The sequence below is a fragment of the Paenarthrobacter nicotinovorans genome, assembly GCF_021919345.1.
GTDB lineage: Bacteria > Actinomycetota > Actinomycetes > Actinomycetales > Micrococcaceae > Arthrobacter > Arthrobacter nicotinovorans.
The window spans coordinates 1,598,235-1,654,085 of sequence record NZ_CP089293.1 but is presented as its reverse complement, the minus strand read 5'-3'; the positions used below and the strand labels follow the sequence as shown (position 1 = coordinate 1,654,085).

Genomic DNA, 55,851 nt, shown 5'->3' with positions numbered 1-55,851 from the left:
CCTACGCGGAGTACTCCCTGGTGGACGCCGCCAGGGCGCTCCCGGTTCCTGCCGGCGTCGATGACCACACCGCCGCCGCCCTGCCGCTGCAGGGAATAACGGCCCACTACCTGATGAACTCCTCTTTCCGGGTTGAGCCCGGCCACACGGTGCTTCTGCACGCCGGAGCCGGCGGAGTAGGCCTGCTGTTGACCCAACTGCTGAAGGCCCGCGGGGCCCGGGTCATCACCACCGTGTCCTCCGACGAGAAGGCCGATCTGTCCACTCTCGCCGGGGCTGATGACGTCCTGCGCTATGAGGGCTTCGCCGACAAGGTCCGTGAACTCACCGACGGCGAGGGCGTCAACGTCGTCTACGACGGCGTTGGCAAGGACACCTTCGATGACTCTCTGAGAAGCCTGCGGATCCGTGGGGCCATGGTGCTGTTCGGCGCAGCCTCGGGACCGGTGCCGCCGTTTGATCCACAGCGGTTGAACGCGGCAGGCTCGTTGACACTCACCAGGCCCACCATGGCGCACTTTGTACAGAATGCCCAGGAACGCCGGTGGCGCTCGGCCGAAATTTTCGACGCCGCAGCCAACGGCACTCTTGCTGTCAGGGTCGGCGCCACGTACCCCCTGGCCGAAGCGGCCCAGGCCCACAGGGACCTGGAGGGACGCCGGACCACCGGCAAGGTCCTGCTGGTCCCGTGACGGCCGGCTTGTCCCATGACGACCGGCTTGTCCTGTGACGACCGGCTTGTCCCGTAGGGGCAGCGCCCGGCCCCAAACTCCCGGTGACGTTCCGGCGAACATCGCAGCAACGGACTGTGACGGGCAAGAAGCCACCGACATCTTTTGTTCACCTTCCTGCGAAAAGCTGAGCCCGTGAGCACAGAACATTCCGTGGGGGCCGGGCAGACGCCTGCCCTGACCACGTACCGCCCCCAGCTGCCGGGCGGCACCGCAGCACCTGCCGAACGTACCCTCGTGGACATCCTGGAGGCCACCGCGGCTTCCTTTCCGGAGTCCTCAGCGCTGGACGACGGCCACAAGTCACTTAGCTACACCGAACTTCTCGCCGCCGTCAGCTCTTTTGCCCGGACCCTGAACGCAGCGGGTCTGGGCCCTGGTGCGAAAATCGGTGTCCGCATCCCTTCCGGAACCAATGAGCTCTACGTGGCTATCCTCGGCATCCTGATGGCCGGGGCCGCCTACGTGCCCGTCGACGCCGACGATCCCGAGGAACGGGCACGCTTGGTGTTCGGGGAGGCCAAAGTGGCGGCAGTCATCGGTGCGGGGCTGGACGTCCGGCTTTCCGATGCTTCGCGCGAACCTCTCTCCAATCCGGCAAGACCTGGGCTGGACGATGATTCGTGGATCATTTTCACTTCGGGCTCCACCGGCACTCCCAAGGGTGTGGCCGTCAAGCACCGTTCGTCCGCCGCGTTCGTGGACGCCGAAGCCAGGCTCTTCCTCCAGGCCGAACCCATCGGCCCCCAGGACCGGGTGCTTGCCGGCCTCTCGGTGGCCTTCGACGCCTCGTGCGAAGAGATGTGGCTGGCCTGGCGCCATGGCGCGTGTCTGGTGCCTGCTCCCCGCGCTCTGGTTCGCACCGGAATGGACCTCGGTCCCTGGCTGATCAACCACGGCATCACCGTGGTGTCCACAGTGCCGACGCTCGCCGCCCTGTGGCCGGCCGAGGCACTGGAAAACGTACGTCTTCTCATTTTCGGTGGCGAAGCCTGCCCTCCGGAGCTCGCCGAGCGGCTCGCTGTGGACGGTCGCGAAGTCTGGAACACCTACGGCCCCACGGAAGCCACCGTCGTTGCGTGTGCCGCTCCCTTGGGCGGACCCGGCCCCGTGCGGATCGGGCTTCCGCTGGACGGGTGGGACCTCGCCGTCGTCGATTCCAGTGGTGTTCCGGTCGCCGAAGGTGACATCGGCGAACTCATCATCGGCGGCGTCGGCCTTGCGCGCTACCTCGATCCCGCCAAGGACGCCGAGAAGTACGCACCCATGCCCACGCTGGGCTGGGACCGGGCCTACCGTTCGGGTGACCTGGTGCGGTTCGAAGCCGAGGGCCTGATCTTCATGGGCCGGGCCGATGAACAGGTCAAACTCGGCGGGCGCAGGATTGAACTGGGCGAGGTGGATGCAGCGTTGCAGTCCTTGCCCGGCGTCGCCGGTGCGGCTGCTGCCGTGCAGACGACCGCCGCCGGCAACCAGATCCTGGTGGGCTACCTGGCTCCCGTTGACGGTTACGAGCTGAGCATGGACGAAGCCCGCAGGTTGCTTGGCGAAAGCCTTCCGGCTGCGTTGATCCCCTTGCTGACCGTGGTGGATTCGTTGCCCACCAAGACCAGCGGCAAGGTGGATCGCCACGCGCTCCCCTGGCCGCTGGCCGGCGCCGGCGCTACGGAGGCGAGCAACGCCCCGTTGAACCTGCCCGATGACGCCCGCTGGGTGGTGGAGCAATGGGAAGCGGTCCTCGGCAGTCCCGTGAGTTCGCTCGACGCCGATTTCTTCGCCTATGGTGGCGGGTCCCTGGCAGCGGCCCAGCTCGTCTCAGCCCTTCGCGTCAGGTACCCCACCATTACCGTCGCCGATATTTACGCGACACCGCGCGTCGGCGCACTGATCGACGCCGCCCGCCAGTCACTTCCCGACGGCGGCGCCCCGGGTCCCGCTGCCGAGCGAACCGTCCGCCCCACCGCCTTGAAGTCGCAGATCTTCCAAGTCCTGATGGGCGTTCCGTTGCACATCCTAGTGGGAATGCGTTGGCTGACCTATCTCATGGCTGCCAACAAGTTGCTGGCTGACTTCGCCGGTTTTTCTGCCGCTCCGGTCGTGTCCTGGTGGTGGATCGGCTTGTCCTGGCTGATCTTCGTCAGCCCACTGGGACGCATGGCCATCTCCGTGGTGGCGGCACGATTGCTGCTGGGAAGGGTCGAGCCCGGTACCTACCCCAGGTCCGGCAAGACCCACTTGCGGCTGTGGCTGGCCGAACAGATCCAGGACCTGTCCGGCGCCATCGGGCTGGCCAGCGCTCCGTTCGTTCCTTACTACGCGCGTGCCCTCGGCGCCAAAATCGGCCGGGACGTGCACCTTCACTCACTTCCGCCCGTCACTGGCCTCCTGTCACTGGGCAGCGGAGCCAATATTGAGCCCGAGGTGGACCTGTCCGGCTGGTGGGTGGATGGCGATTCGGTCCACATTGGCCAGGTCCATGTTGGTGCGGGCGCCGTTGTGGGTTCCCGCAGCACGCTCATGCCTGGAGCCAGCATCGGCGCCGGGGCCCACGTAGAGCCTGGCTCCGCAGTTTTCGGCAAGGTCAAGGCCGGCCATCTGGTGGCGGGGTCACCGGCGGAACGGCGCGGCAAGGCCAAACACGATTGGCCCGAAGCGATGATCCGTCGTTCGGCGGTCGACCGGCTGTGGCTCCTTGCTTTTGCTGGCGCGTCGGCCCTGCTCGCCCTGATCCCCTACATCTCTGCCTTCGCCGGTGCCATGGTCATCCTCGCCTTCATCCAAGGACACGATTCCTTGGAAACCGCGCTCCCCGGGATCGCCCTGTCCGCACCGTTGGCAGCGCTGGTGTGGTTCCTCGGTAACCTCCTTCTGATTCTTTTGATGGCCAGGCTCCTGGGTGTGGGACTCAAAGAGGGGCATTACCGCGTCCGCAGCCGCATCGGCTGGCAGGTGTGGGCAACTGAACGCCTCCTGGACATGGCACGGGACCTTCTCTTCCCCATCTACGCCAGCCTGTTCACACCTGTCTGGTTGCGCTTGCTGGGAGCCAAAGTGGGCAAGAACGTGGAAGCCTCGACGGTGTTGCTGGTCCCCAGGATGACCACCATCGGCGACGGCGCGTTCCTCGCCGACGACACCATGGTGGCTTCCTACGAACTCGGTGGCGGCTGGATGAAGATTGCCCCGGCCAAGATCGGGAAACGCTCCTTCCTCGGCAACTCGGGCATGACTGCTGCCGGACGCAATGTGCCCAAGAATTCCCTCGTCGCGGTATTGTCAGCCACCCCGGCCAAAGCGAAGTCTGGAACATCGTGGCTGGGCAGCCCGCCTGTGAGGTTGCGCCGCACCGCCGTCGACGCTGACCAGAGCCGCACCTTCAAGCCGCCGTTCAAACTCAAACTGGCACGGGCGTTGTGGGAACTGTGCCGGCTGGTGCCCGTCATCCTCACTGTTTCCATCGCCGTGGCCGTCATGGTGTTCCTGGACTGGATCGCGCGCGGATGGGGCTACTGGATTGCCGCCCTGCTCTGCGGCATCGTGATGCTGGCCGCTGGAGCGGTGGCAGCGCTCAGCTCCATTGTTGCCAAATGGGTTCTGGTGGGAACCATCCGGGCCGGCGAACACCCCCTGTGGAGTTCGTTCATTTGGCGCAACGAGGTGGTGGACACCTTCATCGAAATGGTCAGCGCGCCGTGGTTTGCCAGGTCGGCGGCGGGCACTCCGGCCCTGGTGTGGTGGCTCCGCGGCCTCGGCGCAAAGATTGGCCGCGGCACGTGGTGCGAAAGCTATTGGCTGCCCGAAGCCGACCTCGTAACCTTGGGCGAGAACTCCACCGTCAACCGGGGTTGCGTCGTCCAAACGCACCTGTTCCATGATCGCGTCATGAGCCTGGACACCGTGACACTGGGCAATGGGGCCACGATGGGGCCGCACGGCGTCATCCTCCCCGCGGCCAGTATCGGTGACGGCGGGACTGTTGGTCCGGCGTCGTTGGTCATGCGCGGCGAAACCGTCCCCGCGGGGACGTACTGGATGGGTAACCCGGTGAGCCAGTGGGTGGGTCCGTCAGCACAAGCTCCCCGTCTCAAGTAGATTGGGAGCTAATGACCGCACCCATCAGCACCCCCAGTCCCGACCCCTACACCCTGGACCACGGAAGCACGCGCTACCGCGTGGACCGATACGAGCTGGAGCTCGATGTCAGGCTGGGCAGCAACAAGCTGATGGGCAGAGCGGTCCTGAAGTGCACAGCTTTGGAAGCAAGCACACAGATTGTCCTGGACCTGGTGGGCTTGCGGGCGTCGAAGGTGCATATGGACGGCAAGAAGGTGCAGAAATTCAGCCACCGTGCCGAGCACCTGGTCCTCAATCCGGCCTCGGCCCTCAAAACCGGGCAGCAGTTTTCCCTGGAGATCCGCTATGACGGCAATCCGCAACCACGGCGCGGGTTGTGGGGCGACGTGGGTTGGGAAGAACTGAACGACGGCGTACTGGTGGCCGGCCAGCCCAACGGCGCGGCCTCATGGTTCCCCTGCAATGACCACCCCCGATACAAGTCCAGCTTCCTGATTTCCGTGACCACTGACGAGAACTACCGCCCGGTATGCAACGGCAGGCTCGTGTCCCATTCCCGCAAATCCAGCCGGGAAACGTGGGTCTACGAGCAGGTTGAGCCGATGGCGACCTACCTGGCCACCGTTCAAATAGGCCGTTACGCCAAAGTGCCGCTGCAGTTGGACGGCGCACACCACCGGGTCCCCCAGTACGTTGCCGTGACTCCTGAAATGACCGGGGACGCCCTTCAGGGCCTGCGTCGCCAACCGGACATGATGCGGACATTCGAGGACTGCTTCGGCCCGTACCCGTTCGCGGACTACACCTCGGTGGTCACTGAAGACGAGCTGGAAATTCCGTTGGAAGCCCAGACGGTCTCCATTTTCGGCCGAAACCACATGAAGGATGCCTGGGATTCCCAGCGGCTGATCGCCCACGAGCTCTCCCACCAATGGTTTGGGAATTCGCTGACGGTCAGCAACTGGAAGGACATTTGGCTTCATGAGGGATTTGCCTGCTACGCCGAATGGTTGTGGTCCGAGGAATCCGGCACCATGACTGTTGCGGCGCGGGCATCGGCTGCATGGAAGAGGCTCGATGCCGGGCCGCAGGACCTGCTGGTGGGCGACCCCGGCCCGGAGCTGATGTTCGATGACCGTGTCTACAAGCGCGGGGCGCTGGCCGTCCACGCTCTGCGGATGGCTGCCGGGGATGAAGCGTTCTTTGGCTTCCTGCAGGAGTGGACCGCCTCGAACCGGCACGGGTCAGTATCCACGGAATCGTTCATTGCAGCTGCAGACGCCTTCATTCCGGGGATCGGTGCTGCTGGAATTCTCCGGCCCTGGCTGTACGAAGCCGCGCTTCCGCCGCTGCCTGCAGCACGTTAGCCCAGGGCCAGGGCGGCCACCAGTCCGTCAGGTAGTTGCATGTGGGTGATGTCGTGCAGACCGGGCAGGCCCAGCACATCCAGCTCCGCAGGGTTATGCCTCAGGCCCTCGCCTGTCATCTTCAGCCAGGCTTCCTTGCGTGCCCAGAGCCGGGCCCGCTGCGTGGCTTGGTCCTGTTCCGGGAAGGACACCAGGAAACGCTTCTCGCTTTCAGTCAGGGCCACGTCATCGAATCCGTCGAAGCCAACCCCCTCTATCGCTTCCAGATCAACTCCCAGCCGGGAGCCATCTGTTGGATGCACGACGCCGGCCAGCAGCACCCAGCCCGACGCCCGGGATGCGCTCAGCAGCAGAGGCGCCGGACCGCCGTCGAGAAGGAAGCCGGGGCGGCCGTGATCCTGGCCGGGACCGCACTGCGGGCAATGATAATCAGGCCCGAGGTGTACGGGATCGACGTCGAGAAGCGAGGCGGCAAAATTCAGCAGGGCCAGCCGGCCAGCGACGAATTCTTCACGGTCCTTGGGGTTGGCTAAATGGAGCGCACGTTGCTGGGCGGGTTTGCCGAGTCGTGTGAAGCGCTCGGCAGCTGGAACTTCGTCCAGCCTGCGCAACTCAAGTACAGGCTCGTCCATCACTCCCCCCTTTCGCGGCTTTGTCCCCAGCAAACTGTAGCGTGGTGGTGATGTTTACCGGGCAAACAACAGTGTTCCCCGCAGCCAGGATTGCTGCGGGGAACACTGTTGCTGAGTTAACCCACCGGCGCTACTTCACCGAGTTCAGGTAGCTCGCCAGGGTGGGCGTGATGCGCGTGCCTGAGTTCGAGCTGCCTCCGTTGGTGTGGATGGCCACGATGGTGTTGGAGCTGTTGTAGACGGGTGCGCCACTCTGGCCGCCGTAGGTGTCCATCTTGTAAAAGACCTTCTCGGCCTGGGTGCTGTCAATGGAACCGGTCATGGACCACATGGTGCCGAAGGCCTTGTCACCGGGATAGCCCCGGACCGTCGCGGTGGTTCCGTTCAGGCTGGTGGTCGTTCCGGTGTAGTTCAGCCAGCCGGTGGTGTTGCCGATGGTGCAGTCGAGCTTGATGACTCCCCAGTCGGCATTGGTGTTGGCTGAATCAATCCAGCGCTGATCCGTCAGGAGCTGGGTAGCTCCACAGGTACCGTAAGGATCAGTTGATCCGTTCCGGCCGGGAGCCACTTTCACACCCCAGGAGTAATCCGCCGTGGAACCCGTGCCACCTTCGTGCACGCAGTGGCCCGCGGTCAGCACGGTGTCATCCGAAATGAGGGCGCCGGAGCAGATGTAGCCTCCGTTGAATTCGATCTGCACGATCGAGCGGTTGGGCGCGGCCGTGGTGTTCGTGATCCGTACCCTGCCATCAGCGCCGATGACTGAGTCCGTGGAAGCGCCGCCACCCTTGGAGGGCATCGCCAGCGTGTACTTGTCGGCCAGCGGAGATGCCGCGGACCCTGACGTCTGCGTCTTGTCCACCGTGTGCGACACAGGCTGCACCCCGGAAATGGCGGCCTGGGGCGTCGGCTCTGACGCTACCGCAGCTCCACCAAGCGAGGACGTCAAAGCCACAACTGCAGCCCCGACAAGCACAGCAATGTTCTGCTTCTTCATGGGTACCTTTCAAAGGACGGCTCCCGTGGAACCGTTCGAGGGATGTGATACACATGCTTCACATGTGTATGACAAAACTGTCATACACATGTGAACAGCCTGTCAAGATGTTGGGAGTTGAATCTCGTTAAATAGAAAACCCCGGGACAGCAGTCCCGGGGTTTTCTTGATTCGAGTTAGCGCTGGACAGCTCCAAAGCGGTCGGCGGCTACGGCCACGGCAGCAGCGCGGGCCTCCGAAGCCTCATCCGCCGTCAGGGTGCGGTCGTTTGCGCGGAACCGCAGGCCGAAGGCGAGCGACTTCTTACCGTCATCGATGCCCGGGCCCACGTAGACGTCGAACAACGAGACGTCCTCAAGGAGCTCACCTGCACCCTCACGGAGTGCGGACAGGACCTGATCGGCCGGCACGTCCAGGGGAACTACCAGGGCAACGTCCTGCGTCGCCACCGGGAACCCGGAGATGTGCTTGGCGACAATCACGTCGGCGGCAGCTTCGAACAAGGCATCGACATCCACCTCAACCGCTACTGAACGCGCAGGCATGTCGTGCGCAGCAAGGAGCTTGGGGTGGAGTTCCCCTGCGTATCCAACCACGTCGCCGTTGCGCAGTGCGAGCTGCGCCGCGCGCCCGGGATGGAATGCCTGGTGGCTGCCTTGGCTGACAACCAGTTCAACGCCCAAAACGTCAGCGATCAGCCGGGCCACGTCCAGGGCGTCGGCCCAGTCCCAGGCACGAGGCTTGTGCGTGGCGGCAGCCGGAGAATCATGACCGGTCAGGACCGCGGCGATGTGCAGCGGCTGGTCGGGGACGCCGTCGTACAGTGCATCCAGCACCTCATCGGAGGGCTTGACACCCAACGGCGGGATGGACTCCGTTCCGAGCTTGTCACCCGGCAGGAAGACCGAGCCGGCCTCGTAGAGTGCAAGATCGCGGAAACCGCGCGAGTGGTTGCGGCGTGCCACCTCAATCAGGCCCGGCAGGATGGACGTGCGGAGATACCCCTGTTCCTCGCTGATCGGGTTGGCGAGCTTCAACGCCGGACGGGCAGCGCCTTCCTCCGCCACTCCGAAGGCGTCGTTGGCTGCCTTCGTGACGAAGGGGTAGGACAGCACCTCGGTCAGCCCGGCATCGGCCAGGGCCTGCACGACGCGGCGCTTCTGCTGCTGCGTGCGGCTCAATCCGCGTCCCGGAGGAGCCACCGGCAAGGTGGCCGGGATGTTGTCGTAGCCCACAAGACGGGCGATTTCCTCGGAGAGGTCGTCCTTGGTTTCGAGGTCGTTGCGCCAGCTTGGTGCAGTCACGCGGTAACCGGAGGAGGTCTTCTCCACCACGGCCCCCAGGTCCTCAAGGGAGGTGGTGATCTGATCTTCGGTGAAGTCGATGCCGATACGCGCGGAAGCATAACCAGCAGGCAGCTCAATCACGACGGCGTCAGGCGCCGTTCCGACGTCGGTACCGGTCTCGTCCGCGGTACCTCCGGCGAGTTCCACCAGGAGGTCCACCACGCGCTGGGCAGCGACGTTGGCGACATGCCAGTCCACACCGCGTTCGAAGCGCTTGGACGCCTCGGACGGCAGCTTGTGGCGGCGGCGTGAGCGGGCAATGGATACTTCGTCGAAGTGCGCGGCTTCCACAAGGATATTCGTGGTGGAATCGGAAACCTCGGTGTAGGCGCCACCCATCACGCCTGCGATGCCGATCGCACCCGAATCATCCGTGATCAGCAGGTCCTCGGCGTCGAGTGTGCGCTCCTTGTCATCGAGCGTGGTGATCTTCTCCCCCGCGACCGCGCGGCGGACAACGATGTCGCCCGAAAGCTTGTCGAGGTCGTAGCAGTGGTTCGGCTGGCCAAGCTCCAACATGACGTAGTTGGAAATATCCACGGGCAACGAGATGGAACGTACACCGGCCAGGCGGAGGCGTGAGGACATCCACGGCGGGGTGGGGCGGGAGGCATCCACGCCCCGGACCGTGCGCGCAACGAAACGATCGCAGCCCGGCTTGCCGTAAATGGGAGCATCGTCGTTGAGCTTGACTCCGTAGCCACCCTGCAGGGAAGCAGGCGCGTTGACCTTGGACGCCGGATCCACGAACGAAGTTCCCGTGGCGTGGGCGTACTCGCGGGCAACCCCACGGATGGAGAATGCGTAGCCGCGGTCCGGAGTGACATTGATTTCGGCTGCCTGGTCGTACAGACCCAGCAGCTCCATGGCGTCAGTGCCGATCTCGGGGTCGAGGCCGATGCGGGAGAGGACCAAAATGCCATCGTGGTCATCGCCGATGCCCAGCTCTCGCACGGATGCGATCATGCCGGCAGACAGGTGGCCATAGGTCTTGCGGGCCGAGATCTGGAAGTTTCCGGGCAGTACGGCTCCGGGCAAGGTAACAACAACCTTGTCGCCCTCAACAAAGTTGTGGGCGCCGCAGATGATGCCCTGCACGCCGGAGGGATCGATGCCCTTGCCGGTGAGGGTCTGCTCCTGGCCCTCTGGGACAACCCGGACCTGGCACCAGTTGATGGTCTTGCCGTTGGTCTGCGGTTCCTTGACCAGGCTCAGCACCTGCCCAACAACCACAGGGCCCTTCAGCTCATCGGTGGGACGGTGGACATCTTCTTCTTCAAAGCCGACCTTGACCAGGTCAGCCATGACATCTTCGGCCGTAGCTTCGGCCGGAACCTGCGCGAACTCACGCAACCAGGAAAGTGGGATACGCACTGTTAGATCTCCATCCCGAAGTGCTCGCTGAAACGTACATCGCCTTCGATCATGTCGCGCATGTCGCCGACCTCGTTGCGGAACATGAGCGTGCGCTCAATGCCCATACCGAAAGCAAAACCTGAATAGACGTCCGGATCGATCCCGGCAGCCCGCAGGACATTGGCGTTGACCATGCCGCAGCCGCCCCACTCGATCCAGCGTGGGCCGCCCTTGGCGCCCGGGTGCCAGATGTCGAGTTCTGCCGACGGCTCGGTGAACGGGAAGTAGTTTGGGCGCAGACGGATGGAGGCTTCGTCGCCGAACATCTGGCGTGCGAAATGCTCCAGCGTGCCGCGCAGGTCAGCCATGCTGAGGTTCTTGTCGATTGCGAGACCCTCGAACTGGTGGAACACCGGTGTGTGCGTCGCGTCGAGCTCGTCGGTCCGGAACACTTTGCCCGGGCACAGGACATAGATAGGCACTTCGCGCTCCAGCATGGAACGAACCTGTACCGGTGAAGTGTGCGTACGCATGAGCAGGTGCGCCTCGGGAGGCTCCACGAAGAACGTGTCCTGCATTTCGCGTGCCGGGTGGTCCGGCTTGAAGTTCAGGGCATCGAAGTTGAACCACTCGGACTCCACCTCGGGTCCTTCGGCGATCTCCCAACCCATGCCAACGAAGATGTCCGACACCCTGTCCTGCAAGGTGGACAGCGGGTGGCGGGCACCGGCGCGGCGACGACGCGGGGCCGCTGTAACATCGACCGTTTCCTCGATCAGGATGCGGGCATCATTCTCAGCTTCCAGAACCTGGGTCCTTGCCGCGAGCGCTTGATTGACCCGGCCACGCGAGGAGCCCATGAGCTTGCCCGCAGCTGCCTTGTGTTCCTTGGCCAAGCCACCGATTTCGCGGTTGGCAAGACTCAGGGGCGACTTCTCGCCGGTGTGGGCGAGGCGGACAGCCTTGAGTTCATCAAGGGAAGACGCGGCCGCAATTGCGGCGATGGCGTCCTCGACGGCGGCGTTGATGGCGGCTTCATCCAGCGGATTCGGGATGGCGGCGCCTGGCAAAGTGTCAGTCATCTACTGTTCTTAGCTACGAGTTGGGAGCGGCCGGCAATGCAGGCCTGCAAAACAAAGGGGTAGTGCTCGCCGCGGACGGCGGGCACTACCCCTCAGTCTAGTTGAAGCGCACATGCGGGATTTAACCCGCCCGCGCGCATCCCGCTATGTGAAACAGCCGCCGCTTTTCATCACGACGGCGGTACGCAGCCGGGCGCTTAGGCGCCCGAAGCCGGTGGTGCGGCCGGCGGCGGAGGTACCTGGCCGTCGTCGTGACCATTCCCGTGCTGCGGCGTGGACTGCGCGCCGGGCGTGTAGCCCTGACCGGCCCAGTCCTGCTGTGGCGGCTGGGCCGGTTGGCCAGGCTGCGGCGCAGGGTACCCCGGCTGTCCCGATGGTGACTGCGGCGCGGGGTAACCGGGCTGCCCCGGGCCGTTCACGTCCTGGCCGTACACTGGGGCGCCTGCGAGCGCCGGCGACTGCCGGGCTGACTTCCTGCGCAACAGCACGAACAGCAGCACCAGCGCCGCAGCAACCACCAGCAGGGCCACGAGGGTCCAGATGATCCACCCCGGGATGCCGGCATTGGCCTCGGCCTTTACCTGAACAGCCGTCTCCTTGATGGACAGCATGTCGAATGTTGCCGTGTTGCCATCAACGACTGCACCGTTGGCTTCAACGATCTTCCCGGGGAACGTGAACTTGACGGACGCTTCGTCGAACATCGACTTTGCCATGGCGGATGCCTGGGGATCGCTGCTGTCAGCTCCCGTAACACTTCCCATGGACATGACGTAGAAATCTCCATCCCTTTTCAGATCAAAAGGGTTCTCGGAGCTGGACGATTCGGCCAGTTTGGCCGGGTCAAGGTTCACCGCCGTGATCCGTTTGCCCTTGTACTTGTCGTCTTCGTAGTCCACCACGGTGGCACCCTCAGGAATGTCCATCTCCTGGCTGCCGCCGCCATTGGACTTCATGAAGTCGTCGAAGGACTTGTCCCCCAGAACCGACTTTTGGATCGCGTATACAACCTCGTAGTCGACGCTTTTCTCGTTATTGACCTTGACTGACATGTTGAGCTTGACGCATCCGGTCAAGGCCACCATGACGGCAATCAGCACACCGAGCACGCCTATGGCGCGTTTTACGTTCATGTTTCTTTCCCCATTCATCCCCTGCACGAGTGAGTGCTCGAACAGCGTATCCCTGCCGTCCGCGCCCTGCCACACGCCGCGGGTCTAGCATGGCTTCATGACTCCCGCGCAACGCCTCCGGCAGATCGCCAACGTCCTGAACCTGTCCACTCCGCTCGGACTGGCGGTGGCCGTCACGTCACGGTCGAAGTTGTCGCGCGGGCCGCGCGGCCTGCTGATTGCGTCCGGTTACCAGTGGAGGCTCCCCCTTGCCGGGGCCTTTACCGTCGGCAACGTGGTTGTGTACCGGGCTCCGTACGGTGTTGCCGGAACCAACCCTGTGCTGCTGGGCCACGAGGAACGGCACAGCACGCAATATGCGTATTGCCTCGGGCTTCCGTTCCTGGTCCTTTACGGGGCTGCGGCCTGCTGGTCGATGGTCCGGACCGGTAATCCGGGACTGGGTAACTGGTTCGAGCGCCATGCCGGGCTGGAAGCAGGCGGCTACATCGAACCCACCAACCGCCGGCAGGACCATCCTGCCCATGATCGAATCGAGGCTTAGCCATGGAGCGAACCATCACCGTGACGGGTACAGGGAGCGCAACGGCTGCTCCGGACCTGGTGACGCTGACTTTGGGCGTGGAGACGCGACGGGAAACCGCGGCGAAAGCATACGACGACGCCGGCACGTCAGCGGCCGCCGTCGCGGCAAGCTTGCGAGCAGCGGGTATCGGGGACGGGGACCTGCGGACGAGCGGGCTGAACCTGCGGGCCGATGTGATGTGGGTTGAAGGTCAAGGCCAGAAGGTGTCGGCTTACGTAGCGTCCACGACACTGCACGTCGGTATCCGGTCGTATGGGGACGCACCGGCAGCAATTGCTGCAGCCGTCGCAGCCGGCGGCGATGACATCCGCATCAACGGCCTGGAGCAAGGACTGGCCGACCCCTCCCGCGCCACGGCACAAGCCCAGGAAGCCGCCTGGCAGGATGCCTTGGCCCGGGCCGAACAGTACGCGGCGCTGGCCTCCGCCCGGCTGGGATCCGTGGTGTCCATCTCCCAGCAACCGGTACACAGCGGCCCGGTTCCCATGGGTGGAATGGTCCGGGCGTCCTACGTCGCAGAGACCCTGCCGGTTGAGGCCGGTGAATCTGTCATCTCCGCCAGCGTCACGGTGGAATGGGAACTTATCTAGTGGATGGCCCTCGCTAGTGGATTGCCCCGGCGGGCAGTTTGGTATCCACCGGGGTGTTGAGCGCAGTGCGGACAACTACGGCGATCCCCTCGGCCGTCAGCTCCAACGGCATTGATGGAGCTGCCCCTTCCGGCGTGACCTGTTCCGGAAGATAGGGAACGTGAACGAAACCGCCCCGAACGCCCGGCCGGGACGCCAGTGCATTCATCAAGCCGAAAAACACGTGGTTGCACACGTAGGTACCGGCTGTCTGGGAGATTTCACCTTTGATCCCCGCGATCTGCAGGTTCCTGAGCGCGGCCTTGATCGGCAGGCTGGAGAAGTATGCTGCAGGTCCTCCGGGGATCACTTCTTCATCAATGGGGCGCTGGCCCTTGTTGTCCGGGATCCGGGCATCATCGCAGTTGATGGCGACGCGTTCCAGCGATACCCGGTCCCGGCCACCGGCCAAGCCCACGCAGACCACCACCTCCGGAGTGAGACGCGAAATGGCCTGGTGGAGGACGTCCAGTGACTCTCCGAAAACGCAGGGCAACTCGATGGCCTCCACGGCGAACCCCTCTGCCTGGAGGCTCTCCCTGGCGAGCTGGACGGCAAGCCAGGAGGGATTGACCGTATCCCGGCCGAACGGTTCGAAACCCGTGAGCAGAATCATGGGCCTACCTTAGCAACGAGGGGCCCGGCCATGGGATACGAATATTCGGAGGCCTTGACATTGGTTCGAACATACATTCGAATGGAGTTCATGAGATGGGACGCACAAGCACTTTCACCGACGCGTGAACCGGCACCGGATGCGGATGGCAGCATCGTTCCACGCCCTGCCCCGGCGATGGATGCCTTGCTGCCCTTGGCCGGGCTTGTGCGTTCCGTCTCCACACCCGAATTCTCCGGGGTCACCTTTCATGAGGTCACCGCAAAGTCAGTGCTCAACAAGGTGCCCACCGGTTCGAACATGCCGTTCGAATGGACGGTCAACCCCTACCGCGGGTGCAGCCATGCCTGTGTCTATTGCTTCGCACGCAAAAGCCACACGTATCTGGAATTCGATGCGGGCCGGGACTTCGACTCCCAGGTTGTCGTCAAGATCAATGCTGCCGAGGTGCTCCGCAAAGAACTCGCCAAGCCGTCCTGGGGACACCATCAGGTTGCCCTGGGCACCAACACGGACCCGTATCAGAGGGCGGAGGGCCGCTACGCCCTGATGCCCGGGATCATCCGAGCCCTTGCGGATTCGGGCACGCCGTTCTCCATCTTGACCAAAGGCACACTCTTGGCGCGGGACATCCCCTTGCTCAAGCATGCTGCCACCCAGGTTCCCGTGGATCTGGGCATTTCCCTGGCCATGACCAACGAGGACCTCGCCGCACTCATCGAGCCCGGCACTCCCTCCCCCAGGGCCCGTTTGAAACTTATTGCCCGGCTCCGCGACGCCGGCTTGGGATGCGGTGTCATGGCGATGCCCATCCTGCCGTGGCTCACGGATTCCGACGAAGCCTTGGACTCCCTGTTCGCCGGACTGGCCCAGGCCGGCGCCACAGGAGTATCGGCAGGAGCCCTCTACCTCAAACCCGGCACACGCGAGTGGTACATGGACTGGCTTGCCGCCCAGCACCCCGGATTAGTGGGCAAGTACCGGCGCCTCTACGGCAACGGCTGGTACGCCTCCAAGGAATACCGCACATGGTTGACCGGCAGAATCACTCACTTCAAGGCGAAATACGGCTTCACGGGAAGCTCCGGATTCAGCCATCGGAACGCCCGGCATTCATCTGCCGCCACTGACGCCCAAACGGCGGGCATTGCCGTTCCCCTTCCGGGCCAACAGACTCTGTTCTAGACCGGCCGGACGCCTTCGGCGGGCATCGAGACCCGTTGCAGGAGCGCACGGACAATCGGAAGATCCGCAGGTATCCACGCCAGGCCGAGCGCTTCCTCAGGGTCGGCAAGCGAAACCCACTGAAGCTGGTCATGGTCTTCAAGTGGTAGCGGGTCCCCAGCGGTCACCTCGGCAAACCACACTCGCATGGACGCCCGTTCATTGAGGGTCCACCCGTCCGGCTTGCCCGATTCCAGCTCCCGGCCGAGCTTGACCTGGATCCCCAACTCTTCAGTGAGTTCGCGGTGGAGGGCCGCTTCCGGGGCTTCACCGGATTCAACCTTGCCACCCGGGAACTCCCACATGCCGGCAAATTGAGGCGGGGCGGTGCGACGAGCAACCAGCAAACGGCCGGGGGCTTCCAAAGAGTCGACGACGGCGGCACCCACGACGTTTATCAATGCAGTCACCGCAACAGTCTAGGGCCCGACCGTACAAGAGGCCGCACGGTTCAGAGGCTGCACGGTTCAGAGGCTGCACGGTTCAGAGGCCGCACGATTCAGGAGCCGGCAGGTCCACGGACCGCGCACATGGGCGTAGTCACATAAGTAAAGCCCTACCCCGGCGGCGAACTAGACTTGTTATCGGATTTTCTTCCATTCTTCCCAGCTCGCAAGACGCCCCCAGAAGCAGGTCTATGTCTATCACCACGTCCCAGCCCGTCGTCGCCAAAAAATCCCGACGCCACCTTGGCCTGGCCATCCTGGCTCTGGCCATGGGCGGATTTGCCATCGGAACCACCGAGTTCGCCATGATGGGCCTGCTGAAGGAAGTCGAAGAGGGACTCGGCATCAGCACCCCCGAAGCGGGAAACCTCATCTCGGCGTATGCCCTGGGTGTCGTGATCGGCGCACCCGTCTTTGCCGCCTTGGGGGCCAAACTACCCAGGAAGAACCTGGCCTTGGGCCTCATGCTGTTCCTGGCACTGGCGAATCTCACGTCTTTCATCGCCCCTGACTACGGCTTGATGCTGTTGTCGCGGTTTGCCTCCGGGCTCCCCCACGGGGCCTTCTTCGGGGTGGCGGCTGTCATCGCAGCCGGCCTCGTTGCACCAACCAAACGCGGCTGGGCCATTTCAATGGTGATGGCCGGACTCACGGTCTCCAATGTCATTGGTGTTCCGCTGGCCACCTGGGTGGGACAAACCTTCGGGTGGCGGCTCCTGTTTGTCATAGTGGGCGCCATCGGCCTGCTTACTGTTGCCATGGTGTGGAAGTTCGTCCCCTTCGAAGCCGCGCATCCGGATGCCAGCATCCGTCGGGAACTTGGGGCGCTCAAAAGGCTCCAAGTATGGCTGGCGTTGCTCATCGGGATCATCGGCTTCGGAGGATTCTTCGCCGTTTACACCTACATCGCCCACACGATGACGTCTGTGGCCGGCATCCCGGAGAACCTCATTCCGGCCGTTGTTGCCCTCTATGGGCTCGGCATGGTGGTTGGCAACATCATCGGTGGGCGGCTGGCGGACAAGTCCGTCATGGGCACCATTTATTGGGTCATGCCGGGGATTGCCGCCGCCTTGGTGGTCTACGCCATTGCCGCCCATTGGGCGTGGTCCGCGTTCGTCATGGCTTTCGTCGTCGGCGGCATCGGTTCCATGCTGACTCCTGCTTTGCAGACCAGGCTTCTCGACGCAGCACCGGGGGCGGCCTCGCTGGCATCCTCGCTGAACCACTCAGCCCTGAACATTGCCAACGCCTTGGGTGCTTTCCTCGGCGGCACAGTCATCGCGTGGGGTTGGGGCTACGTAGCCCCGGCCCTGGTGGGAGCAGTCCTGGCCATCCTCGGACTGGTCGTAGCCGTCATCAGCGGTGCACTTGAACGCAGGAAAGCGCTGGCTGCCTGACCCAAGGGAAGAATGGCTGGTGGGAAACGATCTGTCCCAAAAAAGAATGGCTCCGCAAATGCGGAGCCATTCTTTTAAGTCGCCTCTACGGGACTGACGGTCGGGACTAAGCCTGGGCCTGGACCCGTTCGATGTCGGGTTCAAGGTAAATGACCCGGGCGATGGGAACCGCCGCACGGATCCGCTGCTCGGCGTCGTCAATACCCTGGGCGATCTGCTCGCCCGTCTCGGACGCTCCCATGGAGATCTTGGCGGCGACCAGCAGTTCTTCGGGTCCGAGGTGCATGGTCTTGAGGTGGATGATGCGGGTCCCGTCAGCCTGCAGGGCGTCGGCAATACGCTGGACGTCCTCCTTGGTGGCAGACTCGCCCAGCAGCAGGGACTTGGTTTCCATCGCCAGGACCACGGCAATTGCGACCAGGAGCAGGCCGATCATCGCGGTTCCGAGGGCGTCCCAGACGCCATTACCGGTGACCAGCGTCATGCTGACACCAAAGAGCGCGAAGACCAGGCCAAGCAGGGCACCGAAGTCTTCCAGGAGAATGACCGGCAACTCGGGCTGCTTGGCATTGCGGACAAACTTGACCCAGCTCTGCTTGCCGCGGATGTGGTTCGATTCGATGATCGCCGTGCGGAAGGAGAAGCTTTCGGCAATGATCGCTCCCACCAGCACCGCCAAGGGAACCCACCAGAAGCCGCCTTCGATGCCGTGCGGGTGCTGGAACTTCTCCCAGGCTTCGTAAAGGGCAAACAGGCCACCGACGCTGAACAGGACAATGGACACGATGAAGGCGTAGATGTAGCGTTCGCGGCCATAGCCGAACGGATGTTCCGGACTGGCGGCGCGTTTGGACCGCTTCCCGCCCACCAGCAGCAGGATCTGGTTGCCGGAGTCGGCAACTGAGTGGATTGCCTCGGCGAGCATGGACGATGACGCTGTCAGGAAAAATGCAATGAACTTCAGAACAGCAATCGTTAGATTTGCGGCGAGAGCCGCAACAATCGCTTTGGTACCGCCACCAGCAGCCACGAAAGCTTCACCTCTTCGGGTTTGGGAAAGAATGGAAAGGGCCAAGAAGAGTCGTCATCGTCTGATCTTGCAAGCAATACCGTACCCGGCGGCGCGTTGTTTACGCATTCCCCACTCGGGCGCCCTGCTGCGAACGTGCGCTGGCGTAAAGACACACAGTGGCGGCGGTACCCAGGTTCAGGCTCTCGGCCGCCCCGTACACTGGCACGGCAACACGGTGATCGGCCAGTGCAAGTTCGTCCTCCGACAAGCCTTGGGCTTCGTTGCCGAAGAGCCACGCTGTAGGCGACTCCAGGGCATAGTCCGAGGCCACGGAACCGTTGCCGAGCCTTCGTGCAGCGTTCTCATCCTGGAGCTTGTCCAGATTGAGGGTTCCATAGCCATCAGCGGCCAGGATGCCTATTCCCCGCTCCCGGCACCGCGCAACCAGTTCCTCGACGTCCGCCCCCAGGACCACCGGGAGGTGGAACAGGGAGCCTGCGGTGGACCGCACCGCTTTAGGGTTATAGATGTCTACGCTGGAGCCGGTGAGAACCACGGCGTCTGCTCCAGCGGCATCGGCGGCGCGGAGCACGGTTCCGGCGTTGCCGGGGTCACGCACCTGGCACATGACAGCAAGAAGCTGCGGACCGGCGTCGAGCACCGAGTCCAGGCTGACGTCCACGAAACTGCAGACCGCTACGATCCCTTGCGGGTTAACGGTGTCAGCCATGGCGGCTAGTACTTCATCGCTCGCCAGCCGCAGCAGCGTCCCCCGCGCCAGGTCGGCAAGCTCGGGGAGGCGATCAAGGCACGCTTCGCTGGCGAAAACTTCATGTACGACGGCGGATCCGCCCGCCGTTGTCCGGTCGCGGTGCAGGGTCAATGCCTCGCGCACCGCCTGCGGCCCCTCAGCAAGGAACCGCCCGCGCTTTAAACGCGCCGGGCGCCCGGCAAGCTTTGCGACATCCCTCACCCGATCTGCTCGGGGGTTGGTCATCGGAAAGTCTTGCGGGCGCCCGGTTTCGTTCATATAAAGAACTTTAGTGGCAGTTGCGACTAGTTCTTGATCTGCTGGCGGGCTTCGCCGCCGGCCGGCTCGAAACCGGCTGCCTTCGCAGCTTCAACGGTGGAGAACCAGTATTCAGCAGCGGTGGTGTTGTACCAGGTGGAACCCGGAACGTGGTACTTCTTGGATTCGGCGTTGCCCTTGATGGCGTAGCCTTCCGGAGCCTCGTCACCGTCGGCGGCAACTGCGCCATCGATGGCCGGCTTCTCGGAAACGACAGCCTTTACGGCAGGAGCCGTAGCGACAGCCGGAGCAACCTTGGCCTTCGGAGCAGCCTTGGCAGCCGGAGCAGAGGTGTCAGCCGGCAGGGCAGCCTTGGCAACGTTCACCAGAGCGGCGAAAGCGTTGGCGTCGGAAACAGCCAGCTCGGCGAGCATGCGGCGGTCAACCTCGACCTCAGCGGCCTTGAGGCCCTGGATCAGACGGTTGTAGGTGAGGCCGTTGGCGCGGGATGCAGCGTTGATGCGCTGGATCCAGAGGCGACGGAAGTCGCCCTTCTTCTTACGGCGGTCACCGTAGCTGTACACAAACGAGTGCAGCAGCTGCTCTTTGGCCTTGCGGTACAGGCGCGAACGCTGACCGCGGTAACCCTTGGCGCGTTCGAGGACAACCCGGCGCTTCTTGTGGGCGTTTACCGCCCGCTTCACACGTGCCACGTGCGTACTCCTTCAGAAATCTTTATCCCAAGCTGCTACTGCCGGAAACCCGGCCGGCCTGAGAAGGCTTTTGGTGTAGTCGGTCCCTGCCGGATGGCAGTAACCAAAGAACTTGGAACTTAGACGCCGAGCATCTTCTTGATGACCTTGGCATCGCCCTTGAAGACGAGCTTGTCGCCGGCGAGGCGACGGGTCAGCCTGGAGGACTTGTGCTCCAGGTAGTGACGGCGGTTGGCCTGCTGACGCTTCAGCTTGCCGGTACCGGTCAGCTTGAAGCGCTTCTTAGCACCGCTGTGGGTCTTCATCTTCGGCATGGGAACCGATCTCCTTACGTATCCACGGACAAGTCCGCGATTCTATCGCGCAGCCGGCCACCAGGGCCGACGTGCTGGTTGCTTGCCGGTGGAGGCCAGGGCCTCCGCGGCGTTGAACTAATTGGTCTTACGTGTTGCTGGCTTCGGCGTGGCTTTGGGGGCCGCGGGCCGGGCAGCCGGCTTGGGAGCTGCCGGCTTGGCGACAGGCTTCGGGGCCGAAGGAACCGCTGGCTTGGGCGCCGCAGCCGGAACAGCAGGCTTCGGAGCTGCCTCCACCGGAGCTGCCTTGGGAGCCGGAGCCGCCTTAGGTGCCGGAGCCGCCTTGGGAGCCGGAGCTTCCTTAGGTGCCGGAGCCGCCTTGGGAGCCGGAGCTTCCTCAGCAACGGGTGCTTCCTCTGCTGCTTCAGGTGCCTCTTCGGCAACCGGAGCTTCAGCTGCAGCTTCCTCGACAACCGGTGCTTCTTCAGCTGCGGGCGCCTCGGTTGCTGCGGGAGCTTCCTGCGTGCTTTCCTCTTCGGAAACCTTGAAGCCTTCGGGCAGAAGATCGGCGAGGCTCTGCGTCAGCGGCGCCTGCTCCCCCGTGGTGTCAACGCGTCCTGCGGCCTTGGCCTCATTCTGGGCCTTGGCTTCTGCACGCTGGCTGGCACGACGGGCTTCAGCCTTCGCTTCGGCCTTGTTCTTCAGCGGTCCGATCACCATGACCATATTGCGGCCATCGATGCGGGGGCTGGACTCGATGACGCCAACCTCGGCTACATCCTCCGCGAAACGCTGAAGCAAGCGGATGCCCATTTCAGGCCGCTGCTGCTCACGACCACGGAACTGGATCATGGCCTTGACCTTGTCACCGGCTCCGAGGAAGCGCAGAGCGTGCCCGCGCTTGGTTTCGTAGTCGTGCTTGTCGATCTTGAGGCGGAAGCGGATTTCCTTCAGAACCGTATTGGTTTGGTTCTTGCGGGCTTCGCGGGCCTTGACGGCGGCTTCGTACTTGTACTTGCCGAAGTCCATCAACTTGCAAACAGGAGGCTTAGCCTGCGGCGCAACTTCAACGAGATCGAGATCGGATTCGGCAGCAAGACGCAGTGCGTCCTCGATGCGGACAATTCCTACCTGTTCGCCGGCAGGGCCGACCAGCCGCACCTCGGGGACGCGGATACGCTCATTGATTCTTGGCTCGCTAATGTTAAAGCTCCTGTGGTTGTGGTGGTGTCACCGGCAAATAGAGAAGGCCCCCAATTGCTGGCGCAATCGAAGGCCTCGAAGATCGGATCCACTTCCCCTATGGAAAGCGCGCACTTCCGGGATCAACCCTGAAATGTCCGACCAGGTACCCGGCAACCTCTTGTCCCATCAAGGGGATCCTGTCCCCGAAGGGAAACGGCTGACGCGGGTGGGAGAGAACTCCGCTTGCAAACTGAAAGTCAATTCTACAGAAACAACCCGCCAAGCGCACATTGCGAACGGCGGGACGTTGACTGCGATGGTTCACTGTCGATGCCCACAGTACTGTAGATGTCCACGGTGAATAACGACTTCCAGTCGGTCTGTGACAAGCTTACCAGTATGAGCACTGAAGACAGCAATTCCCGCAATTCCTTCGGCGGAGACGCCCCCGCCGCCGACGCCGGAGTCTCCCAGCAGATCCGTGACATCGCAGAGGTCCCGGCAGTGGAAGTCATCACCACCGGCGCCGTGCACCTCATGAGTGCGGCAGCGGTCAAGGTTGGGCTTGCCGACGACCCCAACGCCGAGGATCTCAAGGACCTGGACGAAGCCCGCAAGCTGATCACCGCACTCGCCGGCTTGGTCTCCGCAGCCGCACCCGAAATCGGCTCCCAGCACGCAGGCCCGTTGCGCGACGGCCTGCGCTCCCTGCAACTCGCGTTCCGCGAGGCATCCATCATTCCGGATGCCCCCGGCAAGGGCCCGGGCGAAAAGTTCACCGGACCGGTGAACTGACGCCAACTGCCTGAATAATCATCGACGGCGGGCCGACCATCAGTGGTCGACCCGCCGTCGTCGTCTGGTGCCGGTTGACTCAGACCCGGGCAGCCCGTCGACGGATGGACATGAGCACCAGGCCGGTGGCGCACAGCACGACGCCGGCGATACCAACAGCAGCGAAGCCGCCCGACGGACCCACGGTGTCGATGAAGACCCCTGCCAGGGGCGCCCCCAGAGCAACACCGGCGGTCAGCGCAGAGCCGTACCAGCCCATTGCTTCGCCCCGGCGATCCTCCTCCACAAGGTCCGCAACTTTCTCGGAGGAAGCAGACAGCACCGGTGCGCACAACAAGCCCGGCAGGAGTGAGAGGAACGCCAGGGTCCAGGTGTCCTGGGCAAATCCCATCGGAATGGTCAGTGCGGCCATGCCCAGCAGAAGGAGCATGGGTGAGATGGACCGCTTCATCGAACCGTAGATGAGACCGCCGACTACCGACGCGGCGCACCAGAAGAAGAAGACAATACCGATCTCGTTTTGGTGGCCGCCACGTTCCAGCAGCCCCACGATGCTGACATCCGAGCCGCTGAGCACCATGCCCGAACCAGCGGCTACTGCGAAGAGCGCAGCAACAGAAACGGTGAACCAGGTGAAATTCCTGGCCACTCGGCTCCGGAGCCCGGCCGTGCGCGAGGTTGCAGACGCCATTTCCGAGGCCGCTTCCTGGACATGCGCAGGAGCCGAAGCCACCATGGCCGCCTCCGCTGCCGCAAGATCGGCCGACTCCCGATCGGCGGATTCCTCCGGTGTGCAGGCTGCTTCGCTTCTGGTGGGCGGGTTGAACCACATCAGGAAAAGTCCAGCCACAGATACCGAGATACCAACGGCGGTCAGGCCAAGAGCCGAGTAGCCGCTGGTCGCCACCACAGCTCCGACGGCCGGACCGATCATGAAAACAAGCTCGGTGGCTATGGAATCCAAGGCAAAGGCCGAACGCCGCTGCTCACCGTCCACCATGACGCCCAACGATTGGCGGACGACACTGAAGATCGGAAGGGTGAACAGGCCTCCGATGAACACCAGAGGTAGCAGCCATTGGTACGACACGTGCGGGACGATCGACCAGATGACGGTTTCGGAGACAACTGACGGGATCAGAGCTTTACGCAGCCCCACCATGTCAACCCTGCGGCCGCGCCACGGTGCGCCCAGGGCAATGCCGATGGTCATGACCGCCGCAGCAGCACCCGCAGCGGCATATCCCTGGCCAAGCGTCAGGACAATGTGCAAGGTAAGGAGCACTCCCGCGGCCGAATGCGGGATACGCGCAACCATCCCGACAACCAGCAGCCGCCGGACAGGGCGTATGGACAGCATCTCTTTGTAGAGAGCGAAGTTCACTGGCTCAATCCTCATTTCCCCGGGCAGTCCCGGGGAACCGGACCTGCCATTAGTGCGGCGCGCGCTCCTGTGCTGCACGCTGCAGTTTTACTTCCATGGAATCAACACCCTCGGCAAAGGAATCCATCCGTGCCCACGCATCGTTCAGTTGCGCGACAAGCGCCTGCACGGCCCCGGCGTCCAAACCGTCCTCGAGGAAAAGCACCACACGCAGTTCCGGGCCCGGACCGCCTCCGAGGACCTGGCGGCCGTCCGCCGTGAGGGACGCAACGCCACCGCCGGGGTGCGTCTCAAGGCGGCGGACCGCAGTGAAGGCTGAAATCGTCGAAACGAGAGCAGTCTCCAGTTGATCATCAAGGTATGACGGCGTCCAGTCCTTCTGCTGCGCGAGCGCCCACATGGCGGGTCGCCGCACGACGAAGGCGAACTGGGAGCCAGGGTCCAAAACCAGGAGTTGGGCCCCTTCCGACACCGCCGAGAGTGCTGCGCGTGCTGCGTAAACAGCGACCGGCCGCGCCTGGGGGTGCCACGCTTCCAAGGCTGCCGCCGAGGTGAACACCGGCATTGCCGTGCGGCCGTCGGGGGCCTTCAGTGTGACCAATGCCATATCGGCCTGCTTGTCTGCATGCAGGCCGTCGACGCCTTCGGCTTCCTCGGCCAATTGGGCAACCACCGGGACAAAGACACGTGCCGTGGCCAGGGAGGCCACGACCTCCGCCTCGCCACCGCTTCCGTCGATCAGCGCCGCAATAGCCGCAAGGTAACCGGCGTCTGCGGTTCCATCATCGTCTTCGAAGTTGTGGATTTTTGCGTCGTCGCCAGTGAGACTTCTACCTGCCCAGGGTTGGCCCGCCGAGTCCGTGGCTCCCCCGGCGCCTGCCAAGGCCGCCGCGATGTGACCGGGCAGGTCGCGCTTCTCCCGCTGGTTAAGCTCCGGCTCGTGGGCTGAGTGGCGGCCCATCAGCGGCGGCCGGCCACGTCCAGGGCTTCGGGCAGGGTGAAGGCACCGGCATACAGAGCCTTGCCCACAATCGCACCCTCGACACCCAGCGGCACGAGTTCACGCAGCACGCGAAGATCTTCCAAGCTGGAGATACCGCCGGAAGCCACTACGGGCTTGCCGGTCTTCTCCACCATCTGACGCAGCAGATCCACGTTGGGGCCCTGCAGCGTTCCGTCCTTGGTAACGTCCGTGACTACGTAGCGGGCGCACCCGGCGTCCTCGAGGCGGGCCAGAACCTCCCAAAGGTCCCCGCCTTCCTTGGTCCATCCGCGTCCGGCCAGCGTAGTACCGCGGACATCAAGCCCGACGGCGATCTTGTCACCGAAGCGTTCGATCGCCCGGCGCGTCCACTCCGGGTTTTCCAGCGCTGCTGTCCCAAGGTTTACCCGGGCAACGCCCAAGCCGAGGGCCCGTTCGAGTGATTCGTCATCCCGCAGGCCGCCCGAAAGCTCCACCTTGACGTCGAGCTGAGACACGACCTCGCTGATGAGAGCGGCGTTGTCGCCACGGCCAAAGGCGGCGTCGAGGTCAACCATATGGACCCATTCCGCACCGTCGTTCTGCCAGTTCAGGGCTGCCTCCAAGGGCGTCCCATAGCTGGTTTCAGATCCCGCCTCTCCTTGCAGGAGGCGCACCGCCTGGCCATCGACGATATCGACGGCCGGCAGGAGTTCCAGTACGGACTGGGAGGAGGTGGTCATGAGTGTCCTTGGAGTTAAGGGATCGCCGGCTTGGGACCAGCGGTTCAGTTACCGGGAAGTGTCAGGAGGTACGCAGCCAGCAGGGACATCCCGGCCAACACGTAGAAAGAAATGGAGACCCAGCGGGGCTTCTTTTGCTGGTGGAAGGAAATCCCACCGCCCACCAGGAGGCCGGCCAGGCCCATGAGGATCACAGACCACATCTAGGCAGCACCGTTTCCGGAAGCTTCCGGTGCGGGCTTCCGAAGGCTATCCACCCAGTTGCGCAGGAGGCGGGCCCCGGCGTCGCCCGACTTCTCGGGGTGGAACTGGGTGGCGCACAGCGGGCCGTTTTCCACGGCAGCGATGAAACGTGCGCCGTGCTCGGACCACGTGACCATGGGGGGCGCCATGCGGGGCTGCACGACGTCGAAGTTCCACTCCTGCACACCGTAGGAGTGAACGAAGTAGAAACGCTCCTGCTCCACACCGGCGAACAGCTTGGAACCCTCAGGTACGTCCACTGTGTTCCATCCCATGTGCGGCACCACGGGAGCAGGAAGGAGTTCGACTTTGCCGGGCCATTCGGCCATGCCTTCGGACTCGGTACCATGCTCAACGCCGGCCTCGAAAAGAACCTGGAGACCCACGCAGATAGCCAGCACCGGACGTCCACCGGCAACCCGGCGTCCAATCATGCGGATGGCGTCTACGGCTTTGAGTTCTTTCATCACGGTCTCATAGGCGCCAACACCGGGGACAACCAGGCCGTCGGCGTTGAGGACGTCCTCAGGCTTGGCGCTGAGCACCACGTGGGCACCCGCCCGCTCGAGCGCGCGGACGGCGGACCGGACGTTGCCGGATCCGTAGTCCAGAACCGTAACGGTCGGCTTGCCCTCCGGCGACTCAGGCCTAACGGATGCCGTGGCGTCAGCCACTGCGCCGTTCTTCAGGACCTGGCTACTCACAGTGCCCCCTTGGTGGAGGGAATGCCCTCGACACGCGGATCGGACTCTACGGCGGCACGCAGTGCGCGCGCGAAAGCCTTGAACTGGGCCTCCACAATGTGGTGCGGATCCCGGCCAGCAAGAACGTTCATGTGCAGGCAAATTCCGGCGTGCAACGTGATTGCCTCGAAAACGTGGCGGGTCAACGAGCCGGTGAAGTGGCCACCGATCAGGTGGTACTCCTGTCCCGCAGGTTCACCACCGTGCACAAGGTACGGACGTCCGGAAACATCAACGACTGCATGGGCGAGGGCTTCGTCCAGAGGCACCGTGGCTTCGCCAAAACGACGAATACCAGCTTTGTCGCCCAAGGCCGTCCGGAGCACCTCACCGAACGTGATGGCAACGTCTTCCACCGTGTGGTGGGCATCGATGTGCGTGTCACCTGTGGCTTTGACCGTCATGTCAATCAGGGAGTGCTTGCACAGTGCGGTCAGCATGTGATCGTAGAACGGTACCGAGGTGCTGATGTCCGAAATTCCGGAACCGTCCAGGTTGATCTCCACCAATACGGAAGATTCGCTGGTGGTGCGCTCCATGCGCGCAGTGCGGGCAGCGGACGGCGTGGCGCCGGTTTCGCTCATTGGGACGTCCTTATGCAGGGAGGGAGGTTGGGTCTATTGACAAGTTTAGGCGCGCTGTGACGCTGAGCGTTCCAGGAGTGCTTCCAGGGCATCAAGGAATGCGGTGGTTTCCGGTTCGGTCCCGGCGGTAACCCGCAAGTGACCCGGAATGCCGACATCACGTATGAGCACGCCTGCGTCGAGCAGCCCTTGCCAGATCTCGTGCGGGTTCTCGAGTCCACCGAAGAAGACGTAGTTCGAGTCCGACGCCGCGGGCTTGAGTCCCATGCGGAGAAGTTCGGTAACGATCCGATCGCGCTGGACCTTGATGTCCTCAACGTCGGCCATCAGGGCCTCGCGGTGAGTCAATGCTGCGAGGGCGGTGGCCTGCGTGATGGCAGACAAGTGGTAAGGCAGGCGGACCAACCTGATGGCGTCCGTAACTTCAGGGGCCGCCGCCATGTAGCCGAGCCGGGCACCTGCCAGGGCAAAGGCCTTGCTCATGGTGCGCGAAACGATCAGTCGCTCACGGCCGGGCAGGAGCGTCAACGCGCTCGGAGTGTTGTCGTGGGCGAACTCGTGGTAGGCCTCGTCCACGATCACGATGGCCTGGCTTGCTTCACCGGCTTCATACACGGCCTCCACCACATCCAGGCCCAGGCCCGTCCCTGTGGGGTTGTTCGGTGAGCACAGGAAAACGATGTTGGCTCCGGTTTCGCGCACCTGCGCAGCCGCCGACCGGGCATCCAGCCCGTAGTCATCGGCGCGGACTCCCCGGATGTATTCGGTATCCGTTCCGCTGGCCAGCAACGGGTACATGGAATACGTGGGCGGGAAGCCAAGGGCCTTGCGTCCCGGGCCGCCAAACGCTTGCAGGATCTGTTGCAGGACCTCGTTGGACCCGTTGGCGGCCCAGATGTTGTCTGCTGAAAGGCCGTGGCCCAGATACTCGGCGAGGGCCTCACGAAGATCGGTGAACTCGCGGTCAGGATAGCGGTTCAGTCCCGTGGCTGCTGCTGCCACGGCCTCAGTAATCGCCGCCTGAACATCGGCGGGGACGCCATGGGTGTTTTCGTTAACGTTGAGCAAAACGGGGACATCAAGCTGCGGTGCGCCGTAGGGGCTCAGTCCACGCAGGTTGGTCCGGAGGGGTAGTCGGTCAAGTCGCTCAAGCTGCTCACTCACTGGAACAGTTTAAGGGGCTGGCGGGACTGCGGAGTAACTATGACGTCGCGGCGCGGGATCCGGCTACCGGCTAACAGCCTTAGTGGGCCGGGACGAACAGCTGCTGCCCCGGAAGGATGCGCCCGCCGCGGAGGTCGTTCAACTGGATGATTTCAGCAATGACATCACGCGGGTCCCGCTCCGGAGCCGCCGCGCCGGCAATGCCCCACAGGGACTGACCGGGCTGGACTGTCACAGAGACTGCAACCGGCGGCTGCAGCTCGGCCTGGGAATCGGAAGCCTTGGCAGGGGAAGTGATGAACCCGGCAAGGCTGAGCAGAACAGCCGCCAGCAGCATGGCCGGGATGAAGAAGAACACCACCCGGCCACGGCGGGTCAGGCGCAGGCGGGCGGGGGCCTGCGTGGTGCGGAAATCAGCGAACGAAGTTATTGCGGACATGAGCTGAGCCCTTCTGAGCTATTGCCTTGCTCCGGAGCTTCCGGAGCAAGGCTGCCAATTCTTTGTGTGCTCCTCCCGACTGCGGCCGGTATTCGAACAGTTCGTTCGAACATCCAGTTTCAGCGCGAGGTTTATAGAACACATGTTCGAACCTTGCTATGACATTTTTAGCACTTATCAACGAACGGTGTCGAGACTCGCTAGAACAAATGTTTGATAAACGCCTGTGCCTGCCCTACGTTTGAGTGAAGGAACAGCACTGTTTCAGTGGAACAGGAGGGTCTGACATTTTTTCAGTCCCTGCATCCCCGGTTCGTTTCGGGGCGGAACGAAAGGCATTGGCGAACATGGCAGCGAAAGCCACAGGCGGCGGGGTACCCCTGCGGAGCCAACAGCCTCCCAAGACTCCCAAGAGCCTGACCGTGCGCCAGAAAAAGATCCTGGAAACCATCCAGCGGTCAGTCAACGACAACGGCTATCCGCCCAGCATGCGCGAAATCGGGGACACCGTTGGACTGGCCAGCCTTTCCAGCGTTACCCACCAGTTGTCCCAGCTGGAAAAACTCGGCTACCTTCGCCGGGACCCCAAGCGTCCCCGCGCAATGGAAGTACTGATGCCCTTGACCCTGGACGGCGGCCCCATCCCGGGCGTGGAGGCACCGGCAACGCTTCGGAGCACCGGCGGCCTGGCTGTGACAGAACTCACGAGTGCAAGCGACACCGCCATGGTTCCGCTGGTTGGCCGCATCGCGGCAGGCGGACCCATCCTGGCCGACCAGACAGTTGAGGACGTGCTCCCCCTGCCCAGGCAACTGGTGGGACACGGTGAGCTCTTCATGTTGAAAGTCGCTGGCGACTCCATGATTGATGCCGCGATCTGCGACGGCGACTGGGTCGTTGTCCGCCGCCAGAACGACGCCATCAACGGCGACATCGTGGCCGCTTTGCTGGACGACGAAGCCACTGTAAAGACGTTCCGACAGCGCGATGGCCATACCTGGCTGCTGCCCCAAAACACCCAGTACGAACCCATTCTCGGCGACCAGGCAACCATCATGGGCAAGGTCGTTTCGGTACTGAGGTCCCTCTAGCTTTTTCCGACCCGTAAGGGGCCCGGAGCTGACTGTCCTCTACGCCTTCCTGGCGGATCCCAAGCGCTCCAGGACACCACGAACCACGGTGCGGTCAGTGGTCGGCCAGAACGGCGGCAGGGCGGCCCGCAGGAACCCGCCGTAACGTTCTGTCGACAGGCGTGAATCAAGGACTGCCACTACGCCCTTGTCACCGGTGGACCGGATCAGGCGCCCTGCACCCTGCGCGAGCCGGATGGCTGCGTGGGTGGCGGAAACAGCCATGAACCCGTTCCCCCCGGACTGTGCCACGGCACGGGAACGGGCGGTCATCAGGGGATCGTCAGGACGCGGGAAGGGAATCCGGTCAATAACCACCAGGCGGCATGAGCCGCCGGGTACGTCCACCCCTTGCCACAGCGACATGGTTCCGAAGAGGCAAGTATCCGGCTCGTCGGCAAATTGCTTCACCAACGCAGCCATGGTCGATTCGCCTTGACAGAGGATATCCACGTCCAGGCGCAGCCGCATGGCGTCCGCAGCTTCCTCGGCGGCCCGCCGTGAGGAGAAGAGACACAGTGCTCCCCCGCCGGATGCCCGGATGAGGTCTTCCAATTCGTCCAAGGCCTCCGGCGACGTGCCCCGACCGGGTTTCGGAAGGTGCTTCGCTACGTACAGCACCCCCTGTTTGGGGTAATCAAAAGGAGATCCGACGTCGATTCCTGTCCAGCTGGGCGCGCCGTCGCCAATCAGGCCGAGGCCTCCGGCCGCGGGTTCAAAAGCCGAGCCGATGGCCAGCGTGGCCGAGGTCAGCACCACCGTGTGTCCGGCGAACAATCCCTCGCGCAACCTGCCTGCCACGCTCAGCGGCGCGATGTTGATGAGCGCAGGCGCGGTCTCGTCAGGTTGGGAGTATCCCTGCTGGGGATCAAAAGTGCTGTTACGGGAGAACCACACTACTTCGCGGTTCTCCTTGGCAGCGAGCATCCGTTCGCACAGCTCAAGGATGAGCATCAGCCGCGAACGTGCCAGCTGCCGTCCGCCGTCCGCGGCACTGGAGGAATCAGTCTTCGAATCGGACAGGGCCGCCCGTGTGGCGTCGCGCAGCTGGTCCAGGCAATCGAGTTGTTCGTCGTTGAGTCCGCTGGGAAGGAGCCCGTTGGGTACTCCCGCAATAGCCATGTCCAGCCTATCCGCGGCTGCATTCAGGGCGTCAACGGTGATGGCTGTGTGCTTGCGGGCGCTTGATGCCGCGGCGTGCACCATGGCTACAGAGAGTTGCCCTGACACTGCCCCTGTGACCCGGTCCTGAAGCTCGTGGGCCTCGTCCACCACCACGACGTCGTACTCGGGCAGCACCGCGAGGCCTTCGAACGCGCTGACGGCCAACATGGCGTGGTTGGTGACCACGACATCGGCTTCGGCTGCCCGGGCGCGTGCCAGCTCGCTGAAGCACTCCTCGGCAACCGGACATTTCTGGGCCCCAAGGCACTCCATGGACGTCACGGAGACCTGCCGCCAGGCACGGTCCGTGACCCCTGGCATGAGCTCGTCCCGGTCGCCGGTGGCCGTCGTTTCGGCCCACTCCCGGAGCCGGACAACCTCCTTGCCCAGCTGGGACGACGGGCCACCGACCGACGCCGCGAAGTGCGGCACGCTCGTGTCCTCGCCGAGGGAGAAAAGTTGTCCTTCGGAGGGCTCCTCACTCGGGAAGCCGCCCTCGAGCTTTTGCAGGCAGACGTAGTTTGCCCTGCCCTTCACGAGCGCGACATTGACCGGACGGTCCAGGGCAGGATTGATGGTCTCCAGCAAACGCGGAAGATCCCTGCCTACGATCTGGGTCTGCAAAGCCAAGGTGGCGGTGGACACGAGCGTCGGTTTATCGCTGTCCATGGAATGGGCGATCAACGGTATTAGGTACGCCAATGACTTACCCGTACCGGTTCCCGCCTGGACCAGCAGATGTTCCCCGGTCTCAATGGCCCGGGTGACGTGCTTGGCCATTTCGTGCTGGCCGGCACGGCTTTGGCCGCCCATTCCGGCGACAGCCCGGTCCAACAATTCCAGGGTGGTCTTCTCTCCCACCGACTCGACGGCGTCCGCCGCCACCTTCTCAACCATTACTGACGAATGACTCCAGCTCAGCTGCCAGACCTTCACGGACCATCGCCACCACGCGCGTCCCGCTTTCCTCGTGTTCCAGGCTGAGGATCTCGGAATCGGAATTGTGCAGCTTGTTGATCATGTCGCCGCGGTCGTACGGGATGAGCACTTCAAGCCGCACCCCCGGGCGCGGTATGGACCGGCTGATGTCCTGCAGCAGTTCGGCGATTCCCTGTCCTGTGCGGGTGGAAACCACTGCGTGCCGGGGTTCCTTCTGGTTGAGACGCTCAACCACGAAAGGATCGGCCACATCAACCTTGTTCAGGACAATGATCTCGGGAACCTTGCGGGCGTCGACCTCGGTGAAGACAGTGCGCACTGCTGCGATCTGACCTTCGGGGTCCGGGTGGGATGCATCCACGACATGGAGGATGAGGTCCGCATCGGCCACTTCCTCGAGCGTTGAGCGGAAGGCCTCAACGAGCTGGGTCGGCAGTGAGCGCACGAATCCCACGGTGTCGGCCAGTGTGTAGCCGATGCCGTCAGGAGTCTGCGCTTTGCGGACCGTGGGATCCAGAGTGGCGAACAGTGCGTTCTCCACAAGGACACCTGCGTCGGTGAGGCGGTTCAACAACGACGACTTACCGGCGTTGGTGTACCCGGCAATTGCGACGGACGGAACAGCATTACGACGGCGGTTGGCACGTTTGGTCTCACGGGCCGGCTTCATCGCGGCGATTTCCCGGCGCAGTTTGGCCATGCGTGTGCGGATTCGGCGGCGGTCCAGTTCGATCTTGGTTTCGCCGGGACCGCGCGAGCCCATGCCTGCCCCGGCCCCGCCCACCTGGCCGCCGGCCTGCCGGGACATGGAGTCACCCCAACCACGCAGGCGTGGAAGCAGGTATTCCAGCTGCGCGAGCTCCACCTGGGCCTTGCCTTCGCGGCTCTTGGCGTGCTGGGCGAAGATATCCAGGATCAGCGTGGTCCGGTCAACGACCTTGACCTTCACGATGTCCTCAAGACCGCGTCGCTGTGACGGTGCCAGTTCAGTGTCCACCACGACAGTGTCCGCGCCTGTGGCAGCGACAATGTCCTTGAGTTCCTGTGCCTTGCCGGATCCAAGGAACGTTCCCGGGTCCGGCTTGGAGCGGCGTTGGACCAGGCCATCAAGTACTTCAGAACCTGCGGTCTCGGCAAGGGCCGCGAGTTCGCGCAGCGAGTTCTCGGCGTCGGCCAGGGTACCTTCTGTCCACAGACCAGCCAGCACAACGCGTTCGAGGCGCAGCTGCCGGTATTCGACCTCTGTGACGTCTTCGAGTTCAGTCGACAACCCCGCGGTGCGGCGCAAGGCGCGACGCTCGGCCAGGTCTTCCTGGTCGCCGTCGTAGATACTGTGCTCTTGGTCCAGGGTCGAGATGGCCTGCGCCTTGCCGAACACACCACTGGTGTCGTTGTCTTCGGATGCCTGCGCGGGGGCATCCTTGGAAAGAATCCGGTCGATGACGGCCTGGATTTGTTCAGGACTCATGTCCTGGGCGTCGGAATCGGATCCGGAGTGCTTCTGGGTGGTCATGGTCTCCTTAGACTGTTCGGCAATTCCAGAATAGTGCTGTTTGTCGCTCGATGGGGCGCTCTTCGCGCTGGGCTGACGGGCTTGGGCCAAAGTGGCCTCCTGTGTGCTGAACGCCACTGGCCTGTCGGGGACGTGGCGTCGGTGATCTGACGGGTGGATCCGCAGGGAGGTCCTGGCCTGCTTGAAGTCGTTATGCTGCCCACCAGGGTTCGCACGACGGCCCGGTTCCGGGAATACCATCATGTGAAGGCATGGGTGGGGCTTTGATCTTCTGTGCGTCCGGCGCCACGAGGAAGTGGCGCCGACATGTGCCGTGGGACCTGCCGGGCGGAAAGGCCATGGGCCGGGCATGGTGCCAGGCCGGACCTGCGTCGCGGGCGGTGCCGGGGAACGCCTGGAAAGCAGGCGTGGTTCGGCCGATTACTCAAAGATCAAGAACATGACCTCAACACTATCAGCCGTGTCAAACGAACCTGGGACCGTGGCGGTTTCCCAAGGCGCCAATAGCCAACTAATCTGGCAAATTATGGAGTCTGCACACTATTTCACCGCCCAGCCGGCTGGGCCGTTCACCCGCAAGCCACTCACAGTTGAACTCGCTGGAGCTACGCGCCACCTGCAGACGTCATCCGGCATCTTCAGCCCCGACGGCGTGGACAAGGGAACGGCAATACTCCTTTCAGAGGTTCCACCGCCCGCTCCCCAAGGCAATCTGCTGGACATCGGCTGCGGCTGGGGTCCGATAGCCCTCACCCTTGCTTTGATGGCCCCGCACGCCCGCGTGTACGCCGTCGACGTCAACGAACGCTGCGTGACCCTGACCAACGAGAACGCAGCGGCCCTGGGCCTGGACAACGTGACCGCCAGCCTCCCGCATGAGGTGGACCCCGCCGTCGAGTTCGACACCATCTGGTCCAATCCGCCCATCCGGATCGGCAAGGATGAACTCCACTCGTTGTTGCTGACCTGGTTGCCGCGGCTGGCGCCGGGAGGAAACGCATGGCTGGTGGTTCAGAAGAACCTGGGTTCAGATTCCTTGCAGCGGTGGCTGGCTTCTGAACTGGATGCGTCTTTCAGCGTTTCCCGCGAAAGCACGTCGAAGTCCTTCAGGATCATTCGGGTCAGGAAAGCGTCCCGCTAGCCACTATGACGGCGGGGCCGCTGAGTTCAACGTGCTCACGGCCACCGGCGCCGGGGAAGAACTTCACACCGACGACGCCGCCGGGAACCTTGACGTGCCAGTCGTTGGGCGCCGTGCTGCCGGCCCAGTGACGGATTGCAACCGCTGCTGCGCAGGCTCCCGTACCGCAGGACTGGGTCTCCCCCACTCCCCGCTCGTGCACGCGCATGGTGATGGTTCCGACGCCGTCTTCGACCAACGGTTCGGCCGGTACAACGAATTCAACATTGGTGCCGTTGACCGGCTTGGGATCAACAACCGGAGCCTTGAACAGCTGGGTGGCTGAAAGCTCGCTGAGTTCGGCCAAGGCAACGACTGTGTGCGGGTTGCCCATACTGACCGAAAGGCCGGGGCGTGCCACTTCCAGGCCGTCCGCGCTGACCAGGGCATCCATGGCCTTGCTGGTTGCCTCGTCCGGGAAAATGAACTCCCAAGGGCCCATGTCCACCGCGTATCCGTTCACGGTACGGACTACTTTCTTGACTCCGCCACGCGTGCCGATGGTGAGGGTTTCGCCGGGACCAAGGTCCACCAATCCCTGCTCATTGAGGAAGTGAACGAAGACGCGCACGCCGTTGCCGCACATTTCGGACAGCGAACCGTCGCCGTTGCGGTAGTCCATGAACCACTCCGCAGCAGGGTCCACTTCCAGGAGTGCCCGCCCTTCCGGGAGGAACCGCGAGGGAACTGCACGGATAAGTCCGTCGCCACCGATGCCCGTGTGGCGATCGCACAAGTGTGCCACCTGTTCGGGAGTGATCTCGTGGGCGTCGCCGGGATCGGCGATCAGGACGAAATCGTTGCCTGTCCCGTGCCCTTTAGAGAACGCCAATCCGGCAAGGCTCGATGTGGGTTCGGCAGCCCCGGCAGCCGAGGGCTGGCGGGTGGGAACTGAGGCGGTTTCATCCATGGAACCAAGGCTACCTTCCACGTGTGTTCGGCCAGAAATCACCCAAGGTTACTCCTGGGCGAGGATTGCCGACACGGCCCGGGATGTCAGCCCGGGGTCCTTCCAGTCCAACCATGAGATCCGTGGGTCTGCACGGAACCAGGTGAGCTGGCGGCGCGCGAACTGCCTTGTGGCGACGATGGTCTCCTCGGCCGCGGCCGGCACGTCCATCTCACCGTCCAGGACTTTGAGGAACTGGGCGTACCCCAGAGCCCTTGATGCTGTTTTGCCCTGGCGCAATCCCAGGGTGTCGAGTCGCGCGACCTCGTTCTCCAGGCCGGTCTCGACCATGCGGTGCACTCGGCGGGCAAGCCGCTCCCTGAGTTCTTCGCGGTCAACGGAAAGGCCGATCTGAACAGCGGGTTGATAGTACTCCCTCTGGGGCATGAATGAACTGAAGGCTCGACCTGTCAGTCCGTGGACCTCCAAAGCACGAATTACCCTTCGGGCGTCGCCAAGACGGGCTGCCGAGACCGGGTCCACTTCCTCCAGGCGGGCCCTGAGCGGAGCCAGTCCTTTGGCTTCGTATTCGTCCTCGAGGCTTCGGCGCAGAGCGGGATCCGTTCCCGGAAACTCCAGGATGTCCAGGGCCGCGCGCACGTACAGTCCGGATCCGCCGACCAGAATGGCGTGCTTCCCCCTGGAGTGGATGTCCGCGATGACTGCGCGGCATTCGCTTTGGAAGTCCGCCACGCTTGCCTCTTGCGTGACATCCATGATGTCCAGGAGATGATGCGGAACGCCTTTCCGCTCTTCCATGCTGATCTTGGCTGTGCCGATGTCCATGCCCCGGTAGAACTGCAGCGCGTCAGCATTGATGACTTCGCCACCGAGCGCCAGGGCGATGTTGACGCCCAGATCCGATTTGCCCGAACCTGTGGGCCCGACCACGGCGATGACAGGCCGGGCCTGCTGGGAATCCGACATGGAATGGACGACGCGGCTACGCGCGGCGGATCGGCAATGCGGGCATGCCCAAGGACACCCCGGTCTTGCCGCCGGATGTGCCTGGTGCGGGAACACCGCAGGAGTCGGCCTGCGAACGGTCCCAGGCATCTCCGGCCCTGGAACGCCGCAGGACGTAGTCATTGGTTGTCGCGGGGTCGGCTACCAAGTGGAAAGCGGCTGCTTCCGTAATGGTCACCGTCACGAAGTCCCCGGGACGGGGGGTTTCCGCACCGTCAGGGACGGAAAAGTGCACAAGCCGCTGGTCCTTGGTCCGCCCGGAAAGCCGATGGGTCTCCTCGGCCTTCCTGCCTGCCTGGGCTGTCACCAGGACCTCGACCTGCCGGCCAAGCTGCGCGGCGTTTTCCTCGGCGGCGATACGGTCCTGCAGGGCCGTGAGCCGTTCGAAGCGCTCCTGGACCACCGCTTTAGGCAGCTGATCAGGCAAGTCCGCTGCCGGTGTTCCCGGACGCTTGGAGTACTGGAACGTGAAGGCCGAGGAGAACCGCGACTTCTCCACGACGTCCAAGGTCGCCTGGAAATCCTCTTCGGTTTCACCCGGGAATCCAACAATGATGTCAGTGGTGATGGCAGCGTGCGGAATCCGCTCACGCACTTTGTCCAGGATGCCCAGGAAGCGGCTGGAGCGGTAGGAACGACGCATGTCCTTGAGGACTTTGTCCGATCCCGACTGCAGTGGCATATGAAGCTGCGGCATCACGTTGGGGGTTTCAGCCATGGCATCGATGACGTCATCGGTGAAGGCCGCGGGGTGGGGGCTGGTAAACCGCACGCGTTCGAGACCCTCGATGTCACCGCAGGCACGGAGGAGTTTGGAAAAGGCCAGGCGATCGCCGAATTCCACCCCGTACGAGTTCACGTTCTGGCCCAGCAACGTAACTTCGACAACGCCGTCATCGACGAGGGCCTGGATTTCCGCGAGGATCTCGCCTGGACGGCGGTCCTTTTCCTTGCCGCGCAGCGAGGGAACGATGCAAAACGTGCAGGTGTTGTTGCAACCGACTGAAATGGAAACCCACCCCGAGTACACAGACTCACGCTTGGTAGGAAGCGTGGACGGGAAGACGTCCAGGGATTCCAGGATTTCGAGTTGGGCCTCGTTGTTGTGCCGGGCCCGCTTGAGGAGGGCCGGCAGGGCGCCCACATTGTGGGTGCCGAAGACAGCATCCACCCACGGCGCTTTCCGGACAATGGTCTCGCGGTCCTTCTGCGCCAGGCACCCGCCAACGGCAATCTGCATGCCGGGATGGGATTCCTTGACCTGCCGCAATTGCCCAAGGTTTCCGTAGAGCTTGTTGTCCGCATTCTCCCGCACAGCGCACGTGTTGAAGACAACGACATCGGCAACGTCGCCCTCTGCAGGAACGTAGCCGGCGTCCTCTAGCAGGCCCGCCATGCGCTCGGAATCATGGACGTTCATCTGGCAACCGAAAGTACGGACCTGATACGTCCGGGGCTCAGTCGAAGCAGCGGTGGCAGGTGTTGGGGAGGGAATGGTCAAACTCACTACTCAAGGGTACCGGCTTCTGCCAGCACCTCACCGACGATCCTGAAGGCCAACGATGGAGCGTAGCCCTTGCGCGCCAACATGGAGGCCAACCTGCGCGTGTACTTGTCCCGCTCGGCACGGTCCGAGAGGTTCATGCCCGGCCGAAGCTTACGCTGCACCAGATCCCTCGCGGCTGTCTCTTCATCCTGGTCACTGAGTTGCGACAGTGCTTCCTCGGCGGCCTCGAGGACGATGCCCTTATCAGCCAGTTCGCGACGAAGTGCACCTTTGGCCAGTTTCTTGCTTTGTGAACGGCTCCGCACCCACATCCGGGCGAATTCAGCGTCATCAATCAGCTGAACTTCCTCGAAGCGGTCCAGTACCGCCTCGGCAACGTCCTTGGGAACATTGCGTTCCGCCAGTTTGCGGGACAACTGCAGGCGGCTCCGTGGCGCCATCGTCAACTGTCGCAGGACGATGGCACGCGCCACGGACTCAGGGTCGGGCTCGGAGTCTGCAGCCAGGGCAGACTCCGGGTCCGGCCCGGTGCTAGCCGTCAACGGCCTTCAGCTTTGGGGAGTCTTCCTCCGGCTTGACGCCAACGCCAAGCTTTTCCTTGATCAGGCGCTCCAGCTCCTGCGCCAACTCGGGGTTGTCCCGCAGGAACCGCCGCGAGTTTTCCATGCCCTGGCCGAGCTGGTCGCCGTCGTAGGTAAACCACGAACCGGACTTCTTGATGATGCCGTGCTCAACGCCCATGTCGATGATGCCACCCTCGCGGGAGATGCCCTGACCATAGATGATGTCGAACTCGGCGATCTTGAACGGCGGAGCCATCTTGTTCTTGACGATCTTGGCCTTGGTGCGGTTACCTACGGAATCCGCGCCCTCCTTCAGCGTCTGGATGCGACGAACGTCGATGCGGACCGAAGCGTAGAACTTAAGCGCCTTGCCACCGGTGGTGGTTTCCGGCGAGCCAAAGAAGACGCCGATCTTCTCACGCAGCTGGTTGATGAAGATGGCAGTGGTCTTGGTCTGGCTCAAACGACCAGTGATCTTACGCAGCGCCTGGCTCATAAGGCGCGCCTGGAGGCCAACGTGGGAGTCACCCATTTCGCCTTCGATTTCGGCACGGGGTACCAACGCGGCGACGGAGTCGATGACGATGATGTCCAGCGAACCGGAGCCCACCAGCATGTCCATGATTTCCAGGGCCTGCTCACCCGTATCCGGCTGGGAAACGAGGAGGGCGTCGGTGTCCACACCCAGCTTCGCGGCGTAGTCCGGGTCCAGCGCGTGCTCGGCGTCAATGAACGCGGCGATACCGCCGGCGCGCTGTGCGTTGGCTACGGCGTGCAGCGCCACGGTGGTCTTACCCGACGATTCAGGACCGTAGATTTCCACGACGCGGCCGCGGGGCAGGCCGCCGATGCCGAGGGCCACGTCCAGCGCAATGGAACCGGTGGGAATGACTTCGATGGGCGCACGGGTGTCATCACCCAAACGCATGATGGAGCCTTTGCCGAACTGCTTGTCGATCTGGGCAAGCGCTGCTTCGAGCGCCTTTTCACGATCCGGGGTTGCCGCCATGGTTCACACCTCTGATGCTTTCTCGCTGTGGAGTGGCCCGATAGGCCGCTTTCCTGTCATCCCAGACGCTATTACGGCGGCCTGACATTTTTAGGTGCCGACTCCGGCTATGTGGATAACCTGCTTGCCGAATGCTGTTGGAATGCGTCCTACGGGATCAATTTTCCTCTCACAGGAGCATATCCCCATCCGAACAGATATTCGAACAATGGTGCGGCGTGTCTCCCGGCGCCGAGGCGTTCCTGCCAGCGGCAGACTCAGTTCGAGGCGGGCTTGATGTCCCTGCCGAGCCTGCGCTCGGGGGGTACGTCCTGGACCTCGCACACGGCCAGCCAGACCTCACGGGGATGGTATCCGGCCGCCAGGGCCTCCACGGCCGTCCGCCCGCCCACACCGGCGAGTACCAGCGAGTTGGCCAGGACACGGGAATAGCCGGCCCCGAATTCATCGTCCATCAATCGCCAAAAGTCACTTGCCCTCACGGATAGAGTCTCTCATGGCAGTGGACTCTAGAATGGTTGCCATGAGCAATCCTCTCCAGAGCGCGCCAGGTCCGGCCGTGCCAGGCGACGACGTCGACGACGCCCTCCAGCAGGTGGAACACCAGCTGAGCCTGCTCTGGCGCCGCGCCCGTTCGATCTCCCACCAACTGTCCCGCCAGGTCCATCCGGACATGGAACCGGCCGCCTACGGTTTGCTCACCGTCATCCGCAGGGAAGGCCCCATCCGCCTCACCGAGTTGGCCACTTGCATCGGCGTCGGCAAGCCATCGGTAAGCCGCCAGATCGCCTTCCTTGAGAGCATCGGCCTGGTCTACAAGGAAGCGGATCCGCAGGACGGGCGGGCACAATCCATCCGCCTGACCGAAAAGGGCGAAGAGAAGATGCACCTCGTCCAGGATGCCCGGCGCCAGGTCTTCAGGGAACGCCTCGGTGAGTGGCCCTTGGAAGATGTCCAGACCCTGGCCGACTACATGGGGCGCCTGAATGCCATCTACGGTGACGGCGCGCTCAGGGACCTGGGAACCAAGGAAGCAGGAGCCGATTCCGCGGACAATCCCCCGGGCGCGTGACGCGACGCCGCAGCGCTAAAGAAAGAAGGTCCCCAGCCTCAGGCTGGGGACCTTCTTCGTTACTTATGGAACCGTTTAGCGGGCTCCGGAGAGCATTCCCTGGGGGAAGTCGTCCGAGAGGCCCAGATCGCGGCCATAACGCTGTGAGAATTCCTGCGGGACGGTGTCCGGGACAGCAACACCTTCTGCGACGGCCACGCGGTCGCTGACTTCGCGAAGCATGTGGGACAAAGGAACGTCCAAGGCTGTGCAGATAGAGGACAGGAGCTCGGAAGAAGCCTCCTTCTGGCCCCGTTCCACTTCGCTCAAGTAGCCAAGTGAGACGCGGGCGCTGTGCGAAACCTCGCGAAGGGTACGGCCCTGACGCTGGCGGACATCGCGCAGTACATCACCGATCTCGTGGCGTAGTACAACCATTTTGCGCTCCTTCTGTTCGCTCTGTGCCTGATCAGCCAAGCCCACATCCTTCCAGCGGACAACGCCGTTTACGGATACGGGCTGCTTTACCATCTGTATCGCCATGCTCCCTCGTTGATCCGGTTCGCTGGCTGGCGGACCGGGTATGTTTTTACATCCTAGGCGCCCCGGCTCTTCCGAAGCGACACAATGACACAACTATTGGCAATGAGTTTTTGTTCCCGAGTACTTTACGAACGGTAACCAAGGTCACCCAGCGCGGCAAGCAGGCGCGCCAGGGCGGCGTCGCAGGCCTGTTCGCGGATGGACTGACGGTCGCCGTCGAAGCTGTACTCGAACGACGCCACCCCCAGCGCAGACGCGACGCCAATGAACACGGTGCCGACATCTTTGCCGTCGTGCGGCTCCGGTCCGGCGACGCCGGTCGTCGAAATCCCGACGTCGGCAGCGCAAGCCCGGCGTGCGCCGTCGGCCATTGCCTCGGCGACACCGCCGTCAACGGAGCCGACCGATGCAAGAAGCTCCTCCGGCACGCCCAGGATGCCGGCCTTGACCGAGTTCTGGTAAGCGACCACACCGCCTTGCAGCATGGCCGAAGCGCCCGGAGTGTTGGCGAGCGTTGCGGCCACGAGACCTGCAGTCAAGGACTCAGCCGTAGCCACCGTGAGGCCACTGCGGACGGCGGCGCCCACCACCGTCTCCGCGGTTTCTGCCGCACCGCTCACGGACTTCACGCGCGACGTCCCGCTGCGCGCAGCCGCATGGCCTGGATGACATATTCGACGCCGGTCCACAACGTAATGGCGAGGGCAACCATCATGACCAGGAAAGCGACGGCGCCCAGCCATGGGGCGATCGCCTGGAGGGGAAGGATGTACAGGAAGATCGCCACTGTTTGTACGACGGTCTTGAGCTTGCCGCCACGGGAAGCGGGCATGACCCCGTACCGAATCACAACGAAGCGCAGTGCCGTTATGCCCCATTCACGGACCAGAATGAGAATGGTGACCCACCAGGGCAACTCCCCCAGGATGGACAGGAGCACCAACGCTGAGCCGATGAGCAGTTTGTCGGCAATGGGGTCCGCGATTTTGCCGAAGTTGGTAATAAGGCCGCGCGCCCGGGCGATGTCGCCGTCGAGCTTGTCGGTGTAGATCGCTACAGCGAAGGCAACCACCGCCGCCCAGCGCCAGATCCCGTACGCGCCGTTATCGGCCAGCAGGAACCAGACGAAGAACGGCACCAGGACGATGCGCAGCATCGTGAGGATGTTGGGCAGGTTCCAGATATCGGAACTGCTGGAGGTCGCGTTATCACCCTCGGCTGTAGTCACCCCTCTAGGCTACCGTCTTTGCGGCGGCCGCTTTGGGGGCTAACGTCCTGTGAGCGACCAGGCGTCTTCGCCGCCCTCGTCGTCGTCATCCGGGCCGTCCGCGCCGTCGTAGTACTCAACAGCCTGGGTCCGGTTGTCCAGGTCCGCCTGCACCAGGTCTTCGGCATAACCGCCGACGGCGATGTTCGAGTTCGCGTTGTCGCTCAGGGCGGCCGTGTGGGCATCAGGGGTGGACGGTGACTCCTGGCCCTTCATCGCAGCAAGTACAGCGGCGAGGTCATCGGGCTTTACCAGGACATCGCGGGCCTTGGAACCTTCGGACGGGCCCACGACGCCGCGGGATTCCAAGAGGTCCATCAGTCGTCCGGCCTTGGCGAAGCCGACGCGCAGCTTGCGCTGCAGCATGGACGTCGAACCGAACTGCGTGGTGACCACCAGCTCCGTAGCCTGGAGCAGGACCTCGAGGTCGTCTCCGATGTCGTCGTCGATCTGCTTCTTGGGAGCCTCGGCTGCGACGTCGTCACGGTAGACGGCCTGCAACTGGCCCTTGACGTGCTCAACGACCTTGTGGATCTCGGACTCGGTCACCCAGGCACCCTGGACACGCATGGCCTTCGAAGCGCCCATGGGCAGGAACAGTGCGTCACCTTGGCCAATGAGCTTCTCGGCGCCTGGCTGGTCCAGGACCACGCGGGAATCCGTCACGGACGAGGTGGCGAACGCCATGCGGGACGGCACGTTGGCCTTGATGAGGCCCGTGACGACGTCCACGGATGGGCGCTGGGTGGCCAGCACCAGGTGGATACCGGCGGCGCGGGCCAGCTGGGTGATACGGACAATCGAGTCTTCGACGTCACGCGGTGCCACCATCATGAGGTCCGCGAGTTCGTCCACGATGACCAGCAGGTAGGGGTAGGGCTTGATGACGCGCTTGGAATCGACCGGCGGCGTGACCTTGCCCGCACGGACGGCCTTGTTGAAGTCATCAATGTGCTTGTAGCCGTAGTTGGCGAGGTCGTCGTAGCGGGCGTCCATTTCCCGGACCACCCATTGGAGGGCCTCTGCGGCCTTCTTCGGGTTGGTGATGATAGGCGTGATGAGGTGCGGGACGCCCTCGTAGGCGGTGAGTTCCACACGCTTGGGGTCCACCATGACCATGCGGACTTCATCCGGCGTTGCGCGCATGAGGATGGAGGTGATCATGGAGTTCACGAAGCTCGACTTACCTGCACCGGTAGCACCGGCGACCAGGAGATGGGGCATCTTGGCAAGGTTGGCCACGACGTAGCCGCCCTCAACGTCCTTGCCCACGCCCATGACCATCGGGTGGTCGGTACGGCGGGCATTCTGGCTCCGGAGGACATCACCCAAGGACACCGTCTCGCGGTCGGTGTTCGGGATCTCGATGCCGATCGCGGACTTGCCCGGGATGGGGCTCAGGATGCGGACATCACTGGAAGCCACGGCATAGGAGATGTTCTTGGACAGCGCCGTGACGCGTTCCACCTTGGTGCCGGGAGAGAGCTCAATCTCGTAGCGGGTCACGGTGGGACCACGGCTGAAGCCGGTCACCGCGGCGTCGACGTTGAACTGCGTGAGAGTGTCCGTCAGCGCGGCGACGACGGCGTCGTTGGCTTCCGTGCGCTCCTTCGGAATGGAGCCCGGCGTCAGGTAGTCCGAGGCAGGCAGTGTATACGTGACATCGCCGGCCAGTGACAACTGTTCCGTACGCTGCGGAATCGGCGTGGGCGGAGGAGGAGGCGTCGCGGGCCGCGCCGGAACCTGGGCCGCCACAGGGGCGGTCATTTCCGGGGTCAGGACGGGAATGGCTTCCGTGGGGTTGTCGATCCCGGGATTTGCGCCCGCGAGGCCTTGGGCGGCCTTGATCTTCTCCACGGCAATTTCCGCTTGCGTGGGGCGCCGGACACCCGGCGGTACACGTGGTGCGGATGCGGCGGGGGTTTCGTCGTCGTCGACTATTGCGTGTTCGAAAGCTTCGTCACCGACGTAACCTTCCAGGCCGGCGTCGGGTTCTTCATCCTTGCCGAAGAGGCGCATGCGCTTCTTCTTCTTCGGCGGCGCGGACGAGGAGCCGTTGCCGTAGAGGTAGCTTCGGTCGTGGTCGTCCTTGCCGGAGTCGTCCATGAGGTCAACGCCCATGAGGTGTTCGTAGGCACCCCGGATCCGGGCGGGAATGGCACCGAAGGGGGTTGCCGTAACGATCAGCAAGGAAACAAAGGCCAGGAGACTGTAGATGATGACCGGAACAGCGACATGGATGGCGGCAAGTGGAGCCGCGGCGAGGAAGCCCAGCATGCCGCCCGCACGGCGCAGGCCGTCGAAGCCATCGGCGACGGTGGGCTGGCCCCCAATGACCTGGGCAAGTCCGGAGCCGGCCAGCGTCATGATCATGAATCCGATGCCCACGCGGTTGTTTCCGCGGCCATCCTGAGGCTTGCGGAACAAGCGGAAGGCGCAGACGAAGAGCATGAAAGGCAGGATCAGGGACATCCAGCCGAAGGTCCCGTTGACCACGCTGTACACGATGTCCGGGAGCCAACCGGTGAGGCCCCACCAGGCAAAAGTAGCGATCGCGATGCCCAGCACAAGGTTGAACAGCGCTGCCCCGTCCCGGCGGTCCGCGGGGTCGAGGTCGCTGACATCGTGGCCGATCCGGCGCACGCCGGCACCCACCACGTGCCCGATGCCCTGCCAGGCACCGGACAGCATGCGAAGCGGAAGCGGAGCCTGGGGCTCGACGGCGGCTGCTTGCTTGGTGCGGGCAGTGCTTCCCCGCCCGCTTTTGCTGGCGGAGCTGGTTTTGGATGCGGCTCCGCCCCGGCCTGTGCCGCCGGATTTATTGCTGGAGCTGCCTCGTGGCGCGGAGGTAGTACGGGTCGCCATACGTGCCACGGTACCGCAAGGGGGTCTGAAATCCGCGGATTTCAGACCCCCTTGGGTATTCATGTTGCTGGCGGACTAGGCCTCCAGGACCACCGGGATGATCATTGGACGGCGGCGAAGCTTGCGGTTGACCCACGTGCCGATGATCCTGCGAACCACCTGTTGCAACTGGTGGTTCGTGTGGTCTGTGTGATTCAGCACAGCCTCTTCGAGTGCGGCGTTGATCTTCGGGATGATCTCGTCGAAGACCGAGTCGTCTTCAGCGACGCCACGGGCGTGGATCTCCGGTCCGGACACGATTTTGCCGGTGGTGCGGCTGATGACCGTGATGACGGAAATGAAGCCTTCGTCGCCGAGGACGCGGCGGTCCTTCAGGTCTGCGTCAGTGATTTCGCCAACGCTCGAACCATCCACGTAGACGAAGCCCACCTCCACTTGGCCCACAATGTTCGCCACGTGGTCCTTGAGGTCGATCACGGTGCCGTTATCGCTGAGGATGATGCCATCCGACGGCACGCCTGATTCCAGGGCAATGTTCCCGTTGGCGATCAGGTGGCGCGTTTCACCGTGCACCGGCATGGCGTTGAGCGGCTCAAGGATGTTGTAGCAATAGAGCAACTCCCCCGCCGCCGCGTGACCGGAGACGTGGACCTTGGCCGTGCCCTTGTGGATGACGTCGGCTCCAAGCTTGAGGAGACCGTTGATGATGCGGAATACGGCGTTCTCGTTGCCGGGGATGAGGCTGGACGCCAGGATGACGGTATCGCCCTTGCCGACAATCACCCGGTGGTCGCCGTTGGCCATGCGCGAAAGGGCTGCCATCGGCTCACCCTGGGACCCCGTGGACATGAGGACCACGCGATCGTCCGGCATGTTGTCGATGTTCTTGATGTCCACCAGGATGCCGTCAGGAACCTCCAGGTAACCAAGCTTGGCGGCGATGGCCATGTTCCGCACCATGGAGCGGCCCACGAAGGCGACCTTGCGTCCGTGCTTTGCTGCTGCATCGAGTACCTGCTGGACACGGTGCACATGGGAGGAGAAGGAAGCCACAATGATGCGCTTCTTTGCCTGCCCGAAGAGTCGGTCCAGTGTTGGCCCGATTTCCTTCTCTGCCGTGGTGAAGCCAGGCACGTCGGCGTTGGTGGAGTCGGCCATGAAGAGGTCGACTCCTTCCTCACCGAGGCGGGCAAAGTGCCGGAGGTCCGTGATGCGGCCATCCAACGGCAACTGGTCCATCTTGAAGTCACCGGTATGGAGGACGTTGCCCCCTTCGGTACGGATAAAGACGGCCAAGGCATCCGGAATGGAGTGGTTGACGGCAACGAATTCACACTCGAAGGGACCGAACTGCTCAACCTGGCCCTCCGTGACGGTGAGCGTGTAAGGCTTGATCCGGTGCTCCTGCAGCTTCGCTTCCACCAGCGCAAGGGTGAGCTGGGAACCGATCAGCGGAATGTCGGCCTTGAGGCGCAGCAGGTAGGGAACCGCGCCAATGTGGTCCTCGTGGCCGTGGGTGAGGACAACCCCGACCACGTCCTCCAGCCGGTTCTCGATGTAGGAGAAATCGGGCAGGATCAGATCAACGCCGGGCTGCGTCTCCTCGGGGAAAAGTACCCCGCAGTCGACTATGAGCAGCTTGCCGTCGATCTCGAAGACCGCCATGTTGCGGCCGATCTCTCCCAGTCCACCGAGCGGAACGATCCGCAGCGTGCCTTTCGGCAGTTTCGGCGGCGTAACCAGTCCGGGAAGGGCGGTTTGGGTCATATTGTGCTACTTTCCGGCGGAACCATCCTGGACGGTGAAGTCCATTCCGGCTTCCGCCAAATCCCCGCGGATGATTTCGATCTCGGCCGCGTCCGGCTCCACGAGGGGCAAACGGACAACCGAGTTGGGCAGGACTCCCTGCCACTTGAGAATCTGCTTGGCGGCTACTGCGCCTTGGACCCGGGTCATGGTTCCACGAACCACCGGCTCCAGTTCAAAGTTGATGGACCGCGCCGTAGCGAGGTCGTTGTTGTTGACGGCGTCGATCAGCTCGCGGAAGCGGCGCGTAGCCACGTGGGTGGTGACGCCCACCAGTCCGACGGCGCCGAGGGCCATCCACTGGAGGGTCAGGCCGTCATCGCCGGAGTAGAAAAGAAGGTCGGTCTCAGCCATGACGCGGGTAGCGGCAGCGAAATCAGCCTTCGCATCCTTGACGGCCACAATGTTCTGGTGCTTGGCCAGTTCGATCATGGTCTCCGGCGCAATGGCGATGGAGGACCGTCCGGGAATGTCATAGAGCATCACCGGCAAGTCGGTAGCCGAGGCAATGGTCTCGAAGTGGGCGCGCACACCAGCCTGGCTTGGCTTGTTGTAGTAAGGGGTCACGATCAGGAGACCATCGACGCCCAACTCGGCAGCGCGCTGCGAAAGGTGCACCGAGTGGGCAGTGTCGTTGGTGCCCGTGCCCGCGATAATGGCAGCCTTGCCACCGACGGCTTCCTTGACAGCCCGGAACATGCCCAGGTTTTCGTCGTCCGTGAGGGTGGACGTCTCTCCGGTGGTGCCTGTAACCACCAGTCCATCGCAGCCATCCTGGACCAGCTTTTCTGCCAGTGCCGCGGCTTGGTCGTAGTCCACCTTGCCGTCGTCGGTGAACGGGGTGACCATGGCGGTCAGCAGGGTACCAAGGGTGGGAATGGGCGCGCGAACGTCAGACATAGGAAAAACGTTACCCTGTCACGGCCTCGTTACAAGAATGGGTATCGCGTGACGGTCCTCATGCGCGTTGCCGCGAAGGCTATGCGACCCCGGGTGTGCGGGCACGCTGACCCGAGCAGTACTGCCCTACGGCGCGCTCTTTGAGTTGTTCTGCCCAGGCGACCAAACGCTGCGAGGCCCGCACGTACTCGAACAGTTCCAGGGGCGTCAGCGATTCCACATCCGTTTCAAACAAGCGGCGGGCCAGTTCAGCACCCGGAGCCTGCTCCGCGAGCACCGTACCCTCGCGGCGCCATTGCGTGTCTTCGGGAGGTTCGCCGGCCACGAGCTGCCGGAAAAGGAAGTCGACAACTCCCGGACTCATCGCTTTCATGGGGCCGCCCATGCCGTCCGGCCGCTCTGGAACTTCATTCATGCCGCCATATTATTCGAACATATATTCGAACACAAGGGCGCAGGACGGGAACGTCCCGGCAGCCGTCACTCGCCGGTCGCGGGACCCGGCTGTGAGACGATCGCTGCATGACTTCGCAAGAGACGGCGCCTCCGCGAAAAACACGGGGTCAACGCGCGGCTCCCACCCGGTTGACCGGCATCGACGCAGCCAGGGGGGCTGCCCTCCTTGGCATGATGGCCACGCACCTGATGCCGACATTCGGCCCGGCACCCCAGTGGGAGCCAACAATGGTGGGCTTGGTGTTCTCGGGGCGGTCCGCTGCGCTGTTCGCGGTACTGGCCGGAATCGGCCTTGCACTGTCCACCGGCAAGCAGGATCCCCGCAGCGGAAAGGAGCTTTGGTCCGCGAGGGCCGGCGTGGCAATGCGCGCGGTGGTGATCGCCGTCGTCGGACTTGCGTTGGGAGGGCTGGACGTCAACGTCGCGGTGATCCTGGTCCACTACGCGATGCTGTTCCTGTGCATCCTGCCGTTCCTCGGCTTGCGGCTCAAAGCCCTTTGCTTCTGGGCGGCTGGGTGGATCCTTGTTTCACCCGTTCTCGCGTTCCTGGTCCGCCCCGTGCTGCTTGACGGGAACCCGCCGCTGCAGCTGGGGCACAACCCCGGCTGGGAAGATCTGGAAACCCCCGGCCGTCTGCTCGCCGATCTGTTCTTCACCGGGTACTACCCGGTGTTCCAGTGGATCTCCTACCTTCTTGTCGGCCTGGTCATCGGGCGGCTGGCACTGACGACGGCGGCCGTCCAGCTGATGCTGCTGACATCCGGACTCGTCGTGGCCGGCATGGCGAAGATATGCGGCGTGCTGGCCATGGAGGTATGGGGCGGCCGGGCAGCCCTGTCGGCGCTTCCCGGCACCAGGGGCTATCCCCTGGAGAGCATGCTCCAGGTCAATCTCACCGGGCTCCAGCAAGTGGACTCGTCGTGGTGGTTGGCTACGGCCTCACCGCATGCGGGCACCACGCTGGACTTGTTGCACACCAGTGGCGTTGCCGCCGGCGTCGTTGGGATTTTCCTGATGCTTGGCAGGCTCGCCGAACGCATCAAGGTCAATTTCCTGCTGGTGCTCAGCGGACCAGGCGCCATGACCTTGAGCCTGTATTCAGCGCACGTATGGCTCGTCTCGGGCTTCACCAACCAACCGCTTCCCGCCGGGTGGACCGCCGAAGGCATGTACTGGACGCAGGCGCTCGGAGCCATCGGCATCGGCGTGTGTTTCGCCTTGCTCCGGCGGCGTGGACCGCTTGAATGGGCTGCCCACATGGCATCGAGGCTGGGCAGCTACCGTCCGGCCGCGGTGGGCTGAGAGCGGAACAGCTTCACGGCGTCGCGCATGGATGCGCGCGCACGTTTGCGGTCACCGGAAGCGTCGTAGGCACAGCTCAGCCTGAACCAGGAACGCCAATCCTCCGGCGCAGCCTCGGCCTCGGCACGGTATTTCTCAAATTCGGCGTCGGCAGCGGCGCGAACGATCCGTCCGCCCGGGGTCCGGGGCAGGGTGTCCTCCGGCAGTCCACCCTCGGCTTCGAGCACCTTGGCCATCTGCTCTGTCCGGGCGCCAAAAAGCAGCTCGCGGATCATGGCCCAGGCGCCAATGACCGGAAGCACCAAGTAAGCCGCTCCGATGCCCTTGGCCACCAGGTTGGGATCACCGAGAAGCAGGAAGGACCGCTGAACCGAGACCACCAGGTACAACACCAAAAGCAAGGTGATGGCACCTACCCAGATTTTGGTTCGGTTCTTCTTCAGGGCTGCCAGGAAATTTCCCACGTCCTAGAGCCCCAGGTCCAAGTAGCCGTCCAAGCCGACCGTCAGGCCGGGATTTGCTGCCACTTTCCGCAGCCCCAGCAAGACTCCGGGCATGAAGGACGCCCGGTCGAAGGAGTCATGGCGCAGCGTCAACTGTTCGCCGGGTCCGCCGAAGAGTACTTCCTGGTGGGCCACCAGGCCGCGGAGCCGGACGCTGTGCACACGGATTCCGTCCACGTCGCAGCCCCGGGCACCGTCCAGCGAGGTTTCAGTGGCGTCCGGGCTCGCCGGCACTCCTGCCTCATGCCGGGCTTCGGCGATGAGCTGGGCTGTGCGTACCGCTGTACCCGAGGGGGCATCCACCTTGTCGGGGTGGTGCAGTTCGATGACTTCCACGGATTCAAAGTACTGGGAAGCCTTGGCCGCGAAAGCGGACGCCAGCACTGAGCCCAGGGCAAAATTCGGGGCAATCAGGACACCTGTGTCCGGCTTCTGCTCCAGCAGCGCCCGCAGGGATTCCAGTCTGTCCGCATTCCAACCGGTGGTACCCACAACAGCGTGGATTCCGTGCTCAACAGCGAACCGGACGTTGGTTTCGGTGATATCCGGAACGGTGAGGTCAACAACGTACTGTGCACCGGCGTCGAGCAGTTTCTCCAGCGAATCACCACGGCCGAGCGCTGCCACAAGCGTCATGTCCCCTGCTGCTTCAATGGCCTTGACGGCTTCGATTCCCATGCGCCCATTGGCGCCCAGCACAGCAACAGCAAGTTGTTCGGTCATGCCTTTAACCCTACCGCCGGGCAGGACCCGGGAAGGAACCGTGACAGCTTCCTACTCCCCCGCACCTACCCATTCAACGGTGCCGTCGGAGAAGAACTGTTCCTTCCAGATGGGGACCTGCTCCTTGACCCGGTCCACGAGTTCCGAGCAAACAGCGAACGCCTGTCCACGGTGGGCAGCTGCAACCGCACATACCAGCGCGGGATCACCAATCTCCAGCGTGCCTATCCTGTGGGCAGCCCAGATACGGACCGGCTGGTCAGCCTCGCCCGAGTGCTCTGCGACGAGCCGGGCCACGACCTCGGACATGACCTGATGCGCTGTGGGATGGGCGCTGTAGCTCAACCGGTCCACTGCCTTGCCGCCGTCGTGGTTGCGCACAACGCCGCTGAAGCTGACGACCGCGCCGGCAGTGTCCGATTCCACTGCACTGATGGCCTGGTCCACCGAGATCGGCTCGGAACTGAGGACAGCGCTGACAACTTCGAAGTCTGTTTCAGTGCCCATGGCTTCCTTCCAATTGCTCGCAGAGATGCCCGATCACAGGGTCAAGGACGGCCAGTCCGTCCATGACTCCCTTGGGAGATCCCGGCAGGTTGATGATGAATGTCTTTCCCGCAACGCCCGCGTGGCCACGGCTCAGCATCGCCATGGGGGTCTTGGCGGCGCCTGCGCGGCGGAGGCCCTCCATGATGCCGGGTATCTCCCGGTCCAGCAGTGGAAGCGTCATTTCCGGTGTGTGGTCGTCCGGGCTGAGGCCCGTACCCCCGCTGGTGATGATGACGGCCGGTTCCTGGGTCAGCAATGCCCTCAGGGCGGCACCCACGGCTTCACCGTCCGGGACCACCATGGTGGGGAAGGTGTCGAAGCCGTGCTCTTTGAGCCAGTCGAGAATGATAGGACCTGTCTCATCGGCGTAGATTCCGGCGGCGGCCCGGGTGGAGGCAATCACGACGCCGGCCTTCCGGGGGCCGTGTGCGTTCGGCTCGCATGCGCTCATGCCCTTGCCTCCGGCCTGGAGTCCCCGGAGACGTCCCAGCTTCCGCTCTTGCCACCGCTCTTGGACAGCACCCGGATGTCGTCCAGGACGGCATGTTTGTCCACGGCCTTGATCATGTCGTAGACACTCAGGGCGGCAACGGAGGCCGCAGTCAACGCTTCCATTTCGACGCCGGTCACGCCCCGGGTCTTGACCGTGGCAAGGATCCCCACGGAATCCGTACCCAGCTCAAAGTCCACCGTGACCTTGGAAATGGGCAAAGGATGGCACAGCGGGATCAGTTCAGGTGTTTTCTTTGCAGCCATGATGCCGGCAACGCGTGCAACTGCGAGCGCATCGCCCTTGGGCAGTTCGCCGGCACCCAGCAGGGCCAGGACTTCGGAGGTGGAGCGGACCGTGGCCGTGGCGGTTGCTTCGCGGGTGGTGACGGCTTTTTCGGAGACATCCACCATCTGGGCGGTGCCGTCCTGCCTCAGGTGGGTCAGGCCTGTGGGGCCTGCCGGGGATTCGGGAGTGTGGTTCACAACATCCATACTTCCACTTCGTCTCCTTCGGCGAGTTCCGTGACGTCCTCGGGGATCTGCACCAAGGCATTGGCGCGGGCCAGGGCATGGACCAGATGGGAGCCGGCACCACCTTCCATGCGGACAACGTCACCCATGACGGTCCCCCGGCGCACCTGATGCTTGCCCTGCGGGGAGGTAAGGCCTTCGGCCAGGTGTGCCCTCAGCACGGGCCTGGGCGAGGGTGCGCCGGCAACCTGCGAAAGGGCGGGGCGGAGGAACATTTCGAAGGAGACCAGGCAACTGACGGGATTGCCCGGGAAGCCGATGAAAGGGGTTCCTTCGAAAGTGCCCAGTCCCTGTGGTCCGCCAGGTTGCATGGCGACGTGGAGGAATTCCACCGGCTGCCCGGTCATGGCCAGGCGCACGACTTCGTAAGCCCCTTTGCTCACTCCCCCGGTGGAAACGATCATGTCCACCGGTTTGTCCGGGTCCGCGAGGTGCTGCCTCAGGACTGCCAGCAGGCCCTCGGGTTGGTCGTCCGAGATACCGGTGCGGACTACGTCGAGGCCGGCTTGCCGCATGGAGGCTTCCAGGAGTGTTCCATTGGAGTCGTAGATCTTCCCGGCTGTCAGTTCGGTTCCCGGTTCAAGGACCTCATCGCCCGTCGTGACCAGGAGGACACGCCAGGGCTGCCGGATCTCCACTTCGACAAGGCCGAGCGCTGCCAGCAGCCCCAGCTGGCTTGGGCCCAGCAGCGTGCCGGCGGCAAGCGCCAAGGCTCCCTTGCCGATGTCGCTGCCGCTATCACGCACGTACGTCCCGGGCTCGACCGCTGGCAGCTCCACCTCCGCGTCGACGTCCGTGGGCGCCGGAAAAGTGCCGGGCGTCGCCTTCTCAATAGGTACGACGGCGTCCGCTCCCTCCGGCATCATGGCTCCGGTCATGATCGGAGCGGCATGGCCCGGCTTCAGGGCTTCCGGCGCGGCACCCGCCGGAACGGGCGCCGCTACGGGGAGCTTCGCACCGCCGTCGGGGATGTCTGCTGAACGGACGGCAAAGCCGTCCATTTGGGAGTTGGCGAAGGGCGGGAGGGACAAGGGTGCGTGGAGGTCGACGGCGAGCACCCTTCCGAGTGCGTCCATCAACGGAAGCCGGTGCGTGCCTTTCCTTGCGGCGGCTGTTGTCAGCAATTCCGCGATTACCTGACGGTGGGCTGCAACGGATCTGGGCACGGATATCCTCCTGGGGGCACATTGGCTTCCGGCTACGATCCGGACGTTCCCAGCGTAGATCCTCAGGCCACTTTCACGGTGATGGTGTGATAACCCGTGGCGCCGTCGGGGGCCACTGGGGCTTTGTCTTCGGTTTGAGGTTGGCCGCTTGCGTCAGTGGCCCGGACCTGGACTTCGTAGTCGCCAGGTTGGAGGTCAATGCCGATCTGCCACTGGTACCAGGTGTCGGTGGAGATGGCGCCGGCGAGTTGTGCCTTCTGCCAGGCGCCGCGGTTGACCCGCAGTTCGACGCGTTCAATGCCACGATGTTGGGCCCAGGCAACGCCGCCGAATTGGACCTTTCCAGGCTGGACCGTCCGTCCGCTGCGTGGGACGTCAATGCGCGATTGCGTTTTGATGGGTCCGTGGTCGCTCCACCCCCGGGGTGTCCAGTACGCAGTATCGTCCGCGAAACGGGTGACTTTGAGTTCGGTCAACCATTTGGTGGCTGAGACGAACCCGTAAAGTCCAGGCACAATCATCCGGACCGGGAACCCGTGTTCCAAAGGCAACGGCTCCCCGTTCATTCCCACGGCCAGCAAGGCGTCACGGTCGTCGGTGAGCGCTTCCAGGGGCGTGCTGGCGGTCCAGCCGTCGTTGCTGGTGGACAGCACCATGTCCGCACCGGCTTTCGGGCCGGCCATGGCCAGCAGTTCGCGCACCGGCCACCCCAGCCACAGCGCGTTGCCGATGAGGTCGCCACCAACGTTGTTGGAAACGCAGGCGATGGTGATGTGGCGTTCAGTCATGGGTTTGGCCAAGAGGTCGGCAAAGTCCAGTTCGATGTCGCGTTCGACCATTCCGGTGACTTTCAGCTTCCACGACGGAGGATCGATGGCCGGGACAGTCAGGGCCGTGTCGATCCTGTAGAAGTCCGCGTTCGGCGTCACCAGCGGGCTGATGCCCGGCACGCTCAAGGACGCGCCAGCGGGAATGGTTTGCGGCGGCGTTGCGGGCGCCGGCAGTGCCAGTGAGCTTCTGAACCCGGCAGCCACAGCGGTGGCCCGGGTGAGGATGGCGGTGACGGTCCCTCCGACCGCCGCTGCCAGGGCAGTTCCGGACAGGGCGTTGAGGAAGCTCCTCCTGGCAAGGGGCGCCCGCCCGGCAGCGTCCCCGCCCGCGGTGCTCCCGCGCGGAATCCAGGCATCCAGCCTCCGAACGAGCATCCGCAGGAGCAGCATGGTGACAACTGCGGCCACGATCGGTGCCAGCGCTGCCTGCGGGCCGGCTTGGGCACGGGTGACGACGGCGGTAAGTCCCGCCACGCCCGCCAGGCCGGCAAGTGCCAGGCCCAGTCCGGGCCGCCGGCGTTCCAGGATGCCGGCGAGCGCGGCCAGGAATCCTGCGACCACCACGATGGAGGCCACCAGGACGACTTTGTCGGCCGTTCCGAAAAGTTGCACGGCCAGATCCTTCACCGCGGGCGGGACGGCGTCTATCACTGCGCCGCCGAGGGCCGTCACCGGAGAAACCAGCGGGCTGAGGAATCCTGCCGTCAGCTCTCCCGCGGCAATCCCGGCGGCTCCGGCAGCGAGTCCGGCGGCAGGTGCCCACAACCGGGCTCCGCCGGCGGGACGTCCGGTCTTCGTTTGCTTGACTGCCGGCGCGCTCATGATGTGCCTCCAAGGCCCTCGTTTGTTTCAGTGGTTTCCAGCGGCCCGGGCTTTGGCGAAGCCGGAGCGGGCGATGGCTCCGGAAGCGAACCGGCCGGAAGTTTCAGGGCGAAGCGGCAGCCGCCGTCGACGTTGCGGACCGTCACTGATCCCCCGTGCGCCTTGACGATGCCCGCCACCATGCTGAGCCCGATGCCGGCACCGCTGTAACTTCCCTGCAGGGACCCCTGGGTGCCCC

General features: G+C 63.7%; 55 protein-coding genes (2 of these 55 running past the window's edge). 12 read left to right on the top strand and 43 right to left on the bottom strand.

Features of this window, described 5'->3' with window-relative positions:
* The 3 genes from JMY29_RS07735 to JMY29_RS07725 form a co-directional block, all read left to right on the top strand.
* Positions 1-692, top strand: partial view of a quinone oxidoreductase family protein gene (locus JMY29_RS07735; RefSeq protein WP_189075779.1) — the 3' portion only. Its footprint begins 274 nt before the window's first position; the window shows 692 of its 966 coding nt (coding positions 275-966); its start codon lies beyond the left edge, outside the window; its stop codon occupies positions 690-692.
* Positions 693-866: 174 nt separating this feature from the next.
* On the top strand, positions 867-4,823 hold the full coding sequence (locus tag JMY29_RS07730; protein ID WP_189075780.1) for a Pls/PosA family non-ribosomal peptide synthetase: 3,957 nt from the start codon (positions 867-869) through the stop codon (positions 4,821-4,823).
* A gap of 11 nt (positions 4,824-4,834) precedes the next feature.
* Positions 4,835-6,172 carry a M1 family metallopeptidase gene (locus tag JMY29_RS07725; RefSeq protein WP_189075781.1) on the top strand — a complete coding sequence of 446 codons (1,338 nt, stop codon included), beginning with the start codon at positions 4,835-4,837 and terminating at the stop codon, positions 6,170-6,172.
* Here the strand turns inward: JMY29_RS07725 and JMY29_RS07720 are convergent.
* The 5 genes from JMY29_RS07720 to JMY29_RS07700 form a co-directional block, all read right to left on the bottom strand.
* Positions 6,169-6,804, bottom strand: a complete 636-nt coding sequence (locus tag JMY29_RS07720) for a 4'-phosphopantetheinyl transferase family protein (RefSeq protein WP_079582215.1) — start codon at positions 6,802-6,804, stop codon at positions 6,169-6,171. The genes JMY29_RS07725 and JMY29_RS07720 overlap by 4 nt on opposite strands.
* A gap of 130 nt (positions 6,805-6,934) precedes the next feature.
* Positions 6,935-7,801 carry a trypsin-like serine peptidase gene (locus JMY29_RS07715; protein WP_039240648.1) on the bottom strand — a complete coding sequence of 289 codons (867 nt, stop codon included), beginning with the start codon at positions 7,799-7,801 and terminating at the stop codon, positions 6,935-6,937.
* Positions 7,802-7,977: 176 nt separating this feature from the next.
* Positions 7,978-10,521: a phenylalanine--tRNA ligase subunit beta gene (gene pheT, locus JMY29_RS07710; protein ID WP_189075782.1), complete on the bottom strand. Its 2,544-nt coding sequence runs from the start codon at positions 10,519-10,521 to the stop codon at positions 7,978-7,980.
* 2 nt (positions 10,522-10,523) lie between these two features.
* Complete coding sequence (pheS, locus tag JMY29_RS07705) at positions 10,524-11,585, bottom strand: phenylalanine--tRNA ligase subunit alpha (RefSeq protein WP_055977887.1); 1,062 nt, start codon at positions 11,583-11,585, stop codon at positions 10,524-10,526.
* 197 nt (positions 11,586-11,782) lie between these two features.
* Entirely contained in the window at positions 11,783-12,718 is a 936-nt protein-coding gene (locus JMY29_RS07700) for an LppM family (lipo)protein (protein WP_229778599.1), read from the bottom strand.
* A gap of 97 nt (positions 12,719-12,815) precedes the next feature.
* On the opposite strand from JMY29_RS07700, the gene JMY29_RS07695 reads away from it, so the two are divergent.
* Positions 12,816-13,262, top strand: coding sequence for a hypothetical protein (locus JMY29_RS07695; RefSeq protein WP_189075784.1), 447 nt, complete (start codon positions 12,816-12,818; stop codon positions 13,260-13,262).
* Between the two features lie 2 nt (positions 13,263-13,264).
* Positions 13,265-13,894 (top strand): SIMPL domain-containing protein, encoded by a 630-nt coding sequence (locus tag JMY29_RS07690; protein WP_189075785.1) that lies wholly within the window; start codon positions 13,265-13,267, stop codon positions 13,892-13,894.
* Between the two features lie 13 nt (positions 13,895-13,907).
* Here JMY29_RS07690 and pcp read toward each other — a convergent pair whose 3' ends face one another.
* The gene (gene pcp, locus JMY29_RS07685; RefSeq protein WP_189075786.1) at positions 13,908-14,549 is read right to left on the bottom strand and encodes a pyroglutamyl-peptidase I; all 642 of its coding nucleotides are present in this window, start codon (positions 14,547-14,549) and stop codon (positions 13,908-13,910) included.
* 90 nt (positions 14,550-14,639) lie between these two features.
* On the opposite strand from pcp, the gene JMY29_RS07680 reads away from it, so the two are divergent.
* Positions 14,640-15,734 (top strand): Rv2578c family radical SAM protein, encoded by a 1,095-nt coding sequence (locus tag JMY29_RS07680; protein ID WP_018779099.1) that lies wholly within the window; start codon positions 14,640-14,642, stop codon positions 15,732-15,734.
* Here JMY29_RS07680 and JMY29_RS07675 read toward each other — a convergent pair.
* Complete coding sequence (locus JMY29_RS07675; protein ID WP_026267347.1) at positions 15,731-16,183, bottom strand: (deoxy)nucleoside triphosphate pyrophosphohydrolase; 453 nt, start codon at positions 16,181-16,183, stop codon at positions 15,731-15,733. The genes JMY29_RS07680 and JMY29_RS07675 overlap by 4 nt on opposite strands.
* A 227-nt stretch (positions 16,184-16,410) precedes the next feature.
* Here JMY29_RS07675 and JMY29_RS07670 point away from each other — a divergent pair, with 227 nt between their 5' ends.
* Positions 16,411-17,619, top strand: coding sequence for an MFS transporter (locus JMY29_RS07670; protein WP_018779097.1), 1,209 nt, complete (start codon positions 16,411-16,413; stop codon positions 17,617-17,619).
* 106 nt (positions 17,620-17,725) lie between these two features.
* Here the strand turns inward: JMY29_RS07670 and JMY29_RS07665 are convergent, their stop codons facing one another.
* From JMY29_RS07665 to infC, 5 genes are all read right to left on the bottom strand, one after another.
* A complete protein-coding gene (locus JMY29_RS07665) occupies positions 17,726-18,649 on the bottom strand; it encodes a cation diffusion facilitator family transporter (protein WP_039240632.1) in 924 nt (307 codons plus the stop codon).
* A gap of 100 nt (positions 18,650-18,749) precedes the next feature.
* Positions 18,750-19,661 (bottom strand): TrmH family RNA methyltransferase, encoded by a 912-nt coding sequence (locus JMY29_RS07660; RefSeq protein ID WP_018779095.1) that lies wholly within the window; start codon positions 19,659-19,661, stop codon positions 18,750-18,752.
* 26 nt (positions 19,662-19,687) lie between these two features.
* Positions 19,688-20,353, bottom strand: coding sequence for a 50S ribosomal protein L20, sunset domain variant (gene rplT / locus JMY29_RS07655; RefSeq protein ID WP_018779094.1), 666 nt, complete (start codon positions 20,351-20,353; stop codon positions 19,688-19,690).
* Positions 20,354-20,472: 119 nt separating this feature from the next.
* Positions 20,473-20,667, bottom strand: a complete 195-nt coding sequence (gene rpmI, locus JMY29_RS07650; RefSeq protein ID WP_011774324.1) for a 50S ribosomal protein L35 — start codon at positions 20,665-20,667, stop codon at positions 20,473-20,475.
* Between the two features lie 117 nt (positions 20,668-20,784).
* Complete coding sequence (infC, locus tag JMY29_RS07645) at positions 20,785-21,807, bottom strand: translation initiation factor IF-3 (protein WP_229778600.1); 1,023 nt, start codon at positions 21,805-21,807, stop codon at positions 20,785-20,787.
* 423 nt (positions 21,808-22,230) lie between these two features.
* On the opposite strand from infC, the gene JMY29_RS07640 reads away from it, so the two are divergent.
* Complete coding sequence (locus JMY29_RS07640; protein ID WP_026267346.1) at positions 22,231-22,626, top strand: DUF1844 domain-containing protein; 396 nt, start codon at positions 22,231-22,233, stop codon at positions 22,624-22,626.
* Positions 22,627-22,705: 79 nt separating this feature from the next.
* Here JMY29_RS07640 and JMY29_RS07635 read toward each other — a convergent pair whose 3' ends face one another.
* The 8 genes from JMY29_RS07635 to JMY29_RS07600 form a co-directional block, all read right to left on the bottom strand.
* On the bottom strand, positions 22,706-24,010 hold the full coding sequence (locus JMY29_RS07635) for an MFS transporter (protein WP_039240625.1): 1,305 nt from the start codon (positions 24,008-24,010) through the stop codon (positions 22,706-22,708).
* A 49-nt stretch (positions 24,011-24,059) separates the two neighbouring features.
* Positions 24,060-24,971 (bottom strand): SseB family protein, encoded by a 912-nt coding sequence (locus JMY29_RS07630; RefSeq protein WP_018779090.1) that lies wholly within the window; start codon positions 24,969-24,971, stop codon positions 24,060-24,062.
* Positions 24,971-25,714 carry a bifunctional 1-(5-phosphoribosyl)-5-((5-phosphoribosylamino)methylideneamino)imidazole-4-carboxamide isomerase/phosphoribosylanthranilate isomerase PriA gene (gene priA / locus JMY29_RS07625; protein WP_039240621.1) on the bottom strand — a complete coding sequence of 248 codons (744 nt, stop codon included), beginning with the start codon at positions 25,712-25,714 and terminating at the stop codon, positions 24,971-24,973. Before priA ends, JMY29_RS07630 begins: the two co-directional genes overlap by 1 nt.
* A gap of 44 nt (positions 25,715-25,758) precedes the next feature.
* Positions 25,759-25,917, bottom strand: a complete 159-nt coding sequence (locus JMY29_RS07620) for a hypothetical protein (protein WP_018779088.1) — start codon at positions 25,915-25,917, stop codon at positions 25,759-25,761.
* Complete coding sequence (gene hisH, locus JMY29_RS07615) at positions 25,918-26,661, bottom strand: imidazole glycerol phosphate synthase subunit HisH (RefSeq protein WP_189075787.1); 744 nt, start codon at positions 26,659-26,661, stop codon at positions 25,918-25,920.
* The gene (gene hisB / locus JMY29_RS07610) at positions 26,658-27,284 is read right to left on the bottom strand and encodes an imidazoleglycerol-phosphate dehydratase HisB (RefSeq protein ID WP_018779086.1); all 627 of its coding nucleotides are present in this window, start codon (positions 27,282-27,284) and stop codon (positions 26,658-26,660) included. The genes hisH and hisB overlap by 4 nt, the downstream gene beginning before the upstream one ends.
* Before the next feature lie 45 nt (positions 27,285-27,329).
* Positions 27,330-28,448 (bottom strand): histidinol-phosphate transaminase, encoded by a 1,119-nt coding sequence (locus JMY29_RS07605; protein ID WP_189075788.1) that lies wholly within the window; start codon positions 28,446-28,448, stop codon positions 27,330-27,332.
* Positions 28,449-28,527: 79 nt separating this feature from the next.
* Positions 28,528-28,887, bottom strand: coding sequence for a LysM peptidoglycan-binding domain-containing protein (locus JMY29_RS07600; RefSeq protein WP_039240619.1), 360 nt, complete (start codon positions 28,885-28,887; stop codon positions 28,528-28,530).
* A 347-nt stretch (positions 28,888-29,234) separates the two neighbouring features.
* On the opposite strand from JMY29_RS07600, the gene lexA reads away from it, so the two are divergent.
* The gene (lexA, locus tag JMY29_RS07595) at positions 29,235-29,978 is read left to right on the top strand and encodes a transcriptional repressor LexA (RefSeq protein ID WP_018779083.1); all 744 of its coding nucleotides are present in this window, start codon (positions 29,235-29,237) and stop codon (positions 29,976-29,978) included.
* A gap of 39 nt (positions 29,979-30,017) precedes the next feature.
* Here the strand turns inward: lexA and JMY29_RS07590 are convergent, their stop codons facing one another.
* Together JMY29_RS07590 and hflX are read right to left on the bottom strand one after the other, a co-directional pair.
* Entirely contained in the window at positions 30,018-32,078 is a 2,061-nt protein-coding gene (locus JMY29_RS07590; protein ID WP_189075789.1) for an ATP-dependent DNA helicase, read from the bottom strand.
* Positions 32,071-33,633, bottom strand: a complete 1,563-nt coding sequence (hflX, locus tag JMY29_RS07585) for a GTPase HflX (protein ID WP_189075790.1) — start codon at positions 33,631-33,633, stop codon at positions 32,071-32,073. The genes JMY29_RS07590 and hflX overlap by 8 nt, the downstream gene beginning before the upstream one ends.
* A gap of 526 nt (positions 33,634-34,159) precedes the next feature.
* Between hflX and JMY29_RS07580 the strand changes: the two genes are divergently transcribed.
* Positions 34,160-34,774, top strand: coding sequence for a class I SAM-dependent methyltransferase (locus JMY29_RS07580; RefSeq protein WP_018779080.1), 615 nt, complete (start codon positions 34,160-34,162; stop codon positions 34,772-34,774).
* Here JMY29_RS07580 and dapF read toward each other — a convergent pair.
* The 6 genes from dapF to JMY29_RS07550 form a co-directional block, all read right to left on the bottom strand.
* Positions 34,755-35,723: a diaminopimelate epimerase gene (dapF, locus tag JMY29_RS07575; RefSeq protein WP_018779079.1), complete on the bottom strand. Its 969-nt coding sequence runs from the start codon at positions 35,721-35,723 to the stop codon at positions 34,755-34,757. The genes JMY29_RS07580 and dapF overlap by 20 nt on opposite strands.
* A gap of 48 nt (positions 35,724-35,771) precedes the next feature.
* Complete coding sequence (gene miaA / locus JMY29_RS07570; RefSeq protein ID WP_189075791.1) at positions 35,772-36,689, bottom strand: tRNA (adenosine(37)-N6)-dimethylallyltransferase MiaA; 918 nt, start codon at positions 36,687-36,689, stop codon at positions 35,772-35,774.
* A 16-nt stretch (positions 36,690-36,705) separates the two neighbouring features.
* The gene (miaB, locus tag JMY29_RS07565; protein ID WP_189075792.1) at positions 36,706-38,235 is read right to left on the bottom strand and encodes a tRNA (N6-isopentenyl adenosine(37)-C2)-methylthiotransferase MiaB; all 1,530 of its coding nucleotides are present in this window, start codon (positions 38,233-38,235) and stop codon (positions 36,706-36,708) included.
* On the bottom strand, positions 38,235-38,777 hold the full coding sequence (locus JMY29_RS07560; RefSeq protein WP_064723167.1) for a regulatory protein RecX: 543 nt from the start codon (positions 38,775-38,777) through the stop codon (positions 38,235-38,237). Before JMY29_RS07560 ends, miaB begins: the two co-directional genes overlap by 1 nt.
* Positions 38,767-39,807 carry a recombinase RecA gene (gene recA / locus JMY29_RS07555; RefSeq protein WP_018779075.1) on the bottom strand — a complete coding sequence of 347 codons (1,041 nt, stop codon included), beginning with the start codon at positions 39,805-39,807 and terminating at the stop codon, positions 38,767-38,769. Before recA ends, JMY29_RS07560 begins: the two co-directional genes overlap by 11 nt.
* A 257-nt stretch (positions 39,808-40,064) precedes the next feature.
* Positions 40,065-40,289 carry a DUF3046 domain-containing protein gene (locus JMY29_RS07550; protein ID WP_026267343.1) on the bottom strand — a complete coding sequence of 75 codons (225 nt, stop codon included), beginning with the start codon at positions 40,287-40,289 and terminating at the stop codon, positions 40,065-40,067.
* Between the two features lie 41 nt (positions 40,290-40,330).
* On the opposite strand from JMY29_RS07550, the gene JMY29_RS07545 reads away from it, so the two are divergent.
* Positions 40,331-40,879 (top strand): MarR family winged helix-turn-helix transcriptional regulator, encoded by a 549-nt coding sequence (locus tag JMY29_RS07545; RefSeq protein ID WP_051088528.1) that lies wholly within the window; start codon positions 40,331-40,333, stop codon positions 40,877-40,879.
* A 75-nt stretch (positions 40,880-40,954) separates the two neighbouring features.
* Here JMY29_RS07545 and JMY29_RS07540 read toward each other — a convergent pair whose 3' ends face one another.
* The 7 genes from JMY29_RS07540 to JMY29_RS07510 form a co-directional block, all read right to left on the bottom strand.
* On the bottom strand, positions 40,955-41,389 hold the full coding sequence (locus JMY29_RS07540) for a helix-turn-helix domain-containing protein (RefSeq protein ID WP_018779072.1): 435 nt from the start codon (positions 41,387-41,389) through the stop codon (positions 40,955-40,957).
* Between the two features lie 137 nt (positions 41,390-41,526).
* The gene (locus JMY29_RS07535; RefSeq protein WP_018779071.1) at positions 41,527-42,030 is read right to left on the bottom strand and encodes a CinA family protein; all 504 of its coding nucleotides are present in this window, start codon (positions 42,028-42,030) and stop codon (positions 41,527-41,529) included.
* A complete protein-coding gene (gene pgsA, locus JMY29_RS07530; protein ID WP_039240608.1) occupies positions 42,027-42,629 on the bottom strand; it encodes a CDP-diacylglycerol--glycerol-3-phosphate 3-phosphatidyltransferase in 603 nt (200 codons plus the stop codon). Before pgsA ends, JMY29_RS07535 begins: the two co-directional genes overlap by 4 nt.
* Before the next feature lie 39 nt (positions 42,630-42,668).
* Positions 42,669-45,533, bottom strand: coding sequence for an FtsK/SpoIIIE family DNA translocase (locus tag JMY29_RS07525; RefSeq protein WP_039240607.1), 2,865 nt, complete (start codon positions 45,531-45,533; stop codon positions 42,669-42,671).
* 75 nt (positions 45,534-45,608) lie between these two features.
* Complete coding sequence (locus JMY29_RS07520) at positions 45,609-47,300, bottom strand: ribonuclease J (protein WP_018779068.1); 1,692 nt, start codon at positions 47,298-47,300, stop codon at positions 45,609-45,611.
* A gap of 6 nt (positions 47,301-47,306) precedes the next feature.
* On the bottom strand, positions 47,307-48,239 hold the full coding sequence (dapA, locus tag JMY29_RS07515) for a 4-hydroxy-tetrahydrodipicolinate synthase (protein WP_189075793.1): 933 nt from the start codon (positions 48,237-48,239) through the stop codon (positions 47,307-47,309).
* Positions 48,240-48,318: 79 nt separating this feature from the next.
* Positions 48,319-48,654, bottom strand: coding sequence for a hypothetical protein (locus JMY29_RS07510; protein WP_026267342.1), 336 nt, complete (start codon positions 48,652-48,654; stop codon positions 48,319-48,321).
* 107 nt (positions 48,655-48,761) lie between these two features.
* On the opposite strand from JMY29_RS07510, the gene JMY29_RS07505 reads away from it, so the two are divergent.
* On the top strand, positions 48,762-49,997 hold the full coding sequence (locus JMY29_RS07505; protein WP_189075794.1) for a heparan-alpha-glucosaminide N-acetyltransferase domain-containing protein: 1,236 nt from the start codon (positions 48,762-48,764) through the stop codon (positions 49,995-49,997).
* Here the strand turns inward: JMY29_RS07505 and JMY29_RS07500 are convergent.
* The 8 genes in view from JMY29_RS07500 to JMY29_RS07465 are tightly spaced (at most 56 nt apart) and all read right to left on the bottom strand, a layout consistent with a single transcriptional unit that may run on beyond the window.
* Positions 49,973-50,461, bottom strand: coding sequence for a hypothetical protein (locus JMY29_RS07500; RefSeq protein ID WP_018779064.1), 489 nt, complete (start codon positions 50,459-50,461; stop codon positions 49,973-49,975). The genes JMY29_RS07505 and JMY29_RS07500 overlap by 25 nt on opposite strands.
* Before the next feature lie 3 nt (positions 50,462-50,464).
* Positions 50,465-51,223: a 4-hydroxy-tetrahydrodipicolinate reductase gene (gene dapB, locus JMY29_RS07495; protein ID WP_039240602.1), complete on the bottom strand. Its 759-nt coding sequence runs from the start codon at positions 51,221-51,223 to the stop codon at positions 50,465-50,467.
* 51 nt (positions 51,224-51,274) lie between these two features.
* On the bottom strand, positions 51,275-51,730 hold the full coding sequence (locus tag JMY29_RS07490) for a molybdenum cofactor biosynthesis protein MoaE (protein ID WP_018779062.1): 456 nt from the start codon (positions 51,728-51,730) through the stop codon (positions 51,275-51,277).
* Entirely contained in the window at positions 51,720-52,223 is a 504-nt protein-coding gene (locus JMY29_RS07485; RefSeq protein ID WP_018779061.1) for a MogA/MoaB family molybdenum cofactor biosynthesis protein, read from the bottom strand. The genes JMY29_RS07490 and JMY29_RS07485 overlap by 11 nt, the downstream gene beginning before the upstream one ends.
* Positions 52,220-52,756 carry a cyclic pyranopterin monophosphate synthase MoaC gene (moaC, locus tag JMY29_RS07480; RefSeq protein ID WP_018779060.1) on the bottom strand — a complete coding sequence of 179 codons (537 nt, stop codon included), beginning with the start codon at positions 52,754-52,756 and terminating at the stop codon, positions 52,220-52,222. Before moaC ends, JMY29_RS07485 begins: the two co-directional genes overlap by 4 nt.
* Positions 52,744-53,967 carry a molybdopterin molybdotransferase MoeA gene (locus tag JMY29_RS07475; RefSeq protein ID WP_189076077.1) on the bottom strand — a complete coding sequence of 408 codons (1,224 nt, stop codon included), beginning with the start codon at positions 53,965-53,967 and terminating at the stop codon, positions 52,744-52,746. Before JMY29_RS07475 ends, moaC begins: the two co-directional genes overlap by 13 nt.
* Positions 53,968-54,023: 56 nt before the next feature.
* Positions 54,024-55,613, bottom strand: coding sequence for a molybdopterin-dependent oxidoreductase (locus JMY29_RS07470; RefSeq protein WP_189075795.1), 1,590 nt, complete (start codon positions 55,611-55,613; stop codon positions 54,024-54,026).
* Positions 55,610-55,851, bottom strand: the 3' portion of a protein-coding gene (locus tag JMY29_RS07465) for a sensor histidine kinase (protein ID WP_189075796.1). Its footprint extends 1,003 nt past the window's final position; the window shows 242 of its 1,245 coding nt (coding positions 1,004-1,245); its start codon lies beyond the right edge, outside the window — the gene reads right to left on this strand; its stop codon occupies positions 55,610-55,612. Before JMY29_RS07465 ends, JMY29_RS07470 begins: the two co-directional genes overlap by 4 nt.

Excerpts from the sequence above, each read along its gene's own strand:
- lexA (WP_018779083.1), top strand. The coding sequence starts at position 29,235 with ATGGCAGCGAAAGCCACAGGCGGCGGGGTACCCCTGCGGAGCCAACAG.
- JMY29_RS07690 (WP_189075785.1), top strand. The coding sequence starts at position 13,265 with ATGGAGCGAACCATCACCGTGACGGGTACAGGGAGCGCAACGGCTGCT.
- recA (WP_018779075.1), bottom strand. The coding sequence starts at position 39,807 with ATGGCGGCAACCCCGGATCGTGAAAAGGCGCTCGAAGCAGCGCTTGCC.
- JMY29_RS07590 (WP_189075789.1), bottom strand. The coding sequence starts at position 32,078 with ATGGTTGAGAAGGTGGCGGCGGACGCCGTCGAGTCGGTGGGAGAGAAG.
- moaC (WP_018779060.1), bottom strand. The coding sequence starts at position 52,756 with ATGGATGTTGTGAACCACACTCCCGAATCCCCGGCAGGCCCCACAGGC.
- JMY29_RS07540 (WP_018779072.1), bottom strand. The coding sequence starts at position 41,389 with ATGGTAAAGCAGCCCGTATCCGTAAACGGCGTTGTCCGCTGGAAGGAT.
- miaA (WP_189075791.1), bottom strand. The coding sequence starts at position 36,689 with ATGTCGGATTCCCAGCAGGCCCGGCCTGTCATCGCCGTGGTCGGGCCC.
- rpmI (WP_011774324.1), bottom strand. The coding sequence starts at position 20,667 with ATGCCGAAGATGAAGACCCACAGCGGTGCTAAGAAGCGCTTCAAGCTG.
- JMY29_RS07700 (WP_229778599.1), bottom strand. The coding sequence starts at position 12,718 with ATGAACGTAAAACGCGCCATAGGCGTGCTCGGTGTGCTGATTGCCGTC.
- JMY29_RS07720 (WP_079582215.1), bottom strand. The coding sequence starts at position 6,804 with ATGGACGAGCCTGTACTTGAGTTGCGCAGGCTGGACGAAGTTCCAGCT.
- hflX (WP_189075790.1), bottom strand. The coding sequence starts at position 33,633 with ATGACCACCCAGAAGCACTCCGGATCCGATTCCGACGCCCAGGACATG.
- dapB (WP_039240602.1), bottom strand. The coding sequence starts at position 51,223 with ATGACCGAACAACTTGCTGTTGCTGTGCTGGGCGCCAATGGGCGCATG.
- JMY29_RS07630 (WP_018779090.1), bottom strand. The coding sequence starts at position 24,971 with ATGGGCCGCCACTCAGCCCACGAGCCGGAGCTTAACCAGCGGGAGAAG.
- JMY29_RS07505 (WP_189075794.1), top strand. The coding sequence starts at position 48,762 with ATGACTTCGCAAGAGACGGCGCCTCCGCGAAAAACACGGGGTCAACGC.
- JMY29_RS07725 (WP_189075781.1), top strand. The coding sequence starts at position 4,835 with ATGACCGCACCCATCAGCACCCCCAGTCCCGACCCCTACACCCTGGAC.
- dapA (WP_189075793.1), bottom strand. The coding sequence starts at position 48,239 with ATGTCTGACGTTCGCGCGCCCATTCCCACCCTTGGTACCCTGCTGACC.
- JMY29_RS07670 (WP_018779097.1), top strand. The coding sequence starts at position 16,411 with ATGTCTATCACCACGTCCCAGCCCGTCGTCGCCAAAAAATCCCGACGC.
- JMY29_RS07525 (WP_039240607.1), bottom strand. The coding sequence starts at position 45,533 with ATGGCGACCCGTACTACCTCCGCGCCACGAGGCAGCTCCAGCAATAAA.
- JMY29_RS07510 (WP_026267342.1), bottom strand. The coding sequence starts at position 48,654 with ATGAATGAAGTTCCAGAGCGGCCGGACGGCATGGGCGGCCCCATGAAA.
- pcp (WP_189075786.1), bottom strand. The coding sequence starts at position 14,549 with ATGATTCTGCTCACGGGTTTCGAACCGTTCGGCCGGGATACGGTCAAT.
- JMY29_RS07640 (WP_026267346.1), top strand. The coding sequence starts at position 22,231 with ATGAGCACTGAAGACAGCAATTCCCGCAATTCCTTCGGCGGAGACGCC.
- JMY29_RS07580 (WP_018779080.1), top strand. The coding sequence starts at position 34,160 with ATGGAGTCTGCACACTATTTCACCGCCCAGCCGGCTGGGCCGTTCACC.
- JMY29_RS07620 (WP_018779088.1), bottom strand. The coding sequence starts at position 25,917 with ATGTGGTCTGTGATCCTCATGGGCCTGGCCGGCCTCCTGGTGGGCGGT.
- JMY29_RS07490 (WP_018779062.1), bottom strand. The coding sequence starts at position 51,730 with ATGGGCACTGAAACAGACTTCGAAGTTGTCAGCGCTGTCCTCAGTTCC.
- JMY29_RS07680 (WP_018779099.1), top strand. The coding sequence starts at position 14,640 with ATGAGATGGGACGCACAAGCACTTTCACCGACGCGTGAACCGGCACCG.
- JMY29_RS07715 (WP_039240648.1), bottom strand. The coding sequence starts at position 7,801 with ATGAAGAAGCAGAACATTGCTGTGCTTGTCGGGGCTGCAGTTGTGGCT.
- JMY29_RS07660 (WP_018779095.1), bottom strand. The coding sequence starts at position 19,661 with ATGAACGAAACCGGGCGCCCGCAAGACTTTCCGATGACCAACCCCCGA.
- pheS (WP_055977887.1), bottom strand. The coding sequence starts at position 11,585 with ATGACTGACACTTTGCCAGGCGCCGCCATCCCGAATCCGCTGGATGAA.
- JMY29_RS07485 (WP_018779061.1), bottom strand. The coding sequence starts at position 52,223 with ATGAGCGCATGCGAGCCGAACGCACACGGCCCCCGGAAGGCCGGCGTC.
- JMY29_RS07545 (WP_051088528.1), top strand. The coding sequence starts at position 40,331 with ATGAGCAATCCTCTCCAGAGCGCGCCAGGTCCGGCCGTGCCAGGCGAC.
- dapF (WP_018779079.1), bottom strand. The coding sequence starts at position 35,723 with ATGGATGAAACCGCCTCAGTTCCCACCCGCCAGCCCTCGGCTGCCGGG.
- hisB (WP_018779086.1), bottom strand. The coding sequence starts at position 27,284 with ATGAGCGAAACCGGCGCCACGCCGTCCGCTGCCCGCACTGCGCGCATG.
- JMY29_RS07520 (WP_018779068.1), bottom strand. The coding sequence starts at position 47,300 with ATGACCCAAACCGCCCTTCCCGGACTGGTTACGCCGCCGAAACTGCCG.
- JMY29_RS07695 (WP_189075784.1), top strand. The coding sequence starts at position 12,816 with ATGACTCCCGCGCAACGCCTCCGGCAGATCGCCAACGTCCTGAACCTG.
- priA (WP_039240621.1), bottom strand. The coding sequence starts at position 25,714 with ATGACCACCTCCTCCCAGTCCGTACTGGAACTCCTGCCGGCCGTCGAT.
- JMY29_RS07470 (WP_189075795.1), bottom strand. The coding sequence starts at position 55,613 with ATGAGCGCGCCGGCAGTCAAGCAAACGAAGACCGGACGTCCCGCCGGC.
- JMY29_RS07600 (WP_039240619.1), bottom strand. The coding sequence starts at position 28,887 with ATGTCCGCAATAACTTCGTTCGCTGATTTCCGCACCACGCAGGCCCCC.